This is a genomic window from Clostridium sp. AM34-9AC (assembly GCF_003480225.1).
Taxonomy (GTDB): Bacteria; Bacillota; Clostridia; order Lachnospirales; family Lachnospiraceae; genus Acetatifactor; species Acetatifactor acetigignens.
The window spans coordinates 436-58,106 of sequence record NZ_QUIU01000024.1 but is presented as its reverse complement, the minus strand read 5'-3'; the positions used below and the strand labels follow the sequence as shown (position 1 = coordinate 58,106).

General features: G+C 46.9%; 60 protein-coding genes and 1 pseudogene (1 of these 61 running past the window's edge). 55 read left to right on the top strand and 6 right to left on the bottom strand.

Going from position 1 to position 57,671, the window contains the following annotated elements:
- The 6 genes from DW835_RS13885 to DW835_RS13860 form a co-directional block, all read left to right on the top strand.
- Window positions 1-812, top strand: the 3' portion of a protein-coding gene (locus tag DW835_RS13885) for a WYL domain-containing protein (RefSeq protein ID WP_022312471.1). Its footprint begins 187 nt before the window's first position; 812 of the gene's 999 nt are visible here — the last part of the coding sequence; its start codon lies beyond the left edge, outside the window; the stop codon is at window positions 810-812.
- A gap of 135 nt (window positions 813-947) precedes the next feature.
- Window positions 948-3,224 (top strand): anaerobic ribonucleoside-triphosphate reductase, encoded by a 2,277-nt coding sequence (gene nrdD, locus DW835_RS13880; protein WP_347475421.1) that lies wholly within the window; start codon window positions 948-950, stop codon window positions 3,222-3,224.
- Window positions 3,225-3,243: 19 nt separating this feature from the next.
- Window positions 3,244-3,753 carry an anaerobic ribonucleoside-triphosphate reductase activating protein gene (gene nrdG, locus DW835_RS13875; protein WP_118731304.1) on the top strand — a complete coding sequence of 170 codons (510 nt, stop codon included), beginning with the start codon at window positions 3,244-3,246 and terminating at the stop codon, window positions 3,751-3,753.
- A gap of 52 nt (window positions 3,754-3,805) precedes the next feature.
- Window positions 3,806-4,318 carry a deoxyuridine 5'-triphosphate nucleotidohydrolase gene (locus DW835_RS13870; RefSeq protein WP_118731303.1) on the top strand — a complete coding sequence of 171 codons (513 nt, stop codon included), beginning with the start codon at window positions 3,806-3,808 and terminating at the stop codon, window positions 4,316-4,318.
- Between the two features lie 84 nt (window positions 4,319-4,402).
- The gene (locus DW835_RS13865) at window positions 4,403-5,842 is read left to right on the top strand and encodes a spore germination protein (protein WP_118731302.1); all 1,440 of its coding nucleotides are present in this window, start codon (window positions 4,403-4,405) and stop codon (window positions 5,840-5,842) included.
- A gap of 90 nt (window positions 5,843-5,932) precedes the next feature.
- Window positions 5,933-6,796 (top strand): DegV family protein, encoded by an 864-nt coding sequence (locus DW835_RS13860; protein WP_022312476.1) that lies wholly within the window; start codon window positions 5,933-5,935, stop codon window positions 6,794-6,796.
- Window positions 6,797-6,940: 144 nt separating this feature from the next.
- Here the strand turns inward: DW835_RS13860 and DW835_RS13855 are convergent, their stop codons facing one another.
- From DW835_RS13855 to DW835_RS13845, 3 genes are read right to left on the bottom strand one after another with little or no spacing between them, the layout of a single operon-like run.
- Window positions 6,941-7,555, bottom strand: a complete 615-nt coding sequence (locus tag DW835_RS13855) for a manganese catalase family protein (RefSeq protein ID WP_117465636.1) — start codon at window positions 7,553-7,555, stop codon at window positions 6,941-6,943.
- Window positions 7,555-7,809, bottom strand: coding sequence for a spore coat protein CotJB (locus DW835_RS13850; RefSeq protein ID WP_227733133.1), 255 nt, complete (start codon window positions 7,807-7,809; stop codon window positions 7,555-7,557). The genes DW835_RS13855 and DW835_RS13850 overlap by 1 nt, the downstream gene beginning before the upstream one ends.
- Window positions 7,806-7,976 (bottom strand): spore coat associated protein CotJA, encoded by a 171-nt coding sequence (locus tag DW835_RS13845; protein ID WP_022312479.1) that lies wholly within the window; start codon window positions 7,974-7,976, stop codon window positions 7,806-7,808. Before DW835_RS13845 ends, DW835_RS13850 begins: the two co-directional genes overlap by 4 nt.
- Window positions 7,977-8,369: 393 nt before the next feature.
- Here DW835_RS13845 and DW835_RS13840 point away from each other — a divergent pair, with 393 nt between their 5' ends.
- From DW835_RS13840 to rsfS, 43 genes are all read left to right on the top strand, one after another.
- Window positions 8,370-9,032, top strand: a complete 663-nt coding sequence (locus DW835_RS13840) for a response regulator transcription factor (protein WP_117465638.1) — start codon at window positions 8,370-8,372, stop codon at window positions 9,030-9,032.
- On the top strand, window positions 9,016-10,494 hold the full coding sequence (locus DW835_RS13835; RefSeq protein WP_118731301.1) for a HAMP domain-containing sensor histidine kinase: 1,479 nt from the start codon (window positions 9,016-9,018) through the stop codon (window positions 10,492-10,494). Before DW835_RS13840 ends, DW835_RS13835 begins: the two co-directional genes overlap by 17 nt.
- Complete coding sequence (locus DW835_RS13830) at window positions 10,491-11,450, top strand: hypothetical protein (RefSeq protein WP_147353729.1); 960 nt, start codon at window positions 10,491-10,493, stop codon at window positions 11,448-11,450. The genes DW835_RS13835 and DW835_RS13830 overlap by 4 nt, the downstream gene beginning before the upstream one ends.
- Before the next feature lie 114 nt (window positions 11,451-11,564).
- Window positions 11,565-12,971: an amino acid carrier protein gene (locus DW835_RS13825; protein WP_118731299.1), complete on the top strand. Its 1,407-nt coding sequence runs from the start codon at window positions 11,565-11,567 to the stop codon at window positions 12,969-12,971.
- A gap of 211 nt (window positions 12,972-13,182) precedes the next feature.
- Complete coding sequence (gene pepT, locus DW835_RS13820; RefSeq protein WP_118731298.1) at window positions 13,183-14,415, top strand: peptidase T; 1,233 nt, start codon at window positions 13,183-13,185, stop codon at window positions 14,413-14,415.
- 35 nt (window positions 14,416-14,450) lie between these two features.
- On the top strand, window positions 14,451-15,860 hold the full coding sequence (gene miaB, locus DW835_RS13815; RefSeq protein WP_118731297.1) for a tRNA (N6-isopentenyl adenosine(37)-C2)-methylthiotransferase MiaB: 1,410 nt from the start codon (window positions 14,451-14,453) through the stop codon (window positions 15,858-15,860).
- A gap of 12 nt (window positions 15,861-15,872) precedes the next feature.
- Window positions 15,873-16,934, top strand: a complete 1,062-nt coding sequence (locus DW835_RS13810; RefSeq protein WP_022312486.1) for a GGDEF domain-containing protein — start codon at window positions 15,873-15,875, stop codon at window positions 16,932-16,934.
- A gap of 112 nt (window positions 16,935-17,046) precedes the next feature.
- Window positions 17,047-18,696 carry a SulP family inorganic anion transporter gene (locus DW835_RS13805; protein ID WP_022312487.1) on the top strand — a complete coding sequence of 550 codons (1,650 nt, stop codon included), beginning with the start codon at window positions 17,047-17,049 and terminating at the stop codon, window positions 18,694-18,696.
- A gap of 133 nt (window positions 18,697-18,829) precedes the next feature.
- A complete protein-coding gene (gene mutS, locus DW835_RS13800) occupies window positions 18,830-21,487 on the top strand; it encodes a DNA mismatch repair protein MutS (RefSeq protein ID WP_118731296.1) in 2,658 nt (885 codons plus the stop codon).
- Window positions 21,488-21,508: 21 nt separating this feature from the next.
- Entirely contained in the window at window positions 21,509-23,629 is a 2,121-nt protein-coding gene (gene mutL, locus DW835_RS13795; RefSeq protein WP_118503949.1) for a DNA mismatch repair endonuclease MutL, read from the top strand.
- Complete coding sequence (locus DW835_RS13790; protein WP_118731295.1) at window positions 23,629-24,105, top strand: LURP-one-related family protein; 477 nt, start codon at window positions 23,629-23,631, stop codon at window positions 24,103-24,105. Before mutL ends, DW835_RS13790 begins: the two co-directional genes overlap by 1 nt.
- 27 nt (window positions 24,106-24,132) lie before the next feature.
- A complete protein-coding gene (gene miaA / locus DW835_RS13785) occupies window positions 24,133-25,104 on the top strand; it encodes a tRNA (adenosine(37)-N6)-dimethylallyltransferase MiaA (protein ID WP_118731294.1) in 972 nt (323 codons plus the stop codon).
- Window positions 25,091-26,452 (top strand): methionine gamma-lyase family protein, encoded by a 1,362-nt coding sequence (locus tag DW835_RS13780; RefSeq protein WP_118731293.1) that lies wholly within the window; start codon window positions 25,091-25,093, stop codon window positions 26,450-26,452. Before miaA ends, DW835_RS13780 begins: the two co-directional genes overlap by 14 nt.
- A 113-nt stretch (window positions 26,453-26,565) precedes the next feature.
- Window positions 26,566-26,805, top strand: coding sequence for a DUF4321 domain-containing protein (locus DW835_RS13775; RefSeq protein ID WP_022312493.1), 240 nt, complete (start codon window positions 26,566-26,568; stop codon window positions 26,803-26,805).
- Window positions 26,806-26,838: 33 nt separating this feature from the next.
- Window positions 26,839-27,537 carry a DNA repair protein RadC gene (gene radC / locus DW835_RS13770; protein WP_022312494.1) on the top strand — a complete coding sequence of 233 codons (699 nt, stop codon included), beginning with the start codon at window positions 26,839-26,841 and terminating at the stop codon, window positions 27,535-27,537.
- Between the two features lie 16 nt (window positions 27,538-27,553).
- Complete coding sequence (locus tag DW835_RS13765; RefSeq protein WP_022312495.1) at window positions 27,554-28,564, top strand: rod shape-determining protein; 1,011 nt, start codon at window positions 27,554-27,556, stop codon at window positions 28,562-28,564.
- An 83-nt stretch (window positions 28,565-28,647) separates the two neighbouring features.
- Entirely contained in the window at window positions 28,648-29,448 is an 801-nt protein-coding gene (mreC, locus tag DW835_RS13760) for a rod shape-determining protein MreC (RefSeq protein ID WP_347559383.1), read from the top strand.
- Window positions 29,438-29,977 carry a rod shape-determining protein MreD gene (mreD, locus tag DW835_RS13755; protein WP_118731292.1) on the top strand — a complete coding sequence of 180 codons (540 nt, stop codon included), beginning with the start codon at window positions 29,438-29,440 and terminating at the stop codon, window positions 29,975-29,977. Before mreC ends, mreD begins: the two co-directional genes overlap by 11 nt.
- Window positions 29,967-32,852, top strand: coding sequence for a penicillin-binding transpeptidase domain-containing protein (locus tag DW835_RS13750; RefSeq protein WP_118731291.1), 2,886 nt, complete (start codon window positions 29,967-29,969; stop codon window positions 32,850-32,852). Before mreD ends, DW835_RS13750 begins: the two co-directional genes overlap by 11 nt.
- An 85-nt stretch (window positions 32,853-32,937) precedes the next feature.
- Window positions 32,938-33,609 carry a septum site-determining protein MinC gene (locus DW835_RS13745; RefSeq protein WP_022312499.1) on the top strand — a complete coding sequence of 224 codons (672 nt, stop codon included), beginning with the start codon at window positions 32,938-32,940 and terminating at the stop codon, window positions 33,607-33,609.
- 42 nt (window positions 33,610-33,651) lie between these two features.
- On the top strand, window positions 33,652-34,473 hold the full coding sequence (gene minD / locus DW835_RS13740) for a septum site-determining protein MinD (protein WP_022312500.1): 822 nt from the start codon (window positions 33,652-33,654) through the stop codon (window positions 34,471-34,473).
- A gap of 18 nt (window positions 34,474-34,491) precedes the next feature.
- Window positions 34,492-34,767, top strand: a complete 276-nt coding sequence (minE, locus tag DW835_RS13735; RefSeq protein ID WP_347559382.1) for a cell division topological specificity factor MinE — start codon at window positions 34,492-34,494, stop codon at window positions 34,765-34,767.
- A 29-nt stretch (window positions 34,768-34,796) separates the two neighbouring features.
- Window positions 34,797-35,903, top strand: coding sequence for an FtsW/RodA/SpoVE family cell cycle protein (locus tag DW835_RS13730; RefSeq protein ID WP_117465653.1), 1,107 nt, complete (start codon window positions 34,797-34,799; stop codon window positions 35,901-35,903).
- Between the two features lie 43 nt (window positions 35,904-35,946).
- Complete coding sequence (mgsA, locus tag DW835_RS13725; RefSeq protein ID WP_022312503.1) at window positions 35,947-36,342, top strand: methylglyoxal synthase; 396 nt, start codon at window positions 35,947-35,949, stop codon at window positions 36,340-36,342.
- The gene (locus DW835_RS13720) at window positions 36,326-37,315 is read left to right on the top strand and encodes a D-alanyl-D-alanine carboxypeptidase family protein (RefSeq protein WP_243026369.1); all 990 of its coding nucleotides are present in this window, start codon (window positions 36,326-36,328) and stop codon (window positions 37,313-37,315) included. Before mgsA ends, DW835_RS13720 begins: the two co-directional genes overlap by 17 nt.
- Before the next feature lie 88 nt (window positions 37,316-37,403).
- Window positions 37,404-37,823: a hypothetical protein gene (locus DW835_RS13715; RefSeq protein WP_022312505.1), complete on the top strand. Its 420-nt coding sequence runs from the start codon at window positions 37,404-37,406 to the stop codon at window positions 37,821-37,823.
- Window positions 37,824-37,912: 89 nt separating this feature from the next.
- The gene (locus DW835_RS13710; RefSeq protein ID WP_182430322.1) at window positions 37,913-39,481 is read left to right on the top strand and encodes an HlyD family efflux transporter periplasmic adaptor subunit; all 1,569 of its coding nucleotides are present in this window, start codon (window positions 37,913-37,915) and stop codon (window positions 39,479-39,481) included.
- A gap of 5 nt (window positions 39,482-39,486) precedes the next feature.
- Window positions 39,487-40,221, top strand: a complete 735-nt coding sequence (locus DW835_RS13705; protein ID WP_243037186.1) for a YggS family pyridoxal phosphate-dependent enzyme — start codon at window positions 39,487-39,489, stop codon at window positions 40,219-40,221.
- A gap of 33 nt (window positions 40,222-40,254) precedes the next feature.
- The gene (locus DW835_RS13700) at window positions 40,255-40,791 is read left to right on the top strand and encodes a cell division protein SepF (protein ID WP_117465654.1); all 537 of its coding nucleotides are present in this window, start codon (window positions 40,255-40,257) and stop codon (window positions 40,789-40,791) included.
- Between the two features lie 126 nt (window positions 40,792-40,917).
- Complete coding sequence (gene aroB / locus DW835_RS13695) at window positions 40,918-42,027, top strand: 3-dehydroquinate synthase (RefSeq protein WP_022312509.1); 1,110 nt, start codon at window positions 40,918-40,920, stop codon at window positions 42,025-42,027.
- Window positions 42,020-42,559, top strand: a complete 540-nt coding sequence (lspA, locus tag DW835_RS13690) for a signal peptidase II (protein ID WP_117465656.1) — start codon at window positions 42,020-42,022, stop codon at window positions 42,557-42,559. Before aroB ends, lspA begins: the two co-directional genes overlap by 8 nt.
- Entirely contained in the window at window positions 42,559-43,473 is a 915-nt protein-coding gene (locus tag DW835_RS13685) for an RluA family pseudouridine synthase (RefSeq protein ID WP_022312511.1), read from the top strand. Before lspA ends, DW835_RS13685 begins: the two co-directional genes overlap by 1 nt.
- Before the next feature lie 38 nt (window positions 43,474-43,511).
- Window positions 43,512-44,174 (top strand): L-serine ammonia-lyase, iron-sulfur-dependent subunit beta, encoded by a 663-nt coding sequence (gene sdaAB / locus DW835_RS13680; protein ID WP_118503957.1) that lies wholly within the window; start codon window positions 43,512-43,514, stop codon window positions 44,172-44,174.
- Window positions 44,175-44,176: 2 nt separating this feature from the next.
- Window positions 44,177-45,064, top strand: a complete 888-nt coding sequence (gene sdaAA, locus DW835_RS13675) for an L-serine ammonia-lyase, iron-sulfur-dependent, subunit alpha (protein WP_118503959.1) — start codon at window positions 44,177-44,179, stop codon at window positions 45,062-45,064.
- Between the two features lie 110 nt (window positions 45,065-45,174).
- Window positions 45,175-45,819, top strand: a complete 645-nt coding sequence (locus DW835_RS13670; protein ID WP_172594746.1) for a cytidylate kinase-like family protein — start codon at window positions 45,175-45,177, stop codon at window positions 45,817-45,819.
- A gap of 172 nt (window positions 45,820-45,991) precedes the next feature.
- On the top strand, window positions 45,992-46,297 hold the full coding sequence (gene rplU, locus DW835_RS13665; protein WP_022153044.1) for a 50S ribosomal protein L21: 306 nt from the start codon (window positions 45,992-45,994) through the stop codon (window positions 46,295-46,297).
- A 5-nt stretch (window positions 46,298-46,302) separates the two neighbouring features.
- The gene (locus DW835_RS13660; RefSeq protein WP_118503961.1) at window positions 46,303-46,650 is read left to right on the top strand and encodes a ribosomal-processing cysteine protease Prp; all 348 of its coding nucleotides are present in this window, start codon (window positions 46,303-46,305) and stop codon (window positions 46,648-46,650) included.
- A 3-nt stretch (window positions 46,651-46,653) separates the two neighbouring features.
- Window positions 46,654-46,938, top strand: a complete 285-nt coding sequence (gene rpmA / locus DW835_RS13655; RefSeq protein WP_022153046.1) for a 50S ribosomal protein L27 — start codon at window positions 46,654-46,656, stop codon at window positions 46,936-46,938.
- 85 nt (window positions 46,939-47,023) lie between these two features.
- Window positions 47,024-48,316 (top strand): GTPase ObgE, encoded by a 1,293-nt coding sequence (gene obgE / locus DW835_RS13650; protein WP_118503963.1) that lies wholly within the window; start codon window positions 47,024-47,026, stop codon window positions 48,314-48,316.
- Between the two features lie 24 nt (window positions 48,317-48,340).
- A complete protein-coding gene (gene yhbY / locus DW835_RS13645) occupies window positions 48,341-48,631 on the top strand; it encodes a ribosome assembly RNA-binding protein YhbY (RefSeq protein ID WP_022153048.1) in 291 nt (96 codons plus the stop codon).
- A 64-nt stretch (window positions 48,632-48,695) separates the two neighbouring features.
- The gene (nadD, locus tag DW835_RS13640) at window positions 48,696-49,310 is read left to right on the top strand and encodes a nicotinate-nucleotide adenylyltransferase (RefSeq protein WP_118669356.1); all 615 of its coding nucleotides are present in this window, start codon (window positions 48,696-48,698) and stop codon (window positions 49,308-49,310) included.
- Entirely contained in the window at window positions 49,303-49,875 is a 573-nt protein-coding gene (gene yqeK / locus DW835_RS13635; RefSeq protein WP_118669357.1) for a bis(5'-nucleosyl)-tetraphosphatase (symmetrical) YqeK, read from the top strand. Before nadD ends, yqeK begins: the two co-directional genes overlap by 8 nt.
- 27 nt (window positions 49,876-49,902) lie before the next feature.
- Window positions 49,903-50,256: a ribosome silencing factor gene (gene rsfS / locus DW835_RS13630; RefSeq protein WP_118503965.1), complete on the top strand. Its 354-nt coding sequence runs from the start codon at window positions 49,903-49,905 to the stop codon at window positions 50,254-50,256.
- On the opposite strand, the gene DW835_RS13625 is transcribed toward rsfS, so the two are convergent.
- The gene (locus tag DW835_RS13625) at window positions 50,253-50,462 is read right to left on the bottom strand and encodes a DUF378 domain-containing protein (protein ID WP_117465665.1); all 210 of its coding nucleotides are present in this window, start codon (window positions 50,460-50,462) and stop codon (window positions 50,253-50,255) included. The genes rsfS and DW835_RS13625 overlap by 4 nt on opposite strands.
- Window positions 50,463-50,747: 285 nt before the next feature.
- Between DW835_RS13625 and DW835_RS13620 the strand changes: the two genes are divergently transcribed.
- The 6 genes from DW835_RS13620 to DW835_RS13595 all read left to right on the top strand — a co-directional run bounded on the left by DW835_RS13620 (window position 50,748) and on the right by DW835_RS13595 (window position 56,282).
- Entirely contained in the window at window positions 50,748-51,965 is a 1,218-nt protein-coding gene (locus DW835_RS13620) for an ABC transporter substrate-binding protein (RefSeq protein ID WP_118503967.1), read from the top strand.
- 163 nt (window positions 51,966-52,128) lie between these two features.
- Complete coding sequence (locus tag DW835_RS13615) at window positions 52,129-53,013, top strand: branched-chain amino acid ABC transporter permease (RefSeq protein ID WP_117465667.1); 885 nt, start codon at window positions 52,129-52,131, stop codon at window positions 53,011-53,013.
- A gap of 21 nt (window positions 53,014-53,034) precedes the next feature.
- A complete protein-coding gene (locus DW835_RS13610) occupies window positions 53,035-54,111 on the top strand; it encodes a branched-chain amino acid ABC transporter permease (RefSeq protein WP_117465668.1) in 1,077 nt (358 codons plus the stop codon).
- 2 nt (window positions 54,112-54,113) lie between these two features.
- Window positions 54,114-54,872 (top strand): ABC transporter ATP-binding protein, encoded by a 759-nt coding sequence (locus tag DW835_RS13605; RefSeq protein WP_022312523.1) that lies wholly within the window; start codon window positions 54,114-54,116, stop codon window positions 54,870-54,872.
- Between the two features lie 13 nt (window positions 54,873-54,885).
- The gene (locus tag DW835_RS13600; protein WP_118503968.1) at window positions 54,886-55,596 is read left to right on the top strand and encodes an ABC transporter ATP-binding protein; all 711 of its coding nucleotides are present in this window, start codon (window positions 54,886-54,888) and stop codon (window positions 55,594-55,596) included.
- A 59-nt stretch (window positions 55,597-55,655) separates the two neighbouring features.
- Window positions 55,656-56,282, top strand: coding sequence for a cytidylate kinase-like family protein (locus DW835_RS13595; RefSeq protein ID WP_117465704.1), 627 nt, complete (start codon window positions 55,656-55,658; stop codon window positions 56,280-56,282).
- A 55-nt stretch (window positions 56,283-56,337) separates the two neighbouring features.
- Here DW835_RS13595 and lexA read toward each other — a convergent pair whose 3' ends face one another.
- Together lexA and DW835_RS18475 are read right to left on the bottom strand one after the other, a co-directional pair.
- A complete protein-coding gene (gene lexA, locus DW835_RS13590; protein WP_117465670.1) occupies window positions 56,338-56,955 on the bottom strand; it encodes a transcriptional repressor LexA in 618 nt (205 codons plus the stop codon).
- A 298-nt stretch (window positions 56,956-57,253) separates the two neighbouring features.
- Window positions 57,254-57,671 (bottom strand): annotated as a pseudogene (locus tag DW835_RS18475) (transposase); the annotation flags it as partial.

The following is a 57,671-nucleotide window of genomic DNA, read 5'->3' as shown; positions in this document are numbered from 1 at the left end:
TGGTGCAGGTGCAGAGCAGACTGGGAGGCGGATATTATCTGGGCAGCCGGGAGTTTGAACTTCCGGAATTAAAGCTGCTGGTGGACGCGGTACAGTCTTCCCGGTTTATCACCACGAAAAAATCCAGAGAACTGATCCGGAAGCTGGAGCAGATCGCCGGGAAAAACGATGCCGGTAAACTGCAGCGACAGGTCTATGTGGCCGGAAGAGTCAAGACGGAGAATGAGAGCATTTATTACAGCATTGATGCGATCCACCGGGCTATTCAGGAAAATAAGCAGATCTCTTTCGTCTACCTGGACTGGAATCTTAAAAAGCAGCTGGTGCCCAGACCAAACGGCAACAAATGCGTCAGTCCCTGGGCCCTGATCTGGCGGGAGGAAAATTATTATCTGGCCGCCTACGACAGTGAAGACAGAGTGATCAAGCATTACCGTGTGGACAAGATGGGACAGGCGGAAGTGACGGATCTGCCCAGAGAAGGAGTGGAACAGTTTTCACAGATCGATGTGACCTCCTATACGAACCAGACCTTCGGCATGTTTGCCGGAGAGGAGAGCGTGGTGACCATGGAGTTTCCGGTGCGCCTGACCGGCGTGGTACTGGACCGCTTCGGAAGGGAGACGGATATCCGTCCCATGTCGGAGGAAGTGTTCCGGATCCGGGCAAAGGTGGCGGTCAGCGGACAGTTCTTCGGATGGCTGGCCGGTATCGGACAGGGGGCCCGTATCGTAGCGCCGGAAGCGGTACAAAAGCGCTATGTACAGTGGCTTTCAGATATTTTACGGGAACAGTCACAGGAGGCGGAATAAAAAGTTACCCAAAATTTGAAAAATTTTTTTGTATAGTTTTCTAAGGGATCCCTCGTTGACAAGCCAGGGATTCTTTTTTATACTGATACATAACACCCACAATATATTGCTTTTTGATGACTACAGATACCATATATGGTATCTACAAACGTTATCGTAAGTGAGGGGAATACAGTAAATCCGGGCAACAGCCGGGGATTATCGGATGAAGGGAAGAGAAAGATGAGCAGTAATTTTGAACATGCCCATGAAGAAAATGAAGATTATGGCAAAAAGTTCAGACCGGACAGAGAGATCTACGTCGTTAAAAAGGACGGGAGCAAAGAGCTTTTTAATGTACAGAAGGTGATCAGCGCTGTAGGCAAGAGTGCGTACCGTGCCCTGACAAAATTCACCAGAGAAGAAAAAGAGCAGATCTGCCGCTATGTGGTAGAAAAAGTAAATGAACTGGAAGTGGATGAAGTACCCATTCCCATTATGCACAATATTGTGGAAAGTGCCTTAGAGCAGGTAAAACCGGTCGTTGCAAAAAGCTACCGCGATTATCGCAACTATAAGCAGGATTTTGTACGGATGCTGGATGATGTCTACAAAAAGAGCCAGTCCATCATGTACATCGGAGACAAGGAAAATGCCAACACGGATTCCGCACTGGTATCCACCAAGCGCAGCCTGATCTTTAATCAGCTGAACAAGGAATTGTACCAGAAGTTCTTCCTGACCACGGAAGAGATCCAGGCCTGCCGGGACGGTTATATTTATGTCCATGACATGTCCGCCAGAAGAGATACCATGAATTGTTGTCTGTTCGACGTGCAGAGTGTACTGACCGGCGGATTTGAGATGGGCAATATCTGGTACAATGAGCCGAAGACACTGGATGTGGCGTTTGATGTTATCGGCGATATCGTTTTAAGTGCAGCCAGCCAGCAGTACGGCGGATTCACCGTACCCAGCGTGGATCTGATCCTGGAACCGTATGCTGAGAAGTCTTATAACAGAGCGCTGGCAAAATATGAGCGTCTGGGTATTGCCGCAGATGTGGCGGAAGCAGAGGCACTGGCAGATGTCCAGAAAGAATTTGAACAGGGCTTCCAGGGGTGGGAGTACAAGTTCAATACTGTGGCCAGCAGCCGTGGTGATTATCCGTTTATTACCGTGACCGCAGGAACCGGCACCGGTAAATTTGCAAAGATGGCGACTATTACCATGCTGGATGTCCGCAGAAAGGGACAGGGCAAAAAGGACCACAAGAAGCCTGTATTGTTCCCTAAGATCGTATTCTTATATGATGAGAATCTGCACGGCCCCGGAAAGCCGCTGGAGGATGTTTTCGAGGCAGGTGTGGAATGCTCTGCCAAGACCATGTATCCCGACTGGCTGAGTCTTACCGGCAAGGGCTATGTGGCAAGCATGTACAAGCAGTATGGCAAGATCGTATCTCCCATGGGATGCAGAGCATTTCTGTCTCCATGGTATGAGAGAGGCGGCATGCATCCTGCAGATGACAAGGACCAGCCGGTATTTGTGGGACGTTTCAATATCGGTGCGGTATCCTTGCATCTGCCTATGATTCTGGCCAAGGCAAGAAAAGAAAGCAAAGACTTTTATGAAGTGCTGGATTATTATCTGGAACTGATCCGTCAGCTGCATATCCGGACCTATGCTTATCTGGGAGAAATGCGTGCGTCCACGAATCCTCTGGCATATTGCGAGGGCGGTTTCCTGGGTGGACATCTGAAGCTGACAGACAAGATCAAACCGTTACTGAAATCCGCTACGGCCAGCTTCGGCATTACTGCATTAAATGAACTGCAGGAACTGTACAACGGCAAATCACTGGTGGAAGACGGTGCATTTGCGGTAGAAGTTCTGGAGCATATCAACCAGAAGATCTCCGAGTACAAGGAAGAGGACGGCAATCTGTATGCCATCTACGGAACTCCAGCGGAGAATCTGTGCGGTCTTCAGGTCAAGCAGTTCCGTGAAAAATACGGTATTATCGAGGGTGTATCCGACCGAGAATATGTCAGCAACAGCTTCCATTGCCATGTGACAGAGGATATTACGCCGATCCAGAAACAGGATCTGGAGAACCGTTTCTGGGATCTGAGCAACGGCGGTAAGATCCAGTATGTAAAATATCCCATTGATTACAATACCGAAGCCATCAAGACACTGATCCACAGAGCCATGGATATGGGCTTCTACGAGGGTGTCAATCTGTCTCTGGCTTACTGCGACGACTGTGGCCATCAGGAACTGGAAATGGATGTATGTCCTGTCTGCGGCAGCCGGAATCTGACCAAGATCGACCGTATGAACGGCTATCTGTCTTACTCCAGAGTACATGGAGATACAAGACTGAACGATGCCAAGATGGCGGAGATCGCAGAGCGGAAAAGTATGTAGAGACAGGATGGACAGATAAATGAGATATCATAATATAACCAGGGACGATATGCTGAACGGCGATGGTCTGCGGGTCGTACTGTGGGTGGCAGGCTGCAACCATTGCTGCAAGGAATGCCAGAATCCTATTACCTGGGATCCTGACGGAGGACTCTTATTTGACGAAAGCGCAAAACAGGAGATCTTCGAACAGTTGGAAAAGCCGTACATTTCCGGTATTACCTTTTCCGGCGGAGATCCGATGCATCCCGTGAACCGGGCGGATGTCAGAGACCTCATGAGTGAAATCCGGGAAAAATATCCCACGAAAACGATCTGGATGTACACCGGGGACAGCTGGGAAGACATCTGTGATCTGCCGGTGATGCAGTATGTGGATGTGGTAGTAGACGGTGAATTCCATGTGGAGGAAAAAGATGTAAAGCTCCTGTGGAAGGGCAGTAAGAACCAGCGGGTGATCGATGTGAAGAAGACCTTGGCCAGTGATCATAGACGGGTGCCGGTATTGCACTGCGGGGATTACGCATAGGAAGCGGCTGGTTTCAACCGGTAATGTAAGAAGAAAAAGGAAAGAACAGACAATGCACAGAATAGCAAAATTTCATTTTGTAAGTCCGGGGCAGTTTTTGACTGCCATGCAGGAGGGATATCCTCAGTATACGGAAGCACAGATCAAGGAAATGTATGAAAATTTAAAACTTCCCAGGAGAGCCACGAAAGGAAGCGCAGGCTATGATTTCTTCGCACCGTTTGCCTTTACCCTGGCCCCGGGAGAGACCATCAAGATTCCTACCGGCATTCGTGCTGAAATGAAGGAGGACTGGGTATTACAGATTTATCCGAGAAGCGGACTGGGCTTTAAATACCGTTTGCAGATGAACAATACCGTGGGCATCATTGACAGTGACTATTTCTTTTCAGATAATGAAGGACATATCTTCATGAAGATCACCAATGATTCCAATGAAGGCAAGACCGTGGAGGTTCCTGCGGGAACCGGATTTGCACAGGGAATCTTTATGCAGTATGGCATCACGGAAGATGATGATGCGGAAGAAATCCGTAACGGCGGCTTCGGAAGCACCACGAAGTAACAGGTAAAACAACAAAATAGCAGAATAAAATCCCCCGAATGGGACATGATGAAATTTAGATCATAGACCCAAGGGGGATTTTTTATGCCACAGAACAAACAACCAAAGCTCGTCAGAATATCGGAAAAGCTTCAGCAGAATATGCAGTATGTGGATGAACTGATGGGACTGGAAACCAATTTCGATATTATTCACCGGGTGATTCGTCTCGGTGACACCGATGCCTGCATGTATCTGATCGATGGTTTCTGCAAGGACGAACTGATGCAGAAAATATTACAGTATCTGATGAATCTGAAGACGGAGGACTTCCCAAAGGATGCCCATGAGATGTCTAAAATCGCGATTCCCTACGTGGAGGTGGATCTGGACGATACCTGGGAGAAAATACTGGGAGCTTTGCTGTCCGGCGTCTTTGTCCTGTTGCTGGACGGTTACGAAAAGGCAGTGTTGATTGATGCCAGAACCTATCCCGCCAGAGGGGTGGAGGAGCCGGACAAGGACAAGGTACTCCGGGGGTCCAAGGACGGCTTCGTGGAGACAGTGGTATTCAATACAGCATTGATCCGCCGCAGGATCCGTAGTACGGATCTTCATATGGAAATGCTTAATGCCGGGGAGAATTCCAGAACAGATATCGTACTGTGTTATATGGAGAGCCGTGTGGATCCGAAACTTCTTACGCAGATCCGGGAACGGATCCGTTCCATTCAGGTGGATGCTCTGGCCATGAATCAGGAAAGCCTGGCGGAATGTCTGTACCAGCGGAAGTGGTACAATCCATTTCCGAAGTTCAAATACACGGAGCGGCCGGATACGGCGGCAGCCCAGGTGCTGGAAGGCAATCTGGTGATCCTGGTGGACAATTCCCCTTCTGCCATGATCCTGCCCACCACGATCTTTGATGTGGTGGAAGAGGCGGATGATTATTACTTTCCGCCGGTCACCGGAACGTATCTGCGTCTGACCCGTTTCCTGATCGCACTGCTCACGTATTTCGTGACACCCACATATCTGCTCCTTATGAATCATCGGATGTGGATCCCAGAGAATCTGGAATTTATTATTCTGAAAGAGGATCCCAATGTGCCTCTGATCCTGCAGTTTTTACTGTTGGAGCTGGCCATTGACGGACTGCGGCTGGCGGCGGTCAACACACCGAATATGCTGAGTACTCCCTTGAGTGTCATGGCGGCGCTGGTGCTGGGAGAATTTTCGGTGGAGAGTGGGTGGTTCTCCAGTGAGGTTATGCTTGCCATGGCATTTGTGGCCATTGCTAATTACACGCAGGCTAATTATGAATTGGGTTATGCCTTGAAATTTATGCGGATCCTCAATCTGATTTTGACACAGCTTTTCGGAATATGGGGTTATATTGCCGGACTGATTATATTTGCGCTGGCGCTCCTTACGAATAAGACAATCTCCGGACAAAGCTATCTGTATCCGCTGATTCCTTTTGACAGAGCAAAAATGAGAAATCGTTTCTTCCGTGGAAGAATGCCAGAAACCAGAAAAATGTGACAAAATGTATCACTTTTGTCAGCGAAAATTGAAATGGGGGCCCTTTTGATGTATGCTTAGGAAAAATTGATAGCATCAGGAGGGTAACCAATGTTTAAAATCGTTACAGACAGTACTGCTGATCTGCCGGTAGAGTATCTGAAGGAACATGATCTTGGATGCATGAACCTTAGCTATATCATGGATGGTGTGACTTATGGACAAGGACAGGAACTTCCCGAAAAAGAATTCTATGCATTGATGAGACAGGGCAAGATGCCGACTACATCCCAGGTCAACCCTGAGGAGGCAAAGGCTCATTTTACGGAATATCTGAAAGAAAATAAAGAGATCCTCTGTATCGCTTTTTCCTCCGGACTGAGCGGTACTTACAACAGCATGCGGATCGCGGCGGATGAGATCATGGAGGAACAGCCCGATTGCAAGATCATCGTGATCGACAGTCTGTGCGCTTCTCTGGGAGAGGGACTGCTGGTCCACAAGGCAGTGACTTTGAGAGATCAGGGAAAATCCATGGAAGAAGTGGCAGAGTGGGTGAAGAATAATCGTCTGCATCTGGTACATGTATTTACCGTGGATGATCTGTATCACCTCTACCGCGGCGGACGTGTCAGCAAGGCTACGGCATTTGTAGGAACACTGGCCGGTATCAAACCCAAGCTTCATGTAGATAACGATGGACATCTGATTGTCATCGGTAAGGTAAGAGGACGTAAGAAATCTCTGCATGCACTGGTGGATTACATGGAGGAGAAGATGGGATCCTACCGTGACCAGAACGATATTGTTTTCATCAGCCACGGTGATGATCTGCCTGCGGCGGAACTGGTGAGAGACTTGGTAAAGGCGCGTTTTGGCATGGACAGCTTCCTCATCAACTATGTGGGCCCCACCATCGGTTCTCATTCCGGCCCCGGAACACTGGCATTGTTCTTCATGGGTGAAGAGAGATAATACCTGGCGAAAAGAGATAATTCTGAAAATTGAAAAAAGGCTGCCAGTTTCGAAGCGGAAATTATAGGATTCGGAACCGGCAGCCTTTTCTAAATTGTTTTGATACAAAATTGGATTCTGGAAGCGTGCATGGTAAAAAAGTTATCAGGTCTCGCAGGAATCACAGCGGTCAAATCCGGGATTGAATGCATAGAAGTTCCTGGAGTTCAGGTGATCCTGGGCAATGCGCAAGGCTTCACCGAAGCGCTGGTAGTGGACGATCTCCCGGGCTCTGAGGAACTTGATGGGTTCACAGACATCCGGATCCTTGATCAGGCGCAGAATGTTGTCGTAGGTGGAGCGGGCTTTCTGTTCTGCAGCCATATTTTCGTGCAGATCTGTGATGATGTCTCCTTTTACCTGAAATTCACAGGCATTGAAGGGTACACCGCCTGCTGCCTGAGGCCAGACACCAATGGTGTGATCCACATAATAATTGGCAAATCCGCTTTTCTCGATCTCTTCCATGGAGAGGTCACGGGTCAGCTGGTGAACGATGGTGGCAACCATTTCCAAATGTCCAAGCTCTTCAGTTCCGATATCCGTCAACAGTCCTGCCACTTCCTTAAAGGGCATGGAATAACGCTGGGACAGATAACGCATGCTGGCACCCATTTCCCCGTCGGGGCCACCGTACTGGGAAATGATGACCTGGGCCAGTTTGGCATTGGGTTCCTTGATATTTACAGGGAACTGTAATCTTTTCTCATAACTCCACATCAGTTACATCCTCCTTCCCAGGGTAAGGGAGCGTTGCCCCAGCGCCACTCCTTGTTACTTTCTGCCAGATCTTTCCGCAGGGGGTAATATTCTCTGGAGAATTCCCGCTCCATCTGTGTCTTGATTCTGGCATAATGGTTGAAATACTCCATGGCATTCCGGTCTGTGGGGTGAGTGTCCAGATACAGCATCAGATCCGTCAGAACGAAGTCGGCAATGCCGATGTCGTGCAGCATTTTTTCTTCACTGTTCATTTTACGCATCTCCTTCCGGTAAAAGGTTTGTCAAGCTCCGGAAAAATGGTACCCGCCTGGTAGCCTTTTTCCAGATTCTCATACATTTTGGTGAAATGCTGCCAGGGAACATAGGCCATGGCCAGTGGATATTTTTCAAAATGTTCTTCAAAAGAATAGTCTTTCATAGCAATCCTTTCCAATAATTCATTTAATATATGGTATGATCGGACGAAAAAATAGTGCCAAATAAATAGATGATACAAATTGGATACAAAGATGAGATATGCTATAATATAAATATGTGCAAAAGAAAAACAAGCGGCTGCGAAGCAGACATTTGTTTTTCTTGCACTATTAGCGAACGAATATCCTGCGAAGCAGAATGCAGAGTGCGATAGCACGAATTCGTGAGCTTGGGAAGCGTGGTCGAAGGACAGCGGATTGTGAATGTCTGTTACGATTTCGAGAGTGCGATAGCACGGAGAAATCGTATTATAAAACAAGCGGCTGCGAAGCAGGATGCAGAGTGCGATAGCACGAATTCGTGAGCTTATGAAATGTGGTCGAGGGACAGGGAAATGCTTAGAATATTAATTGCAGAAGATGAGGAGCCCATTGCCAATCTGATCCGGATCAATCTGACGAGAGCCGGGTACCAGTGCACCTGGGCACCGGACGGACAGACCGCAGCGGATCTTATGGAGCGGGAGAAATTCGATCTGGCACTTTTGGATATCATGCTGCCGGGAATCAATGGTTATGAACTGATGGATTATGCGAAAGCCTGTGAGCTTCCGGTGATCTTTCTGACAGCCTTGGGTTCTACGGAACATAAAGTAAAAGGGCTTCGCATGGGCGCAGATGATTATCTGCCGAAGCCTTTCGAGATCGTGGAGCTTCTGGCCAGAGTAGAGGCAGTGCTGCGCAGATATCATAAGACGGAGACGATGATACAGGTCAACAATGTAACTATAGATACGGCATCCCACAGAGTGACACTGGATGGAGAAGAAATCTATCTGACACCGAAGGAATTTGATCTTCTGTTATTGTTTGCAAGAAATAAAAACAGGGCTTTGTACCGGGAGACTATATACGAGACCGTATGGGGCGGTGAATATATGGGACAGAGCCGCACGGTGGACCTGCATGTACAGCGGCTGAAGAAAAAGCTACATTGGGAAAATATTATTATAGCGGTATATAAGGTGGGGTATCGTTTGAATGAAGTTCACGTATAAATTATTTTTTTCCATCACAGCACTCCTTACGGCAGCCTTCATGCTGTTTGGAAGCTTTATGCTGTTTTCCTATTTTAACCGCATGTTAGAACGGGAGACGGAGCAGGGAAAACGAGAGAACCTTCTCTTTCAGACCATTTATGATATGGTGTATCAGAACATGGAAAAATACGGAGCGGAATTTGCTGGGATACAGGCAGGAAATTCCGCAACAGAACGGATGACGGATCAGAACGGTATGGAATGTATGATACTTGAAACGGATGGCACGATCACCTTGGAGGGCAGCCTGAAGCTGCCGCAGGATGAGATCAGGACTCTTGCGGAAGAAATGATCCGGACTATGGATCCCGGTGCAGATCAGGTCTACGGTGTCCGCAAGGTAGGAACGTGTTATTATCTGCTCAGCATCATCACAGATCAGGCGACGGATTCGGCAGATACGGTATATCTAGGGATCCTGAAGGATCTGAGCGGCATTTATGAAGAACGGAGTAGTATGATGCGGCAATATGGTATTGCGCTGGCAGGTCTGTTGGTGATCGGTGGTCTGGCAGCTTTTTTGCTGTCCAGATATCTGACCCGCCCCATAGAGCAGTTAAACCGCACTGCGGGAAGGATTGCAGGAGGGGATTTTGAGAAGAGAGCTGTCTATCAGGGCACAGATGAGATCGGAGAGTTATCCCGCAGCTTTAACCGGATGACGGACCGCCTGATGCACCAGATGGAAGAAAAAGAGCTGGAAGCGAAACAGAAGGAGGACTTTACAGCGGCATTTGCCCATGAACTGAAGACACCGCTGACCTCCATCATCGGCTATGCAGATATGTTGAATTCTTATGAACTGACGGAACAGGAACGGGGGGAGGCCACGTATTATATTTTCAGTCAGGGGAAACGTCTGGAGAGTCTGTCCCATAAATTACTGGAGCTGGTAGGAATGGACAGACAGGAGATGGAATTTAAAAGAATACTTACCAGGGATCTGGAAGAAAATATCCGGGATACTATGCGGATTCCTTTTGAGCGGAAAGGAATTCGTGGGAAGATCAATCTGGAAAAAGGAGTGATCTGGGGAGACCGGGATCTGTTACTGTCACTGTTATATAATCTGTTGGACAATGCCGTGAAGGCAGTGGAAGAGGGCGGATTTATTCTTATGAAGGGAAGAAAACTTCCACAAGGGTATGAAATAAAAGTTGTGGACAACGGAAGAGGAATTCCGCAGGAAGAGATCGCACGGATCACGGAAGCTTTCTATATGGTAGATAAGTCCAGGTCCCGCAAAGAAGGCGGCGCCGGAATCGGAATGGCTCTCTGCCAGAAAATCATTACCCTGCATCAGGGGGAACTTAAAATCGACAGCAAGCTTGGAGAAGGCACGGTAATACGGTTATATTTTCCCGGGAAAATGCAGGCTGTAAAAAATAAAAGCAACAGGGGAGCAAAAGGCGGAATATGAAAAAACAGGAGAATAAGAACCGGCGCAATTTCCTACTATGTATGGGTGGACTGTTTGTGCTGATCGTATTTGCATTCGCAGGACCGGAAGGGCTGTTACGATTGCAGGATAAAAGCAGGCTGACCAGGTCAGTCAGTATATCAAATACAGGAACGGATTATACCGTCTGGAAGGAAGAGTATGAGACAGACACTGTGCGCAGACTTCAAAATCTGGCAGACGGTATCGCTTTGGGAAAACAGTACTATATCTCTGAACAGGATTATGAAGCTGCAACGGATGGTGAAATATATAGTCTGATCGATGAATATATTTTAAATACGGAATGGAATTACACTTTTCAGGATATGGGTGTGATCCCGGAGGATTATTTTTTCAAAAATATGGATACAGATCATATTTCCATCAAACGATATATTTTGTATGATGAAAAGCTGTCGGACGGAGTCGCGATCATGGCCTATGACATCTGTATGCGCATGAAGGAAGAGGAGGTTACGGGAGTCAGTATAGAGTGTGTCGTGGATTCCGAGACCGGAACACTCTATGCTATGAAGGTTGTGCTAGAAGATGAGACAGAACCTGTCACCTGGGATGATATCGGTGCGGATGCCCCTTATTATTTTATCACCGATTATATGCAGTCTTATCTGCATGATTATAATTCCGGGACCTATATTGAAATCGAGGGAGAGGCGCCTTATGATACCAATGCACAGATCATGTGGGATAAAGAAGCTGAAATAAAGGCTGGAATAGAAGCGGAGGACCGGACGACCATGGAAAACGACAACGGTGAGTATTCGTGTGATCTTGCATATGGAGAGCATAAGCTGCATCTGACCGCAACCCTGCTCAATGCTTCCGAAGGACAACTGGAGAAAGGTATCGGATATCTGTTCGGGATCCGTGAGATCGCAGAAAAAATCCCGGGGTTTCTGCCGGATAGCCAGTAAATACATTCCGGAAATGCAGGAATCCGGAAAAGCAGCCGGACAGTGATATCAATGTATAAAATAGAAAAATAAAGAATATAGTTTAGAAAAATATGTCAGGGAGACAGACTTTTTATGATCACAGAGGTAACAGGCTTTTTACAGCAGACAGACCGGATCGTATGGGGACCCTGGCTTATTTTTTTGTTGCTGGGAACCGGCTGTTATCTGATGCTTAGCTTACGATTCCTTCCCTTGAAGAATCTGCCTGCTGCACTCAGGCGTGTGTTTTTGCCGGAAAGCCGGAAGGGAACAGAGGGCAGGGGAGTATCTTCGTTTTCTTCCCTGACCACGGAACTGGCGGCCACCATTGGAACGGGAAATATTGTAGGGGTAGCCACTGCCATGGTACTGGGAGGGCCGGGTGCTCTGTTCTGGATGTTACTGTCCGGGATCATCGGGCTGTCGACCAAACTGGTAGAAAGCACACTGTGTGTCAGGTATCGTGTCAAAAACCAAAAGGGGGAACCGGCAGGCGGTCCGATGTATGTACTGCAAAATGCATTCCCACAGAAAACAGCAGGCAGGATCCTCGCCATGCTGTTTGCAACATTTGCTGTGCTGGCTTCCTTCGGCATGGGAAATATGACACAGGGAAATTCTATTGCGGAGGCACTTTCGGTGACGTTTCAGGTAAAACAGACAGTCACGGGAATTGTGTTAAGTCTGCTTACGATTCTGGTGATTCTGGGAGGGATAGGAACCATTGCGAAGGTGACGGAATATCTGGTGCCCTGTATGGCAGTGTTTTATCTGTTTGGAACGGGAATGGTGATCTTTACCCATTTTAAGAATCTTCCCGCCGGTGTGGTGCAGATCCTGTGGGGAGCTTTCTGCCCGGAGGCTATGACAGGAGGGGCGGCAGGGACGATGCTTGCAGTGGAAAACGGAATCGCCCATTCCGGAAGAATGGCGATGCGCTATGGGGTCTCCAGAGGTGTTTTCTCAAATGAAGCGGGACTGGGGGCGGCGGGAATCAGTGCTGCTGCCGCAGATACGTCAGATGCGGTGCATCAGGGATATATCAGCATGACGGGTGTCTTTATTGATACCATTGTGATCTGCTCTCTGACGGGGCTTGCCATTGCGGCCAGTGGAATGCTGGGGCAGAGGGACCCCCGGGGAGAAGTCCTGAACGGTACAGCCCTCATGATCGCTGTTTTTTCAGATACTTTCGGCAGAACAGGGGAATGGATGCTCACAATCTCCATTGTACTGTTTGCATTTGCCACGATTATCGCCTGGGAATATCAGGGGGAGAAAGCTTTTGAGTATCTGACGGGCGGCTGTGACCGAACCCAGTGGTATCGCCTGGGCTATGGACTGGTCACTTTTTTGGGAGCGGTCTGCTCGCTGGAAGCGGTGTGGGATTTTTCGGATATTTGTAACGGACTGATGGCAGTACCGAATCTGCTGGCGGTACTGATGCTGTCAAGAGGGATCTGTCGGGAAATACGGAAATATAATTTCCGAGAAATATAAAATTTGAAATTAATGATTGAAGGGTTGCCGACACCATGATATGATAAATAAGATACAGCTGTCCGCGTTTATAAGAGCGTAAGAGAGGACAGTTGTATTTGTGTATACGATGAGCCAGGTACAGGCTTGTGCTTGCACAAGGATCTGTATTTGGCGAATGTACATCATCGAGCTTTTAAGCGAGCTGGTGTATAAGTTAAGGAGTGAGATTATGGACAAGACCATTGAAAATTTTTTACGATATGTAAAGATCGATACCCAGTCCAGTGAAGAAAGCACCACCATCCCCAGTACCATGAAACAACATGATCTGGCCAGACAGCTGGTGAGCGAACTGGAGGCCATGGGGGCCGCAGAGATCACTTATGACAAGGAGCACTGTTATGTCTATGCCACAATTCCGGCATCCGCAGGCTGCGAGAAAGCTCCGGTACTTGGCTTCATTTCCCATATGGATACCTCTCCGGCGGTGACGGATACCAACGTAAATCCCCGGATCGTAGAGAATTACGATGGAAAAGATATTGTGTTGAATGCAGCAGGGAATATTGTCATGAAGGTGGAGGATTTTCCGGAACTGTTACATTATATGGGACAAGATCTGATCGTGACGGACGGAACGACTTTGCTTGGTGCGGACGACAAGGCCGGTGTGGCTGAGATCATGACCATGGCGGAGACTTTATTAATGCATCCGGAGAAAAAGCATGGTAAGATCCGGATCGGCTTTACCCCGGATGAGGAAGTGGGTGCCGGAGCCGATCATTTTGATGTGAAGCTGTTCGGTGCGGATTATGCCTACACCGTGGATGGCGGAGCACTGGGGGAATTGGAATATGAGAATTTTAATGCCGCCGGGGCAAAGCTTCATGTATATGGCAGAAGTGTGCATCCCGGTTCCGCCAAAGGCAAAATGAAAAATGCCATTCTCATCGCGCAGGAGTTTCAGAAGCTGCTGCCGGTAGAGCAGAATCCAATGTATACCGAAGGCTATGAGGGCTTCTTCCATCTGGATGCTATAAGCGGCAATGTGGAGGAAGTTACTGCGGACTATATTATCCGTGATCATAACAGACAGCTGTTTGAACAGAAAAAAGAGTTGTTCTTGTCCTGTGCGGATTTCCTGAACCGGAAGTATGGGGAAGGTACCGCTATAGTGGATATGAAAGATTCTTATTATAACATGCGGGAGATCATGGAGCAGCATATGCATCTGATCGACAACGCGAAAGCTGCCATGGAAGAGCTGGGAATCGAGCCCAAGGTATCGCCCATCCGCGGCGGTACCGACGGCGCCAGACTGTCCTTCATGGGGCTGCCCTGCCCGAACCTGTGCACCGGCGGAGAAAATTATCACGGCAGATATGAGTATGCCTGTGTACAGTCCATGGAAAAAACAACCGGACTATTGATCGCCATTGCAGCAAAATACGCAGACAGATAATAGATACCGATATTTAGAAAGGCAATATTTTTTATATGATAAATGTAACACAAATGAACGAAACCGACAGACAGTATTATTTTATGGAGAAAGCCTCCGGTCATGTGGCAAAGCTTGGAGAAGAACTGGGCAGAAGGCCTACCTGCTGTGTGACTACTTTTGGATGTCAGATGAATGCCAGGGATTCGGAAAAACTGGTGGGAATCCTGGAAAAAGTCGGCTATGAGATCATTGAAGATGAGAATGCGGACTTTGTGATCTATAATACCTGTACGGTGAGAGATAACGCCAACCAGCGTGTCTATGGAAGACTGGGAGTATTAAACGGCTATAAAAGGAAAAATCCTCATATGAAGATCGCATTGTGCGGCTGTATGATGCAGGAACCCACCGTGATCGAGAAGATTAAAAACAGTTACCGCTTCGTGGATCTGATCTTCGGAACTCATAATATTTTCAAATTCGCAGAGCTGTTATGCTCCCTGTTTGAAAATGAGGGAATGGTCATTGATATCTGGAAGGATACGGACAAGATCGTGGAAGATCTGCCGGTAGAGAGAAAATATTCTTTCAAATCAGGTATCAATATTATGTTCGGCTGCAATAATTTCTGCAGCTATTGTATTGTCCCCTATGTCCGCGGCAGGGAGCGAAGCCGTAATCCGAAGGATATCATCCGGGAGATCGAGGGACTGGTGGCAGACGGCGTTGTGGAGATCATGCTGCTGGGACAGAATGTAAATTCCTACGGTAAGAATCTTGAAGAGCCCATTACCTTTGCACAGCTTTTGCAGGAAGTAGAAAGAATCGAGGGATTGGAGAGGATCCGTTTCATGACCTCCCACCCCAAGGATCTGTCGGAGGAACTCATTGAGGTGATGAAGCATTCGAAAAAGATCTGCAGACATCTGCATCTGCCCTTACAGTCCGGTTCCACGAAGATTTTAAAAGCCATGAACCGTCGTTATACCAAGGAACAGTATCTGGAGTTGGCGGAGAAGATCCGCAGGGAGATCCCGGATATGGCTATTACCACGGATATTATCGTAGGCTTTCCGGGAGAGACGAAAGAAGACGTGGATGAGACCATTGATGTGATCCGCCGTGTGAAATATGACAATGCGTTTACCTTTATTTATTCCAAACGTACCGGTACTCCGGCGGCAGCCATGGAACAGGTGCCAGAGGAGCAGGTGAAGGAACAGTTTGACCGGGTACTTAAGACCGTGCAGGAGACTGCCAGAGAACAGGTTAGCAGATATCAGGGACAGATTGCAGATGTGCTGGTGGAAGAGATCAACGAAAACGACCGCTCCATGGTCACCGGAAGAATGTCCAACAATACATTGGTACATTTTCAGGGGGATGCATCACTTGTGGGGAAGATAGTGAATGTATCGCTGGATGAATGCCATGGATTTTATTACACAGGTCATCAGGTGTAAAAGGAAAATAAAATGAAACAAGAGAAGGAAAAAGAACTTTGGGGAAATTGTGATATAGAGAAGGATATGTCCTGGAATATGTATCAGATTCTTGTGAACACGGCCGTAAGCGCAAACCTGATTGGGACGATTTGCAATTTCTGTATTCATGGGACGGAACTACCCACCATACTCTGCGGAGTATGCCTGTTGATGATCCTGATCATCGGATGTGCCGGATGGATTACCCAAAAGGTGCAATTACCTGCGGTTGTGATCATTTTAATACTTTCCTGGTTTGAGTTCCCTTATCTGTATTATTGCTATGGGAACACAGCCATTGTATATCTGATTCTTGGAATTGTGGGACTGGCAGTATTTTTCCCCAGAAGCATGGTGATTGCTTCTTATGCGTTCACCCTGCTGGAATATCTTGTAATCATGATGATCAGTTTTGAACGTCCTTCCAGATGGAGCAATATGGATGAAATCGGTATAATAGGAACAACTCTGGGATCTTTTATCATCGTAGCACTTTCCGTATTTACCATGATATTTGTACTGCTCAAAAGGTATGAAGAACAACGGAAACAATTGCTGACGCTCAGTGAAAATCTGGAATTTGCAGCAAATCATGATCCACTGACCAGACTGTATAATCGACGTTATCTGGTAAAACAGGTGGATGGGTGGATGCGGATACCAGGCAGGAATTTTTGGATCATACTGATGGATGTGGACGATTTTAAAGTAGTAAATGATACCTATGGACATGGATATGGTGATGATGTGCTAAGGGAAGCCGGCAGACTGATGCTGGAGGAAATGCTGGGAAAGGGAATTGCCTCCCGATTCGGCGGCGAGGAATTTATGCTGGTATTCGAAGAAGACAACCGTGAGCAGGTGCTGCAGGCGTTTCAAAATATTCAGGAGGGGTTAAGGAAATACTCTCAGGCAACCAAACAAACGGATATTACGATCAGCGGTGGAATGGAACGTTATGAGGCAGATAAACAGATGGATCTGTTGTTTACTTCTGCAGATCGTAAGCTATACACCGCAAAAAATAATGGGAAAAATCGTATTGTAGAATGATTTGGCCAAAAAAATCTTGCCAAGAAAACGAAATAGAGATATGATAAGGCTCGTGTGACTTTATAAAAATTTTATAATTTCACACGAGTTTTGTATTATTAAGGAGATTGTTATGGAAAAACTAAAACCGAAGCTTTTCTCCGTGATGAAAAGCTACACGAAAGAACAGTTTGTAAAAGATGTGATCGCAGGTATCATCGTGGCGATCATTGCCCTGCCCTTATCCATTGCACTGGCACTGGCTTCCGGAGTAACACCGGAAAAGGGTATCTATACAGCAATCACCGCAGGCTTTGTGATCTCTTTCCTGGGTGGCAGCCGCGTACAGATCGCAGGTCCTACTGCGGCATTTGCCACTATCGTAGCCGGTATTGTGGCGAAGAACGGCATGGACGGTCTGATCATCGCGACATTGTTAGCGGGTGTGATCCTGATTCTGATGGGATTATTCCGATTGGGTAATCTGATCAAGTTCATCCCTTATACCATTACCACGGGCTTTACCTCAGGTATTGCCGTGACAATTCTGATCGGACAGATCAAGGACTTCATGGGACTGACCATTGTCAGTGAAGAGCCGCTGATCGAGACCATGGACAAATTAAAAGCGGTATTTCAGTTTATATCCACCACCAATCTGCAGGCCCTTCTGGTGGGTGTGATCAGTCTGCTGATCCTGATCGTATGGCAGTATCTGCCGGGCTTCTGCAAGAAGATTCCCCCTTCACTGATTGCAGTACTGGTGGGAAGTGCCATGGTAGCACTGCTTAATATGAATGTAAACACCATCGGAGATCTGTATGAGATCTCCAATAAGCTCCCGACAATTTCTCTGCCGTCCTTCAGCCTGAAGACCGTACAGAATGTCCTGCCGGATGCTTTCACCATCGCTATTCTGGCGGCTATCGAGTCTCTGCTTTCCTGTGTGGTGGCAGACAGCATGGTGAATAGTAGACACCGCTCCAACATGGAATTGATCGCCCAGGGTGCCGGCAACATTACTTCCGCATTGTTCGGAGGAATTCCGGCTACCGGAGCCATTGCCAGAACCGCAGCCAACGTGAAAAACGGCGGACGTACCCCTATTGCAGGTATGGTACATTCTGTGACACTGCTGTTAATACTGGTGGTGCTGATGCCGTATGCGGCACTGATCCCCATGCCTACCATCGCAGCGATCCTGTTCATGGTGGCATACAATATGTGTGACTGGCGGAAGTTCGTAGGACTCTGCAAGACTGCACCCAAGAGCGATATCATCGTTCTGGTGACCACGTTTGTACTGACCGTTGTGTTTGATCTGGTGGTAGCCATTGAGGTAGGTATCCTGCTGGCAGCCATTCTGTTCATGAAACGTATGAGCGATGTGACGGAAGTGGAAGGCTGGAAATATGTGGACGATGAGGATGATGCGGACAGCCTGTCCTTAAGAGTCGTACCGCACAACACTATGGTTTATGAGGTCAGCGGCCCTCTGTTCTTCGGCGCAGCAGACAAGATCCTGAAGATCACACTGGATGAGAAGATGAATTGTCTGGTACTGCGTATGCGCAGCGTGAGCGCTATCGATGCCACAGCCATGCATAATCTGGAACAGCTATATACAGACTGCAAGAAGAAAAATATCCAGATCATTCTGTCCCATGTAGGGGAACAGCCCATGCACGTCATGGAGAAGAGCGGTTTCCTGGACAAGGTCGGCAGAGAGAATGTGTGTGCGCATATTGATGATGCACTGGAGCGCGCCGCACGGTTGGGATAAGGGGCAAAAACTATCATTTGTGGACGGGTTCTTTAATTTACAACCTCAATATTTTGTGCTAAGATAGATGCGGATACGCAAGCTTTTGCGTGTCCGCTTTGTCGTGTATTCTTTTACAGAACAGGAGAAAATCATGGCTGAATTGACACCAATGATGCAAAAATATATGGAGACCAAGGAGCAGTATAAGGACTGCATCCTTTTTTATCGCCTGGGAGACTTTTATGAAATGTTCTTTGACGATGCTATAGTAGCATCCAAAGAGCTGGAAATTGCACTGACCGGAAAAAGCTGTGGACTGGAGGAACGTGCTCCTATGTGTGGTATTCCCTATCATGCGGTGGAGACATATCTGGCCAGATTGGTCAGCAGGGGCTATAAAGTAGCCATCTGCGAACAGGTGGAGGACCCAAAGCTGGCAAAGGGACTGGTGAAGAGAGAGGTTATCCGTGTGGTGACCCCGGGGACCAACCTGGATGTCCAGTCGTTGGAAGCCAGCAAGAACAATTACCTGATGTGCATTGCCTATACCTCGGATGGAATCGGCATTTCCGCAGCGGATGTCACTACCGGAGATTATTATGTGACAGAGGTAGAAGACCTGCGGAAACTGAAGGACGAACTGATGAAATATGAGCCCTCGGAGATCATCTGCAATGAGGCCTTTCTGGTCAGCGGATATGATGTGGAGGACTTGAAGTCCCGGTTACATATGTCGGTCAGCTCACTGGAGTCTCACATGTTCGATGATGACGGCTGCCGGCGGATCCTTATGAGACATTTTAAGGTGAATACTCTGATCGGCCTCGGTGTTGAGGAATTTCCTACAGGAATTCTGGCAGCAGGAGCATTGCTGCAATATTTATATGATACCCAGAAGACGGATCTTGAACATTTTACTCATATTTCTCCCTATCTTACCAGCAAATACATGCTGTTGGACAGTTCCACCAGAAGAAATCTGGAACTGACAGAGACACTGCGGGAAAAGCAGAAGAGAGGGTCTCTGTTGTGGGTACTGGACAAGACGAAGACGGCCATGGGCGGCAGATTGCTGCGAAACTATATTGAGCAGCCTCTGATTGATAAGGAAGAAATGGAGAAACGTCTGGATGCAATCCAGGAACTGAATCAGGATTCCATCTCCCGGGACGAGATCAGAGAGTACCTGAATCCGGTTTACGATCTGGAACGACTGCTCAGCAAAGTAACTTATAAGACGGCAAACCCCAGAGATCTGATCGCTTTTCGTAACTCTCTGCAGATGCTGCCGCCTATCAAGACGGTGTTGTCGGGCTTCCAGAAAGAGGAGCTGGCAGCCATCCGGGAAGAAATCGATGGACTGGAGGACATTTATCAGCTGATTGACGAGGCGATCGTTGAGGAACCGCCCATATCTATTCGTGAAGGCGGAATGATCAAGGATCAGTTCGATGAGACTATAGATCATCTGCGTGCAGCCAAACATGACGGCAAACAATGGCTGGTCCAGCTGGAAGAAGAAGACAGAGAACGTACCGGGATCAAGAATCTCAAAATCAAAAAAAATAATGTGTTCGGCTACTTCTTTGAGGTGACCAATTCCTACAAGGATCTGGTGCCGGAGGATTATATCCGCAAGCAGACCCTTGCCAATGCGGAGCGGTATACCACACCGAGATTAAAAGAACTGGAAGATACGATCTTAAATGCGGAGGACAAGCTTCAGACACTGGAGTATGATATTTTCTGCAGAATCCGGGATACCATCGCACAGGAACTGGTACGTATCCAGAATACTGCCAAGGCGCTTGCAAAACTGGATGTTTATGCATCCCTGTCCCTGGTGTCTGAGCGCAATCACTATGTACGCCCGAAGTTAAATGAAAAAGGTGTCATTGATATCAAGGATGGCAGACATCCTGTGGTGGAACAGATGATCACTAATGACATGTTCATTGCCAACGACACCTATCTGGATAATGGAAGTCATTGTATCAGCATCATCACCGGTCCGAATATGGCGGGAAAATCCACATATATGCGTCAGACGGCACTGATCGTGCTGATGGCACAGATCGGTTGTTTCGTGCCTGCCAGAAGTGCCAACATCGGCATTGTAGACAGAATCTTTACCCGTGTGGGTGCATCGGATGACCTGGCCAGCGGGCAGTCCACGTTCATGGTGGAGATGAATGAGGTGGCGAATATTTTACGGAATGCCACATCCAAAAGTCTCCTGATCCTGGATGAGATCGGAAGAGGCACGTCCACCTTTGATGGCCTGAGCATTGCCTGGGCAGTGATCGAACATATCAGTAATCGAAAGCTTTTGGGAGCGAAGACACTGTTTGCCACCCATTATCATGAGCTGACCGAGCTGGAAGGCAAAATGAACAATGTCAACAACTACTGCATCGCAGTCAAGGAATGCGGAGACGATATTGTATTCCTGCGTAAGATCGTAAAGGGCGGTGCAGACAAGAGCTACGGTATCCAGGTGGCCAAACTGGCCGGTGTGCCAGATATGGTCATTGACCGTGCAAAAGAGATCGTGGAACAGCTGTCCGACAATGATATCACCGAAAAGGTGCAGAGTATCGCCATTGATAATAAGGGCGATGGGAAAGCAAAAAAACAGCCAAAATACGATGAAGTGGATCTGGCGCAGATGTCTCTGTTTGATACGGTGACGGACGAGGATGTGCTGAAGGAACTGACGGAGATCGAAGTAACGACTCTGACACCGCTGGATGCACTGAATACTTTGTACCGCCTGCAGAATAAGTTAAAGAACCGCTGGAACGGCTAGAAAGCATAAGGGAGGAGATTTATGGGAATACATGTACTGGACTCCCGGACGATCGACAGGATCGCTGCCGGTGAGGTGGTGGAGAGACCAGCCAGTGTGGTAAAGGAACTGGTGGAGAATGCCATTGATGCCGGATCTACAGCAATCACGGTGGAGGCAAAGGAAGGCGGCATTGAATTCATCCGCGTGACGGATAACGGCTGCGGTATCGAGAGAGATCAGCTTCCTACCGCGTTCCTGCGCCATGCCACCAGTAAAATAGAGGATGCGGATGATCTGAACCATATTGCGAGTCTGGGATTCCGTGGTGAGGCTTTATCCAGTATCGCGGCAGTTTCCCGGGTGGAGATCATTACCAAGCGAAAGGAAAATCTCACGGGTACCCGCATGGTACTGGAAGGGGCGCGGGAGCAATCCATTGATGAAATCGGTGCACCGGACGGCACAACGTTCCTCATGCGGAACCTGTTTTTTAATACGCCGGTACGCCGGAAGTTCTTAAAACAGCCTGCCACAGAGGGCAGTTATATCACGGATCTGATGGAACATCTGGCATTGTCGAGACCGGATATTTCGTTTAAATTTGTACTGGGAAACCAGACCAGATTCCATACCTCCGGAAACGGTGACCTGCGGGAGGTAATTTACCGGATCTACGGCAGGGAGATTGCCGCAGAGCTGGTGCCTATCCAGATCGAAGAGAACGGCATCAAAGTCGAAGGATATCTGGGCAAACCGGTACTGGTGCGTTCCAACCGTAACTTCGAGATCTATTTTATCAACGGTCGTTTTATCCGCAGCGGTGTGATCGCCAAGGCTATCGAGGAAGGCTACAAGCAGTATCTGATGCAGCATAAGTTTCCACTGTGCGTACTGCATATCACCATGGATACGGAGACGGTGGATGTGAACGTACATCCTTCCAAAATGGATGTGCGGTTCTCTGACGGCATGGCATTTGCCAGAATGCTCAGTGAGAAGATCGCCATCACTTTGCGGAACCGGGAGATGATCCCGGATGCTTCTCTGGAGGATGAAAAGGCAATCCAGAAGAAAGAACAGGAAGAGAGAAGAGCTTCCTGGAAAGAACACACACCGGAAGTATTTGAAAAAAAGAGAGAAGAAAGCTATCGTGTCATGGAGGCAGCAAAATATGAAGCAGCTTCCAGGGACCGGAGAGAATTTATACAGAAACCTGTCTGGCAGGAAAATCATGCCGGGGTACAGACCAGTATCCGCAAGCCGGAGCTAATAGAGAACTCCACAGTGGGTGTTGCAGGAACTGTGACGGTGAAAAAAACGCAGGCCGTCCTGTACGGTAATACACCAGAAGTTTCCAAAGCAGTCAGCACCACAGCCGTACCGCAGGAAGATGATTTCTTCGTGGAGGCAGTGCCGCCGGAAGACAGGAAGAACCCGGTACAGGAACAGATGGCCACAACAACTGCTTCCGGACAGCCCACGGCATCGTCGCAGGATGCAGCTGCCGCCCCGGAACCGGAGATCAAAAATACCCAGCAGTTGAATCTGTTCGAGGAAAAACTGTTGTCCATGCAGAATCGCAGCCGTTACCGGATTATCGGTCAGGTCTTTGATACTTACTGGCTGATCCAGTTTGAAGACAAATTGTTCATCATTGACCAGCATGCGGCTCATGAAAAGGTAAAATATGAACGCCTGATGAAACAGTTTTATGAAAAGAGTGTGGTGTCCCAACGTCTGATGCCGGCGATTATTGTCAGCCTGACAGGGCAGGAGGAAAGCATTCTGCACACCTATGAGGATGCTTTTGCACAGCTGGGATTTGAGATTGATGCTTTCGGAGGCAACGAATATGCCCTCCGTAGTGTGCCAGTGGATCTCTACGGATGCAGTGAGAGGGAACTGTTCCTGGCAGTGCTGGATGAACTGTCCCAGGAGACCGGCAATCGCGGAAGTTTTCAGGTCATTGAGGAAAAGATTGCATCCATGTCCTGCAAGGCGGCGGTCAAAGGCAATAACCGTCTGAGCTTTCAGGAGGCGGAGAAATTGATCGACGAACTTCTGACCCTGGATAATCCCTACAACTGTCCCCACGGCAGACCCACTATTATTACCATGACGGAGACAGATCTGGAGAAAAAATTTAAGAGGATAGTATAATGCGTTTACTGATCAGACAGAGAGTGTTTTCCTGGACAGATTCCTATGATGTCTATGATGAAAATGAAAATCCAAAATATTTTGTAAAAGCGGAGTTTTTCTCCCTGGGACACCAGTTGCATGTATACGACAGAAATAACCATGAACTGGGAGTGATCAGACAGCGGCTGCTTACCTTTCTTCCGGCCTTTGAAATCGAGATCGGTGGCCGGGTCCGTGGTGAAATCCGCAAACAGTTTTCTTTTTTCAAGCCCAGATATGAGATCGACTATAACGGCTGGCGCGTGGAGGGAGATTTTCTGGGATGGGATTATGATGTATACAATGGATGCAGCAGTATCATCCATATCTCCAAAGAACTGTTTCACTGGGGAGATACGTATACTATTAATTTCTCCGATCCACAGGATGAACTGGAGGGTCTGATGCTGGTCATCGCCATCGATGCAGCAAACTGTACCCAGAACAACGGATAGCAGGATAAAAAGAGTAAGGAAAAAATAATGTCGGTAATACAGAAAAAAAAGAAACCACTGGTGGTCCTGACCGGGCCGACAGCGGTGGGAAAGACAAAACTGTCCATCGCACTGGCAAAAGCTATAAATGGAGAAATCCTGTCGGCAGATTCCATGCAGGTATATAAACATATGGATATCGGTTCTGCCAAAATCCGTCCGGAGGAGATGGAGGGGGTGCCCCATCATCTGATCGATATTCTGGAGCCCTGGGAAGAATTCAATGTAGTAGTGTTCCAGAAACATTGTCTGGAATGTATGGAGCAGATATATGACAGGAGCCATATCCCTATTCTGGTGGGAGGCACCGGATTTTACATTCAGGCGGTGCTTCGGGGCATTGATTTTACGGAAAACGAAGAGAACACCGAATATCGAAAAAAACTGGAACTTCTGGCAGAAGAACAGGGACCGGAGAGTCTGCATGAGATGCTGAAGAAGGTCGATCCCGTATCGGCGGAGAATATTCATGCCAATAATATCAAGAGAACCATCCGTGCTTTAGAATATTATGAACTGACAGGAGAACCGATCTCTGTACACAACGAGAGGGAAAAAGAACGGACAAGTCCCTATAATTTCAGCTATTTTGTGCTGACGGACGACCGGGAAAAGCTGTATGCACGGATCGAGGACAGAATCGATGAAATGATGTCACAGGGTCTGGTGGATGAAGTAAGACAACTGAAGGATATGGGATGCCGTAAGGGCATGACGTCCATGCAGGGACTGGGCTACAAGGAGATTCTGGAATATCTGGATGGAGAATGCAGCTTGGAAGATGCGGTCTATACCTTGAAACGGGATACCAGGCATTTTGCCAAGAGACAGCTGACATGGTTTCGCAGAGAGAGTGAAGTCACCTGGATCGACAAGGGCCGGTTTGATTATAACGAAGAGAAAATATTGGAATACATGATCAGAGAATTAGGAGAAAAAGAGATTTATGAGAAGCAGTAATGAAGAGATCTACCTGTCTATGGGAATCAGCAAGACCGTATATGATTACGGCTGCACCATTGAGAAAAGTTTAAGAGACCGCTTTGATGAAGTGGATAGTAACGCGGAATACAATCAGTTAAAGGTGGTAAATGCCATGCAGCAGCATCAGGTCAGTGAGGCCTGCCTGTTGGGCACTACCGGTTACGGCTACAACGATCTTGGAAGAGATACCCTGGAGGCTGTCTATGCAGCGACTTTCCATACGGAGGATGCACTGGTGCGCCCTCAGATCACCTGCGGCACGCATGCACTGGCATTGGCTCTGATGAGCAATTTAAGACCTGGAGACGAACTGTTGTCCCCGGTAGGCAAACCCTATGATACGTTGGAAGAAGTCATCGGCATCCGCCCCTCCAAAGGGTCTCTTGCAGAATATGGAGTAACTTATCGCCAGGTGGATCTGCTGCCGGACGGAAGCTTTGATTACGATAAAATCCGTGAGAATATCAATGAGAAAACTCATCTGGTAACGATTCAGCGATCCAAGGGCTACCAGACCAGACCCACCCTGTCCGTACAGCGGATCGGCGAACTGATCGCCTTCATTAAAGGTATTAAGCCGGACGTGATCTGCATGGTGGATAACTGCTACGGAGAATTCGTGGAGACCATAGAACCTTCCGACGTGGGTGCGGATATGATCGTAGGATCTCTCATCAAGAACCCCGGAGGCGGACTGGCTCCTATCGGCGGATATATTGCCGGAAAGAAAGAATGTGTGGAAAATGCGGCATACCGTCTGACCTCTCCGGGGCTGGGCAAGGAAGTCGGCGCTTCCCTTGGCATTTTGAAAGATTTTTATCAGGGATTTTTCCTGGCTCCCACGGTGACGGCGGGAGCACTGAAGGGTGCGATCTTTGCAGCCAATGTCTATGAAAAATTAGGTTTTGCGGTAGTACCGAACGGCAGTGAGAGCCGACACGATATCATTCAGGCAGTGACCTTCGGTCAGCCTGAGGGGGTTATCGGCTTCTGCCAGGGAATTCAGGCGGCGGCACCGGTAGACAGTCATGTGACACCGGAACCCTGGGATATGCCGGGATATGATGCACAGGTCATTATGGCAGCGGGAGCATTTGTTTCCGGTTCCTCCATTGAGCTGTCCGCGGACGGCCCCATCAAGCCTCCGTATGCAGTGTATTTCCAGGGCGGACTGACCTGGCAGCATGCCAAATTCGGTATTCTGAAATCCCTGCAGGTACTGGTACAAAAAGGTCTTGTGACGGAAGAACAGATCCGGAAAGCATGTAGAACTACATTGAAAAATACGAATCCTGTAGAAAAAGCGCAAAATAAAATCTACTAAATTTGTGTACAGAAGAAGCTTTTTGTGATAGTATAAAAAGACGTATGGAAGACAGGCTCACGGGGAGACTGTTCAGCCATGGAGAGTACACAGAAGAAAGAAGAGGAACTACCTTGAAGAGAATTAATTGGGTTTTGATCGTCCTGGTACTGATCGGATTTGTGATCGGCAGATTTATAGGGACTTATTTCGACGGTACTTTTCTGAATTACGGACAGAATTTCGGCCTCAGCAGTCCAGTGGAACTGAATCTCGGTTTCATTATTCTGACTTTCGGACTGGAGTTTAACATCACGATCGCCAGTGTGATCGGTGTGATCATAGCGTTTGTGGTATACCGTTTTATCCGTTAGGCAGCATACGTCGGAGCAGGCAGAAGGAGACTTATGCCCGAGAAGAATGTACAGGTAAATACAGACCGGGGACTTCCCTATGAGAGATTTCTGCAGTTCGGACCGGAGAATCTTACGGAGGCGGAATTGCTTGCGGTGATTCTGCGAACCGGGACGAAGGAGGATTCCGCGGTGGCGCTGGCTGAGAAGGTACTGGCACTGGCCACCTATCCGAGAGAAGGACTGCTGGGTCTGCATGATGTGAGTGTGGAAGAACTGATGGAGATCCGGGGCATTGGCATGGTGAAAGCGGTGAAACTAAAATGCATCGCCGAACTGTCCAACAGGATGAGCCGGGCCAAAGCCAGAGAGGGGATCTGCTTCACCAGAGCGGATCATGTGGCGGAATATTTTATGGAAAAACTCAGACACAGGGATACCGAATGTGTGTATCTGCTCTGTCTGGATGCCAAAGGACAGCTGATCCGTGAGAAGAAATTGTCGGACGGCAGCGTCAATATGGCATTGATCTCTCCCAGAGAGATATTTTTGGAGGCGTTAAAGGACAAGGCAGTCAGTCTTATCCTCGTGCACAATCATCCCAGCGGAGATCCCACTCCCAGCAGATCCGACAGGGAGCTGACGGAAAATGTGGCAAAGGTGGGAAACCAGATGGACATTCCGCTGTTAGACCACATTATTATTGGCGATAACAGGTATACTAGCTTCAGAGAGCAAAAATTTTTGATATAAGAAAGGGATAACGACAGTGGCAAACAATGCATTTGGTATCGACCTTGGTACCAACAATATAAAGATCTATAACCGCAATGATGACAATATCATGATCGAAAAAAATATGATTGCCATCGAGAATAAGAATACTTTATTTGCTTATGGTAACTCTGCATTTGAAATGTATGAGAAAGCTCCCAGCAATATTCATATTTCTTATCCGCTTTCCAATGGTGTGATCGCGGATATCAAAAATATGGAGACGCTGGTAAAGTATTTTATCGGTGATCTGCAGAAGGGCAATACCAAGCCTTCTGATTTCTTCATTGCAGTGCCTACGGATGTTACCGAGGTGGAAAAAAGAGCATTCTATGATCTGATCAAAGGAGCTAACGTAAAGGCCAAGAAGATCATGGTAGTGGAGAAGGCCGTGGCAGACGGTCTGGGTCTGGATATCGATGTAAAAAATTCCCAGGGCGTCCTGGTGGTGAATGTCGGCTACGAGACCACGGAAATCTCCATCCTGTCACTGGGCGGTATCGTACTGAGCCGTCTGATCAAGGTGGGCGGCATGAAATTTGATGATGCCATCCGTGCGGCAGTCAGAAGAGAATTCTCTCTGATCATCGGTGGCAAGACGGCTGAGAATGTGAAGATTGCCCTGAAGGAACTGGAAGAAGAAGGAAAGGGTGCTGTAGTATACGGCAGAGACATTGTCACCGGTCTGCCGGTGGAGCGTGAGATTCCCACAAGAATGGTGGACGAGTCTCTGGAAGAGCACTTTAATACCATTATTGATAATGTAAAGGTGATACTGGAGAGAACACCCCCTGAACTGGCAGCGGATATTTACCGTCACGGTATTTATCTGACCGGAGGAGCATCCCAGGTAAGTCATCTGGCAGAGAGACTGGCAACCGGTACCGGACTGCATGTGAATGTGGCTGAGAATCCGCTGACCAGCGTGGCAACAGGACTTGCCAAGATCATCAAGGATGATAACTATAAAACGGTAGCTTATGCAATTGAAGGGATGAGTAAATGAGCCCAGTCGTAAAAAGAAAAGGGGAGAGGTTTACTTTACCGAGTAAATATCTCCTTTTTATTTTAACTATCCTCTGCACCATCATGATGCTGGTGACCTTTGGAACCAATGTATTTAACCGACCGTTCAACAGAGTGGTGGGATATGTGATCGTACCCTTTGAACAGGGGATCGCCAAGGCCGGAGAATGGCTGGCAAATCGTTCCGATGAACTGGTGCAGATCCGGACACTTTTAGCGGAGAACAGTGCCCTGAAGGAGCAGGTGGCTTCCCTGACGGAAGAGAACACTCTGCTGCAGCAGGACAAATATGAACTGAATGAACTGAGAGGGTTGTTGGAGCTGGATGAAGAATACGGGGACTACAATAAGATCGGTGCCCGGATCATCAGCAGAGATTCCGGCAACTGGTATTCTTCTTTTGTCATTGACAAAGGCTCTAATGATGGGCTGGCGGATGATATGAATGTGATCGCCGGAGGCGGTCTGGTGGGACGTATTACGTCCGTAGGACCGAACTGGTCCCGGGTGACTTCCATTATTTCCGACAATTCCAATGTCAGCGGTATGACACTTGCCACGGGTGACAATCTGATCGTATCCGGAGATCTGCAGATGATGGCTCAGGGAGTGATTCTTTTCAGCAAGCTGGTGGACAGCCAGGATGCAGTGGCAGAGGGAGATAAGGTAGTTACTTCCGATATCAGTGATAAATATCTTCCCAATATCCTGATCGGCTATATCAGTACCATCAATAAAGATACCAACAATCTGACGAAATCCGGATACCTGACTCCGGTGGTGGATTTCGAGCATCTGAGTGAGGTGCTGGTGATCACGGACAAGAAACAGCAGGTTCCGGGAGGAGGCGCAGATGGAGAATAACAGCAGCTTCCTGCGCAAGATTGTAGTGGCTCTTCTGATCCTTTTATTTTTTGTCTTGCAGTGCAGTGTATTTAACAGCCTGGCAATGGGCGGAATCATTCCCAATCTGATGATCATTCTGACTTCTTCCTTCGGATTTATGAGAGGGGAGAAGGAGGGACTGCTGATCGGATTTTCCTGCGGGCTTTTATGTGATATTTTTTTCGGAAGTTTCCTGGGATTTTATGCCATGGTCATGATGTACATAGGCTTTGTTAACGGGAAATTCAGCCGGATCTTTTATCCGGAGGATATCAAGCTGCCGTTGGCGCTTATTATTGTCAGCGACATTTCTTATGGATTGATTTGTTACATTCTGATGTTTCTTTTGAGAGGGCGTTTTCATTTCCCGTATTATTTTACAAGTGTGATCCTGCCGGAGGCACTTTACACCATCGTTGTTACGATTATTTTGTATCCTCTGATCCTGAAGATTAATCAGAAACTGGAGGAGAAGGAAAAAAGGAGCGCACAGAAATTTGTTTCGTGAAATTAGAGATCACATTATTAATATTGTGACCAGCAGACTGACAGTACTTATGATACTGTTTGCTTTTTTTGCCGGTGTTCTGCTTTACCGCTGTTTCAACCTGCAGATCGTAAACGGAGAAGAGTATCTGAACGACTTTATCCTTCAGATCGAGAAGACCAGGGATATATCCAGTACCAGAGGACGGATCCTGGACAGGAACGGCAATGTACTGGCGGAAAATGAACTGGCTTATTCTGTGAAGATCGAGGATGTGTTTGAGTCCAGCCGGAATAAGAACGCAAAGGTCAATGACGTTGTCTATCGGCTGATAAAGCTGATCGAGAAAAACGGTGACAGTGTGATCACGGATTTTAAGATCATTATTGATGAAGACGGCGATTATGCCTATTCCGTGGATGGTACGGCGCTGCTTCGTTTTCAGGCGGATGTGCTTGGATACAGAACCATAGACGAGCTTAGTGAAGAAGAAAAAGCCATGACAGCCCAGGAACTGATAGAGTACTTAAGCAGTGCCAAGGGCTTTGCTATCGGTCAATACGAAGATCCCGAGAACACCAAGACCCCCTTCGTGCCGGGGAAAGGTTATACCAAAGAGGAGTGGCTGCAGATGGTAACCATCCGGTATGCCATGAATCTGACCTCCTTCCGGAAATATGTGGGAACCACTGTGGCTACCAATGTCAGTGCGGAGACAGTGGCGGTGATCATGGAGAATTCCGACCAGCTGGACGGTGTGTCCATCGTAGAGGATACGGTGCGCCACTACATAGACAGCAAATATTTCGCCCATGTGCTGGGATATACCGGTAAAATCTCTTCCGATGAACTGGCAGAGTTAAATGACCAGGTGGTGACGGAAGGCGGCCTGGAGGATACCTATACCATCAATGATGTGGTAGGTAAGAGTGGTATTGAGGCATATATGGAGACTACTCTGCAGGGTACCAAGGGCAGTGAAAAAGTGGTGGTGAACAATACCGGTAAGGTGATCACTATTTTAGAGCGGAAAGAGGCACAGCCGGGAGCGGATGTCTACCTGACCATCGATAAGGATCTTACGGAGGCGGTATATAATATCATTGAACAGAAGCTGGCCGGTCTGGTGGCAAGCAAGATCATCAACGCCAAAGAATTCAATCTGCCGGAGAATGCCAAGAGCTCGTCCATTAAGATCCCGATCTATGACGTGTATTTTGCCATGATCAACAACAATATCCTGGACAGAAAACATTTCGAGGCAGAAGATGCCGGAGAGACGGAAAAGGCAGTCTATGCCGCTTATCTGGAGTATAAGCAGGGTGTTTACGACAGACTGACTTACGAACTTACAGAAGGGGCAACTCCCTATAGCAAGCTTTCCAAGGAATATCAGGTTTACCAGAGTAATATCGTAAGCCTCCTTCGGGAGGAAGGCGTGATCATGAAGGAACTGGTGGATGATAACGATGCTACGCAGACGGCCTGGGCGAAGGAGGAAGTGATCTCCTTAAAGGAGTATCTGCAGTATTGCATCGCCATGAACTGGATCGATGTCAGCAAGCTGGATCTGAATGACAAATATTCGGATTCTACAGAAGTTTATGACAAACTGTTGGAGTACACCATTAATGCCATCGACCATACCACGGAGTTCCAGAAACGTTTCTACAAGTATATGCTTTTAAATGACAAGATCACCGGGAAACAGATCTGTATGCTCCTGTGTGAACAGCAGGTGGTGGACATCCCGGCTGAGGATGAAGAAGCACTGTATTCCGGTAAATTGTCGGCATATCAGTTTATGATGAACCGGATCAATAATCTGGAGATCACACCGGCCCAACTGGCACTGGATCCCTGCAATGCCTCTGTAGTCATTACGGATGTCAATACGGGAGATGTGCTGGCTATGGTGTCTTATCCGGGATATGACAATAACAAAATGGCGAATACCGTGGATGCGGAGTATTATGCGCAGCTGAATGCGGACAAGTCCAGCCCACAGCTGAATTTTGCCACCCAGTATAAGGCAGCACCCGGTTCCACGTTCAAGATTGTATCCGCTACAGCGGGACTTCTGGAGAATGTGATTAATCTTCAGAGCCGCGTGAACTGTGTCGGTACTTTTACCGAGATCACACCATCCCCCAGATGCTGGAAAATTTCCGGACATGGCTATGAAAATGTGACATCTGCCATCAAGGATTCCTGTAACTACTTCTTCTACAATGTGGGCTACCAGCTGGCTACCAGAACCGGAAGCTATAATGAGGAAGCGGGTCTGGATACCCTGAGCAAATATGCGGATCTGTATGGACTGACAGATAAATCGGGAGTGGAGATCGGAGAATATGCACCGGATGTATCCACCAAGGATCCGGTACGTTCTGCCATCGGACAGGGCAGCAACAGCTACACTACCGTTGGACTGGCCAGATATGTCACTACCATTGCCAACAGTGGGACCTGCTATAATCTGACACTGTTGGATAAGACAACAGATTCCCAGGGCAATCTGTTGAAAGAGTACCATGCAGAAGTGAGAAATCAGATTGACCTGCCGCAGGAATACTGGGATGCGTTCCATCTGGGAATGCGTCAGGTGGTGGAAAATAAAAAGTACTTTAATGATCTGGCGGTAAATGCCGCAGGTAAGACCGGTACGGCAGAGCAGACAGCTTCCCGACCAAACCATGCGCTTTTTATCTGCTATGCGCCGTATGAGAATCCGGGGATCGCCATTGCCACAAGAATACCCTTCGGATATTCTTCAGACTATGCAGCCCAGTTCACCAGAGATATTATCAAGTATTATTACGGACTGGCGGAAGAGGATGATCTGATCACAGGTACTGCGGATACTCTCGACAATGCAGTATCCAATGAGATGTAACTATCCGGAGTCAGATAACACAGACAGATGAATGCCAAATGTGGGACTTCGGATATTAAGAAAATAAAAAGACAGGTATAAGAAAATGAAAGATGCAGTATTGATCAAAAGCTATCAGAGCGGGATCACTCTTCTGATGAGGGAGGATGCTTCCCTGGAAGAAATCCTGCAGGAACTGGCGGTGAAATTCACAGAGGCGAAAAACTTCTTCGGTACGTCCACCATGGCATTATCCATGGAGGGACGGGAGGTGACCGAAGTGGAAGAAATCCGCATCCTGGATACCATCCGGAAGAACAGCAATGTGAGGATCGCCTGTATCGTGGGCCATGATGAGACTACAAACAAGAACTTTATCAAAGCTCTGCAGCATATGGAGAAAAAGCTTTCCACCGGGGACGAGGGGCAGTTCTACAAGGGAACCCTCAAAAACCGGGAAGTCATAGAAACCGAGAACAGCATCGTGGTCCTGGGGGATGTCTACCCGGGCAGTGCGGTGATCTCCGCAGGCAACATCATCATTCTGGGAGGACTGTACGGGGAAGCTTATGCGGGCGGATCTGGCAGAGAAGATTGTTATATTGTAGCGCTTGAAATGGAGCCGGAAAGATTAAAAATCGGCGATTTCAAATATAAAACCAATGCGAAACAGTCGAAATGGGGCATTCGTCCCAAAGTACAACCGAAAATTGCACACCTGAAGAACGGGAAGATCGTATTTGATCCCCTTACAAAAGAATTACTGGGTACTTTTTAAAAGAATCCAGGGGACGACAAAATCAAACAGGAGGAATCCAAAATGGAACAAAACGTTTCCACGGAGAAGAAAAGCTCCGAAGTCATTGTCGTCACTTCAGGAAAAGGCGGTGTAGGTAAGACCACTACATCCGCAAACGTTGGAACAGGTCTTGCAAAAGCGGGCAGCAAAGTCTGCCTGATCGATACGGATATCGGTCTGCGTAACCTTGACGTGGTCATGGGACTGGAGAACCGTATCGTTTACAATCTGGTAGATGTGGTCGAAGGGAACTGCAGAATCAAACAGGCACTGATCCGGGACAAGAGACATCCGGGACTGTATCTGATGCCGTCGGCACAGACCAGAGATAAATCGGCAGTCACCCCGGGACAGATGGTGAAGGTGATCGACCACTTGAGAGAACAATTTGATTACATCATTCTGGACTGCCCGGCGGGAATTGAACAGGGCTTCCAGAATGCTATTGCCGGGGCCGACAGGGCACTGGTGGTAACAACACCGGAGGTCTCGGCCATCAGAGATGCAGATCGTATTATCGGACTGCTGGAGGCCAACGGCTTCAAACAGATGGATCTGATCATCAACAGACTGCGCATGGATATGGTAAAGCGCGGAGATATGATGTCTGCGGATGATGTGGTGGATATTCTGGCGGTACCGCTCATCGGAATCGTTCCGGATGATGAGAATGTAGTCATCGCCACCAATCAGGGAGAACCATTAGTCGGAAGCGATACACCGGCGGGTAAGGCTTACCGCAATGTGGTGGATCGTGTGCTGGGAAAAGAAATTCCGTTCCTGGATTTCGAAAAAGGAGTATCTTTTTGGACAAAAGTAACCGGTATTTTTCGGAAAGCATAGGAAGGGGACGGGATGAATATGAAACATTTTTTTCGCAGGAAAAGCTCCTGCCAGGTGGCAAAGGACCGTCTGAAAATCCTGCTGATATCGGACCGGGTGAACTGTTCTCCGGAGATGATGGAACTGATCAAGGCGGATATTACAAAAGTGATTTCGAAATATATGCGGATCGATACGGATCATATGGAAATCGAGATACAGGCAAAGGGCAGTAAGGGCGGACGGAATAAGAGCCCCAGCCTGATTGCCAATATTCCCATTATTGATTTACAGAAGACTGCGAAAATGCCATAAGGAGCATAAAAAACAGAAAGGTCAAACGGATGTTTAAGAATTATAGATTACGGGATTATGACTTTAAACTGATCATACTGATACTTGCACTGTCCATCATCGGCATCATAACCATCGGCAGTGCGGAACCTGCCCAGCAGACCAAACAGATGGCGGGTGTAGTTGCTGGGCTTGTTATCATGATCGCCCTTTCTTTTTTTAATTATTCCGTGATCCTGAAGCTTTACTGGCTGATGTACATAGGCAATCTGGTACTGCTCGGACTGGTAATCCTGATGGGTGAAGAAGGCAACGGAGCCCAGAGGTGGCTTAAGATCGGTGGACTGCAATTTCAACCTTCAGAACTTGCAAAAATTTTATTGATTTTATTCTTTGCACAGTTTATTATGAAATATAAGGAGAAGCTGAATACTTTCCCTGTGATCGCATCGATTGCGGTACTTATGGGTGTTCCCTGGATCATGGTAAAGGAACAGCCGGCGCTGTCTACCAGCCTTGTGCTGATCTTTATTTTCTGCGTGATCCTGTATGCCGGAGGCATCAGTTATAAGCTGATCTTCGGAGCATTGGCGGTGGCAATTCCTGCAGTGATCATACTGGTATCTCTGGCAATGCAGCCGGACAGTACCATATTGGAGACTTACCAGAAAAATCGTATCCTTGCCTTCGTCAATCCGGAGGAATATTCCACGGATCTGGCTTACCAGCAGTTGAACTCTGTAATGGCCATAGGCTCTGGAGAACTGGACGGCAAGGGCTATAAAAACAATGAGATCACATCGGTAAAGAATGGCAATTTCCTGTCTGAAGCGGAAACCGATTTCATATTCGCTGTTATCGGTGAAGAGTTTGGTTTTAAGGGAAGTATCGTAGTGATCATACTGCTGATGCTGATGGCAATGGAGTGCGTTTCTATCGCGGGAAAGGCGAAAGATACCGCGGGGACGATCATAGCGGCGTCAATGGGGGGACTGATCGCTTTCCAGAGCTTTGTGAACATCGGAGTGGCTACGTTTATTTTACCGAATACAGGACTTCCGCTGCCTTTTGTAAGCTATGGCCTGACCTCGCTGATGAGTCTGTATATTGGAATGGGTGTTGTACTGAACGTACGATTACAGGCGAAGAGAAGCTAGACAAAAGAAATCATACATTACACAGAGAAGGGGTATGGACTATATGAACATTGCACTGATCGCACATGATGCCAAAAAGAAACTGATGCAGAATTTCTGCATTGCATATCGCGGAATTTTAAGTAAAAATGAATTATATGCCACAGGAACTACCGGCAGGCTGATCGAAGAGGTCACCAACCTGAATATACACAAATATCTTGCTGGACATCTGGGAGGAGAACAGCAGATCGGTGCACAGATCGAACACAACGAGATCGATCTGGTGATCTTTTTGCGGGATCCACTGGCACCCAAGGCCCATGAGCCGGATGTAAGCAATGTAATGCGCTTGTGTGATATGCATAATATTCCGTTGGCAACGAATCTCGCCAGCGCGGAACTGTTGATCAAGTCCTTAGACAGAGGAGATTTAGAGTGGCGTGAAATGTACAAATAAAGTTCGTCGGATCTGCTTCTGCATGTCCTTGATCCTCTGCATGAGTCTGCTTACCGGATGCGGTAATGTGGCGTATACATTTCCGTACGATGTCAATTCCAGTGTCAGCAGTTTCAATGTGCTGGCAGGAACCGGAGCGGGCAGGGCAGAGCCCTTTGCTGCGGATCTGTGTGTGGTGACGGAGGACCAGACGGGGGATGGCAGCGTAGACATGTCACAGGCCTCGGCCGCTGTACTGTTCGACGTAAACAATAAAAAGGTATTATATTCCAAAAATGCACATGAAAGATTGTATCCGGCCAGCCTGACCAAGGTAATGACGGCACTGGTGGCATTACAGAATGCATCACCGGATACTGTGCTGACAGCTACGGATAGCGTAAAGATCACGGAATCCGGTGCACAGCTGTGCGGATTAAAAGCCGGAGATACCATGACATTGGATCAGGCATTACATATTCTGCTGATGTATTCCGCCAACGACGCAGCAATGCTGATCGCGGAGAATATCGGCGGCAGTGTAGATCATTTTGTGGAGATGATGAATGAGGAAGCACAGAGACTGGGGGCTACAAATACCAGTTTTGCCAATCCTCATGGTCTGTCGGATGACAATCATTATACTTCAGCCTATGACCTGTATCTGATCTTTAATGAAGCAATCAAATATGATTCCTTTAATGAGATCATTCACATGACAAGCTACCAAACCGCATATTATGACAAGGACGGAAAAGCCAAGGAACTTACGGTGAACAGCACAAACCGTTTTTTGCGGGGAGATTTTCAGGCACCGGAGAACATTACAGTCATCGGCGGCAAGACAGGTACGACCAACGCGGCGGGACATTGTCTGATCCTTTTATCCAGAGACACAAGCGGAGCTCCTTATATATCGGTAATCCTGAATTCCTCAGCCAGTGATGTGCTGTACCCGGAAATGGTACAACTCCTGGAGCAAATCAATAAATAACTGTTGTTTTTTGAGGGGTTATAAACTATAATAAAGTAAATAGGTTGCGTGAAGTTCCTATAAATTTTACGACAGGAGGGTTACACCAATGGTTCAGTTGATTGTAGGCAAAAAGGGCAAGGGCAAGACAAAACAGCTGTTGGACAAAGTCAACAGCGAGGTAAAGGATATTGCGGGAAGTATCGTATATCTGGACAAAAGTACGAAACATATGTATGAACTGAACAACAAGGTGCGTCTGATCGACGTTTCCCGTTATATGATCGAGAATGAAAGCGAATTTCTGGGATTCGTATGCGGTATCATTTCTCAGGATCATGATCTGGAGCAGATGTATTTTGACAGCTTTCTGAAAATCGCAGCACTGGAAGACAAAGACATTTCCGCAGTTGTTGAAAAACTGGAGAGAATGAGTGATTTCTTCCAGGTGGATTTTATCCTCAGTGTATCCAGGGACGAATCTGAATTACCGGAGTCTGTGAAGGATAAGATCATTGTATCTTTGTAAGAAGAACGAATTATAATTTTCACGTATGAGAAGCCTCGGATGCCAACCGGGGCTTCTCAAATGTAAGGGAGAGGAAAGGAGGTTTTCCAATGGCAGAACAACCGAGAAAAATAAAAAAATACAGAAAACCTTTGAACCTCAATATCGGTATGCTCATCTTCGGAGCTATTTTTATTTATGTAATCATTTGTGTGATACTGTATTTTCAGACAGACCACATCGTGCGTTATGAAGTAACGGAAGGATCACTGGCTACCAATAATATTTACCGTGGAGTGTCAATCCGCACAGAGGAAGTTGTAAGTACGGATACTGCCGGATATGTGAATTTTTATGCAAGAGAAGGCGAACGGGTGGCCAAGGGAGACACTGTTTACATCGTGGACGAAACGGGCCGGCTGACGGAAGAACTGGAGGATGCCAGCCTTGGAGAAAATACCCTGAGTGACCAGGAACTTTCGGAATTTCGTAATGAAATCGTGAATTTTATGCATGGGTATGATGACAAAAATTACGAGAGTACCTATGATTTTAAATATTCTTTGAAGAACACGGTGCTGAAACTGGCCAATGTAAATATGCTGCAAAGCATTGAAAACGGAAATAACGGTTCGGCTGCAAATATTGTAAATTTCTGTTATGCGCCCACCACCGGTATCGTGGCTTACTGGACGGACGGTTATGAAAATCTGACCGTGGAAGGCGTTACCCAGGAAGTATTTGATAACAAAAATTACGAGAAGAAACAGATGCTCGGTAATGAACTGATGGCTGTGGGAGATCCGGTGTACAAGCTTTCCACGGAGGAAAACTGGTCGGTGGTCATTCCCATCGATGCAGAGCGAGGCGCAGAGATCCAACAGGAGGACTATGTCAAAGTACGTTTTCTGAAGAATCAGTATGAGTCCTGGGGGCAGGCAAAACTGTTTACCGGCAGTGATGGCAATACATTTCTGTCACTTACCTTTACAAATTCCATGGTTACGTTTGTATCCGACAGATTTCTGGATATCGAGCTGATATTGAATGATGAGACCGGACTGAAGATTCCAAATTCTTCCATTGTGGAGAAGGAATTTTTCCTGATCAATGAAGATTTTGTCACGACCAATGAAAATACGGGAACCCAGGGTGTGATCAGACAGTGCTACCGGGATAACGGGGACATTTCCAGTGAATTTGTGGAGGCCGGTGCGTACAGCTACGATGAAAATGAAGGCGTGTACTACATGGATACTTCGGTGCTGAAGGCCGGAGATGTCCTGTACAAGACAGACAGCCAGGAGACCTATACGGTAAGCAAGCGTGCAACACTGATCGGTGTGTATAATGTGAATAAGGGATATGCTGACTTCAAGCAGATCAATATTCTGTATCAGAATGACGAGTATTCCATCGTAAAAGCCAATACGACCTATGGCCTGAATGTATATGACTATATTGTACTGGACGGTTCTTCGGTATCGGATGATCAGATCATCACCAATATCAAGAAAACAGATACCGGCAGGACGGATATTCCTACAGACAGTGTAGAACCGGGAGTAAGCGACAATATACCGGAGAGCATAGAGCCACTTCCAGCGGAGACCAGAGAGGAACCGACGCAGGAGACCACACAGGAAGCAACACAGGAAAGTCAGACACCGGAAAGCTAGAAAGGATGGCGGATACTATGGAAGAGACCATACAGAGCATGGAACTGGCACAAAATTACAAAACGGTAAAAGAGAACGTCACAAAAGCCTGTGAGCAGGCGGGCAGATCGGAGCAGGAAGTGACGCTGCTTGCAGTCAGCAAGACCAAACCGGTGGATATGCTGATGGATGTCTACCGTGCGGGAGCCAGAGATTTCGGGGAGAACAAGGTTCAGGAACTGGTGGACAAGATCCCTCAGATGCCTTCGGATGTCAGATGGCATATGATCGGCCATCTGCAGCGCAATAAGGTAAAATATATTGTAGATAAGGTTTACCTGATCCACAGCGTGGACAGCCTCCGGCTGGCGGAAGAGATCAGCAGAGAAGCCGTGAAGAAGCAGGTGGAAGTCAATATCCTGATCGAGGTAAATGTGGCACAGGAGGAAAGCAAGTTCGGAACTACGGTAGAAGAAACTGCAACACTGATCCGTGAGATTGCAACGCTTCCGGGAATACATATCAGAGGATTGATGACGATCGCCCCTTTTGTGGAGGATCCGGAAGAAAACAGGGGCTATTTTCAGAAACTTCGGCAATTAGCTGTTGACATCGGAAATAAAAACATTGATAATATTTCTATGAATATTCTTTCCATGGGAATGACCGGCGATTATATGGTGGCCACGCAGGAAGGAGCCACGATCGTCAGAGTCGGAACCGGTATTTTCGGAGAAAGAGATTATAGTAAGACGATCTAGAAAGAGATTGAATAATAAAGGAGACACACAACAATGGGTGTAATGGATAAGTTCCTGAATTATATGAAACTGAACGATGAAGAGGATGAAGGTTTCTATGATGACGATTATCTGGATGATGAGGAAGAAGTAGAACCGGTAAAGAAATTCAGCCCGGCCAAGAGCAGACAGCAGGCACAGGAGGATGACGAACCGGAAGAGAAGAGTAAGCGTTCCTCACAGCCTAAGGTAACACCGATCCACCGCACCGTGACCAAGAAAATGCCTGGAACCGGCATGGAGGTCTGTGTGATCAAGCCTACTTCCGTAGAGGATGCAAGAGAGATCACAGAGACACTGCTGGCCAACCGGACAGTGGTACTTAATCTGGAAGGCCTGGACGTGGATATCGCCCAGCGTATCATTGACTTTACTTCCGGATCCTGTTTCGCAATATCGGGTAATTTACAGAAAATATCCCATTATATTTTCATTATTACGCCGGCCAGCGTAGATATCTCCGGTGATTTTCAGGATATTTTCGGCGGCGCCGGATCTTTTGAAATGCCGATCAAAAATGGAATGTCATAAAATGTCAAATGCCATTAAAATGTCATATGAAGATAACTTCCTGTAGGCAACTGCAGGAAGTTTTTTAAAAACAGATATAAATTATACAAGAAAGAACAGTTTATAAGGAACTGAAGGGTGAACAACATGGCACAGAGATTACCGGTGCTTTATAACAAAAAGCCTTGCTACGATATTGTATTCCAGCAGTCTTTTGACGGCCTGTGGGAAGAACTGGCAGAGCTTGGCGCAGCAGACAAGAGATTATGCATTGTGACGGATTCCACCGTAGACGGACTGTATGCGGCACAGATTCTTAAGTTTCTTGAGGGAAAATGCCGTAAGGCTGTGAAATATGTGTTCCCTGCAGGAGAAGAACACAAGAATCTGGATACCGTGAGGGACGTGTACCGTTTCCTGATTGAAGAGGGTTTTGACAGAAAAGATATGCTGCTGGCACTGGGCGGCGGCGTCTGCGGTGATCTGACCGGATTTGTGGCGGCTACTTATTTAAGAGGCATTGATTTTGTACAGATTCCAACTACATTGCTGGCACAGGCAGACAGCTCTATTGGCGGTAAGACAGGTGTGGATTTTGACAGCTATAAGAACATGGTAGGCGCATTTAAGATGCCCAGACTGGTATATATGAACCTGTCCGTATTAAAAACGCTGGAAGAGAGACAGTTTTATTCCGGATTTGCGGAAGTAATGAAATCCGCACTGATCAAGGATGCGCCCTTCTATGAGTGGCTGATCGAGAACATGTATGAGATCTGCGAGCGGGATCTGAATACCCTGGAAGAAATGGTGATCCGTACCTGCTCCATCAAGAAAATGGTGGTGGAAAAGGATCCTACCGAGCAGGGAGACCGTGCTCTCTTAAATCTTGGACACACGATCGGACATGCTATCGAGAAATACAAGAATTTTGAATTGTATCATGGAGAGTGTGTGGCACTGGGTACGGTAGCTGCAGCATATATTTCCTGGAAAAAAGAAATGCTGAGCATGGAAGAATTTTATGAGATCCGTGATATGTTTGTACCGTTTTATCTGCCAATCTCCGTGGACGATATCGATCCGCAGGAGATCTTGAAACTTACAAAATCCGATAAGAAGATGGAAGCCGGTACGATCAAATTTATTCTGTTAAAGAAGATCGGAAAGGCAGTTATCGACAGAACCGTTACGGATGAGGAAATTCTGGCTGCCATCGAAGAAATCAATTTTAGTGAAGAGGATGCTCATGAATAAGGAAAAGAAAAGTAGTCGAGTTGTTATGCTGATCATAGATGCCCTGATTGCAGCCGTACTTCTGGTACTGGATCAGTTTACCAAGCATCTGGCGGTGGTACATCTGAAGAACCAGCCGGCCTATGTGATCATTGACGGAGTTCTGGAATTGCAATATCTGGAGAACAGAGGATCCGCATTCGGTATGCTGCAGAACCAGAAGGTATTTATTCTGTTTGTGGGAATCGTATTTCTTGCGGTGCTGTTGTTTTTCCTTTTCAAACTTCCGGAACAGAAGAAATTCCGAATCGTGCATGTATTGCTGGCAGTGATCGTTGCCGGAGGCATCGGCAACATGATCGACAGATTCCGACTGGATTATGTAGTGGATTTTATCTCCTTCGTACTGATCAATTATCCGATCTTTAATGTGGCGGATATTTATGTGGTAGTGGCTACCATTGGCCTGTTTATTCTGTTTTTGTTCGTATACAAGGAAAAGGATCTGGAATTCCTCAACTTTAAGCAGAATCGTTATCGGGAGATGAAATAATGGAAGAACTCCGATTTCAGATAGCAGATGAGATGGAAGACGAACGGATTGACAAATGTATGAGTTTGCTTGTGGAGAATCTGTCCCGTTCTTTTATCCAAAAGCTGATCAAAGACGGAAATGTGCTGGTAAACGGTACGCCGGTAAAGGGAAGTTGTCGTGTCAAATGTGATGATGAAGTAGTCTTCTCCGTGCCGGAATCTGTGGAACCGGATATTGAACCGGAGAACATCCCTCTGGATATCCTGTATGAGGATGCGGATCTGATCGTGGTGAATAAGCCGAAGGGGATGGTGGTGCATCCGGCGGCGGGACATTACAGCGGCACTCTGGTTAATGCACTGATGTATCACTGTGGCAGGGATTTGTCCGGGATCAACGGAGTACTGCGCCCCGGTATTGTACATCGTATCGACAAGGATACCACTGGATCTGTCATTGCCTGCAAAAATGACAAAGCCCACCGGTGCATTGCAGAACAGTTGAAGGAACATTCCATCAACAGAAGATACCGGGCCATCTGTTTCGGAGAGCTGAATCAGGAGGAAGGCACCATCGACCAGCCCATCGGCAGGCATCCGAATGACCGTAAAAAAATGGCGGTGAACCACCAGAACGGAAAACGTGCCGTGACCCATTACCGGGTATTACAGAGATTTCAGGGATATACTTATATAGAGTGTGTGTTGGAGACCGGAAGGACGCACCAGATCCGTGTGCATATGGCAAGCATCGGGCATCCGCTTCTGGGGGATGAAGTCTACTCCAATCGGAAAAGTCCTTTCAAATTACAGGGGCAGACACTTCATGCCAAGACACTGGGATTTATTCATCCCACTACCGGAGAATATCTGGAGATCGATGCTCCGCTGCCGGAATATTTTGAACATCTTCTGACAGTGTTGGAGAAATAAAACTTATAGCTTATGTTTCGTACAGAAATGAGGCGACTATGAATCTGTTTGATATTTTAGGACCCGTAATGGTCGGCCCCAGCAGTTCTCATACTGCGGGAGCGGTCCGGATCGGTTATATTTCAGGAAAATTACTTCAGGACCATGTGGTGAAGGCGGAAATCCTTCTGCATGGTTCCTTTGCTACTACGGGCATCGGACACGGCACGGATAAGGCGCTGATCGCAGGCCTTTTGGGAATGCGGCCGGATGATATCCGGATTCCGGACAGCTTTTTCCTGGCGAAAAAGGACGGAATGGAATTCTCTTTTTCCACCATTACCCTGAAAGATGCCCATCCCAATACGGCGGTTCTGCGGCTGACCGGAGAACATGGGCGGAAAATAGAAGTGCAGGCGGCTTCCATTGGCGGCGGCCGGATCCTGATCGCAAAACTGGATGGGATCGAAGTAAATTTCTCTGCGGAAAAGCCGACTTTGATTGTACACAATGTGGATCAGCCGGGACATGTGGCACAGGTGACCTCCATGCTGGCTGAAAAGCAGGTGAATATTGCAACTCTGCAACTCTACCGGGACAAGCGGGGCGGCTACGCCGTTATGGTCATAGAGACAGATCAGGAAGTGCCGGACGAATCGGTGGCCTGGCTGGAACAGCTGGACGGCATCATTAAAGTGACCTATATCAATGTGGAGGAGTAACTATGTCCTATCAGTCATTTGAACAGGTATTACAGAAATGTCATACGGAAGGAAAAAAATTCTGGCAGGTGATTATGGAAGATGATATGGCGGAGCGGAATGTGTCAAAGCAGGACAGTATGGAGCATATGCGGACTACCTGGGATGCCATGCTGCTGGCAGCAGCTACTTATGAAGGAGATATTAAGTCCTCCAGCGGACTTGTCGGCGGTGATGGCCAACGGATGGAGGAATACACACACAATACCGGTAAGGAGTCACTATGTGGGGAATATGTAGATGAATGTATTGCAGGAGCGTTACAGATGGGAGAATCCAATGCCTGTATGAAACGGATCGTGGCAGCACCTACCGCTGGAGCCTGTGGGGTATTGCCTGCGGTGCTGGTTCCCTATTTTCAAAAACGGTGCAGGGATACCGACAAAATTCTGAAAGCCATGTATGTAGCGGCGGGGATTGGACAGATCATAGCCACCCGTTCTTCCATCAGCGGTGCTGCGGGAGGATGCCAGGCGGAGATCGGATCCGCCAGTTCCATGGCGGCCGGAGCTCTGACATATCTGCAGGGAGGCAACTGCGAACAGATTGCTACAGCGGCTGCCATGGCCATGAAGAATCTGCTGGGACTGGTATGCGACCCGGTAGCGGGACTGGTGGAGGTTCCATGCGTGAAACGAAATGTGATCGGTACTGTGAATGCCATGGCCTGTGCGGATATGGCAATGGCGGGGATCGTAAGCCGGATTCCACCGGATCAGGTTATGGATGCCATGAAAGAAGTCGGGGATAAAATGGATGCTTCCCTGAGGGAAACGGCGTTAGGAGGCCTGGCACAGACGGAAGAAGGCATGAAAATAGCAGAAAAAATGCATGCATCATATGAAAATTAGTAATAAACGACTAAAAAGACTGATAATTGGTTGATTTTTTGTTAAATATCACGTATAATGAAAATACAAAAAATGCTAGTTATCAAGTACAGCAGAAAGTGGGTGTGTGTATGAATACGATTATTACCATTGGACGTCAGTTTGGTTCTGCAGGCCGTGAAATCGGGGAAAAGGTTGCAGAGTATTTCGGAATTAAATGCTATGATAAGGAACTTCTTACCAGAGCGGCACAGGAAAGTGGTTTCTGTGAGGAAATGATCCAGAACCATGATGAGAGACCTACCAATTCTTTCCTGTATAATCTGGTGATGGATACTTATTCTTTCGGCTACAATGCATCCTCTTTTGTAGATATGCCTATCAGCCACAAAGTATTTCTTGCACAGTTCGATACGATCAAGAAGATCGCCGATGAAGGCCCTTGCGTTATTGTAGGCCGTTGTGCAGATTATGCTCTGGCAGATTACAAGAACTGCATCAATCTGTTCATCTTCGGCGATGACGACGTGAAGACCAAACGTATCATGGCCAGATATGATCTGACGGAAGCCAAGGCAAAGGAAATGATCACGAAGAAGGATAAGCAGCGTCAGAGTTACTACAACTATTATTCTTCCAAGAAGTGGGGCAGAGCTGATAGTTACGATCTGTGCATCAACAGTAGCATCCTCGGCATCGAAGGAACCGTAAAGCTGATCATTCAGTATGTGGAAGACTTCGAGAAGAAAAATAATGCAGATATTCTGGAAAAGTAGATATCTGAAATATTTTTCAAAAAAAAATTCAAAAAAATAAAATTATATCTTGACGATTAGGGCGCCTCATGTTATTATACTACGGTATGCCGCATAACTAGGTATAAGTGTGTCGGATTTTAGGATCCTTTACCACCAAAGTTAGCGAGTAAATAATAGGAGGTGCCTTATTATGTACGCAATTATTGCAACAGGTGGAAAGCAGTACAAAGTTTCTGAAGGTGATGTGATCAAAGTTGAGAAGATCGATGCAGAAGCTGGTAACACTGTTACTTTTGACCAGGTGATCGCAGTAAGTGACAATACCCTCAAGGTTGGTGCTGACGTTGCTAACGCAACTGTTACCGCAACCGTTATGGAGCAGGGTAGAGGTAAGAAGGTTATTGTATACAAGTACAAGAGAAAAACCGGTTACCACAAGAAGAATGGTCATAGACAAGCATACACTCAGGTTAAGATCGAAAAGATTAACGCGTAATCGTTATGACAACTATTATCATTCGTAAGAACCATGAAGGGATCTATCGTGGATTCTACTGCATGGGGCATGCGGAATATGCGAAGAAGAGATTGTTCGGTAAGGAACCGGATATCCTCTGTGCAGCGATTTCCGTGACCGTACAGAGTACGATCATGGCGTTGGACGAGATGGTCGACGAAAAAATGCTGCTGACGCAGAATGAGGAGACGGGATTTATCAAATGTGATTTCGAAAATTCCATTCCGCAGGACAAGACCGTATTTCTGATGGACTTTATGGTGTTTTCACTGCAGAAGCTCAGCAGACAGTACGGGGAACAGTATTTGCAAGTAAAAATCGAGGAGGTGTAGACCATGTTTAACTTTAACCTTCAATTTTTTGCACATAAAAAGGGAGTTGGTTCTACCAAGAACGGTAGAGATTCCGAATCCAAGAGATTAGGTGCGAAGAGAGCTGATGGCCAGTTTGTAAAAGCTGGAAATATTCTTTACAGACAGCGCGGTACTAAGATCCATCCCGGTGTCAATGTTGGTATCGGTGGAGATGATACTCTGTTTGCTTTAGTTGATGGCGTTCTCCGTTTTGAGAGAAAGGGCAGAGACAAGAAGCAGGCTTCCGTATATCCTGTAGAGAAATAAGTTGATTTAACCAGGGCTTCAAACATACTGATTGTTTGAAGCCCTTTTAGTCCGTAAAGAGTTTTATGTCGGAAAGGAGAACAAAATGTTTGCTGACAGAGCTAAAATTTACGTAAGAAGCGGTAAAGGCGGAGATGGTCATGTGTCCTTTCGCCGCGAAAAATATGTTCCCAGTGGCGGCCCTGACGGTGGCGATGGTGGTCACGGCGGTGACGTGATCTTTGTTGTAGATGAGGGGCTGAATACCCTGATCGATTTCCGGCACATCCGTAAGTACAAGGCCGGAGACGGGGAAGAGGGCGGCAAGAAAAACTGCCGCGGCAAGGACGGAGAAGACATCATTATCAAAGTCCCTGCGGGAACCGTGATCAAAGAAGCACAGAGCGGGCAGGTAATTACGGATATGTCGGGGGACAACAAACGGGTTGTTCTCTTAAAAGGCGGCAAGGGCGGTAACGGCAACCAGCATTATGCTACCAGTACCATGCAGGCACCCAAGTATGCACAGCCGGGACAGGCTGCACAGGAACTGGAACTTCTGCTGGAACTGAAGGTTATTGCCGATGTAGGACTGGTGGGATTTCCGAATGTAGGTAAGTCCACTTTTCTGTCCAGAGTGACCAATGCCAGACCCAAGATTGCCAACTATCATTTCACGACCCTGAATCCGAATCTGGGTGTAGTGGATCTGGAAGGAACCGGTGGTTTCGTTATTGCGGATATCCCCGGACTGATCGAAGGTGCTTCCGAAGGCGTGGGACTGGGACACGAGTTCCTGCGCCATATTGAGCGTACCAAGGTGATCATCCATATCGTGGATGCAGCAGGTACAGAAGGCAGAGATCCTATTCAGGATATCTATGCTATCAATAAGGAACTGGAAGCTTATAATCCGGAGATTGCAGCCAGACCTCAGGTGATCGCGGCGAATAAGATTGACGCTATCTATACGGAGGATGGATCCGATCCGGTAGCTGCAATCCGGGCAGAGTTTGAACCGAAGGGCATCAAGGTGTTCCCTATGTCTGCAGTAACCGGTCAGGGCGTAAAGGAACTGTTATACGAAGTGAACGATATGCTTGCTAACATCGGAGAAGAGACCACTGTCTTTGCGCAGGAGTACTTCCCGGAGAGTATGACAGGATCTGTGGATGATGCTTACACCGTAACCTATGATGAAGAAGAGGACGAGTACGTAGTAGAAGGACCCAAGATCGAGAAGATGCTGGGATACACCAATCTGGACAGTGAGAAGGGATTTACCTTCTTCCAGAATTTCCTGAAGGATACCGGTATTTTAGAGGAACTGGAAGCACTGGGTATCCAGGAGGGCGATACGGTACGCATGTACGGTCTGTCCTTTGATTACTATAAGTAAGTTTGTGAAAGGAAAAGATAGATTATGACAAGCAAACAGAGAGCTTATTTAATGAGTCTGGCCAGCAATCTGAATCCCATTTTTCAGGTGGGTAAATCCAGCCTGACTCCGGAACTCACCGCAGCTATTGGTGAATCCTTTAATAATAATGAACTGATCAAGATCGGTGTTCTGAAGAACTGTTTTGACGACCCCAGAGCTATTGCGGAGATGGTGGCGGAGCGTACCCATTCCCAGGTCGTACAGGTGATCGGCAAGAAGATTGTATTGTACAAGCCCGACAAGGACAAGCCGAAGATCGAACTGCCCAGATAAGGTTAGAGCATAGCCGACGAGAACCAATCAAGAATGATAACTGCGTGCAAAGGGATGAGGAAGCATGAGCAGAATAGGCATTATGGGTGGCACCTTTAACCCAATCCACATAGGACATCTGATGCTGGCTGAACAGGCGCTGGAGTCGGCACACTTAGACCAGATCTGGATGATACCGACGGGCTGTTCTTATCTGAAGACAAAAGAGGGCATTACGGTTCTGCCCGGGACAGAACGTTATGACATGGTACAGCGTGCTATCGCAGATAACGACAGATTCCGCTGCCTGGACATTGAGATAAAACGTCCCGGAAATTCCTATAGCTATGAGACCATGGAGCAGCTGCACAGAGAATATCCGGAGCACCTTTTTTATTTCATCTGTGGGGCTGACTGCCTGTTTACCATGGAACAATGGAAATGCGCAGGCCGCCTGTTTGCTGCCTGCGAGATTATAGCTGCGGTACGGGGAGATGCGGATATGAAGGGAATGCAGGAGAAGATCAGGCAGTTGGAGGAACATTTTTCTGCGAAGATACAGTTGCTCTCTTTTCGAAGAATTGAGATCTCTTCTTCGGAAATCCGAGCGAGAAGATCCGAAGGTCTTTCTGTGCGCTATCTTGTGCCGGAAACAGTGAGGGAATATATGGAAGAAAAGGGGCTTTACCTGGATGAGTGATATCTTAAAAAAACTGACCAAAGAGATGCAAAAAGTACAGGATCCCAAGCGCTTTACCCATACATTGGGGGTAGAATACACAGCGGCGGCCCTTGCCATGCGATATAGTGAAGATGTGGAGCGTGCACAGATCGCGGGACTGCTTCATGATTGTTCCAAATGCATGGAAAATGATAAACTGTTGTCTGTCTGCGAAAAGTATCATCTTCCGGCGACGGATGTGGAAACGCGCAATCCCTATCTTTTACATGCCAGAGTGGGAAGCTATCTGGCGAAAAAGGAATATAAAATCGAAGATCCTGAGATCTTAAGTGCAATTTTATATCATACCACAGGGCGTCCGGGTATGACACTTCTGGAGAAGATCATTTTTACCGCAGATTATATTGAACCGGGGAGAAAACAGGCACCGAACCTTACCCAGATACGCCACCTGGCATTTACGGATCTGGATGCTGCCGTGACGAAGATTTTAGAGGATACGCTGGAATATCTGAAATCGGGGGACGGTGAGATGGATCCCATGACAGAAGAAACCTATAACTATTATAAGAAGAATGGATAAATAAAATAGAAAGTGTGAGGAGTTAGCATGAGTGAAGAATCCAGAAAAATGGCAAAACTGGCCGTAGAGGCGCTGGAAGATAAAAAAGCAGAGGATATCAAAGTAATAGACATCAGTAAAGTATCTGTGATCGCAGATTATTTTATTATTGCCGGCGGTAATAATTCCAGTCAGATTCAGGCATTGTGTGATAATGTGGAAGAGAAACTGGGAAGAGCCGGTTTCCCTGCCAGACAGACCGAAGGCTATGAGACAGCCAACTGGGTACTGTTAGACTTTGGCGATGTGATCGTACATGTCTTTGACAAGGAAAACCGTCTGCTCTATGATCTGGAACGTATCTGGAGAGATGGCGTACAGATTCCCGTAGAGGAACTTTAAGCTTCGCTGTCTCCCAGATGGAGAAAGAAGCTGATGAGATAGAGTCCGCTGATTCCCACCAAAACATATACAATTCTGGAAAACCAGGACATGTCACCGAACAGGAAGGCTACAAGATCAAAGCGGAAAAGCCCGATCAGCCCCCAGTTCACTGCACCTATTATAGCTATGGTGAGAGCGGTTCCGTCCAAATATTTATTACCCATAAAATCTCCTTATCCTGTCTGTATGAAATTTGCTGCTGCAAAATCCATACAGACATTTTTTTGAAGTTTCTATTTAATGATTGTTTCATAGATAGTCTTACCCCCAAAAATAAAAAATATACTACTTTTAAATAAAAATTAAGCTTTGTTGATCTATTTTAATGTCAAAAAACATCAAATTAGAAAATAAAGTCCATTGACAAAGGAAATAGAAGCGAGTAATATACAAAAATAACAATTATACATTGTATATTTGTATACATTGTTAAAAAGGAGGAAGATATTATGAAGAAATTCAACAAGGTGTTAAGTGTTGTTGTAGCATCTGCCATGGTTATGGCTATGGCTGGTTGCGGCAATACAGACAATGGTTCCGCTGCAACCGGTACTAACGCAGCAACTGAGAGCACAGCAGCTGACAACGGTGCAGCATCCGGCAGTGTATTCAAGATTGGCGGTATCGGACCTACCACCGGTGGCGCAGCAGTTTACGGACTGGCTGTACAGCATGGTGCAGAGATCGCAGTAGAAGAGATCAATGCAGCAGGTGGTATCAACGGCTATCAGGTAGAGTTCAAGTTCCAGGATGACGAGGCAGATGCTGAGAAATCCGTAAATGCTTATAATGCATTAAAGGACTGGGGCGCACAGGTCCTCGACGGATCTACCACCAGTGGAGCATGTATTGCGGTTACCGACAAGACCAAAGAAGACAATATGTTCCAGATCACTCCTTCCGGATCTGCAGTAGAATGTGTTCAGTATGATAACAACTTCCGCGTATGCTTCTCCGATCCTAACCAGGGTCTTGCATCCGCACAGTATATTGGTGAGAATGGTCTGGCTGAGAAGATTGCTGTTATTTATGACAGCTCCGATGTATATTCTTCCGGTATTTATGAGAAGTTTGTAAAGGAAGCTGAAAACCAGCCCTTTGAAGTAGTAGCTGCGGAAGCATTTACTGCTGATAACAAGACGGATTTCTCCGTACAGTTACAGAAAGCAAAGGATGCCGGAGCAGACATGGTATTCCTTCCTATTTATTATCAGGAATCCGCACTTATCCTTACACAGGCAGCTGCTATGGGTTATGCTCCCAAGTGGTTCTCATGTGATGGTATGGATGGTATTCTCGGTGGTGTAGATAATTTTGATGTATCTCTGACCGAAGGCGTTATGCTGTTAACTCCTTTCGCAGCTGATGCAACCGATGATCTGACCCAGTCTTTTGTAACTAAGTATAAGGAAAAATACGGTGAGACTCCCAACCAGTTCGCAGCAGACAGCTATGATGCTATCTATGTGATCAAGGCTGCTATCGAGAAGAGCGGTGTTACTCCTGATATGAGTGTTTCTGATATTTGTGATGGTATGAAGGCTGCCATGACAGAGATCACTGTAGATGGTCTGACCGGTAACGGCATGACCTGGACCGCAGACGGTGAGGCTAACAAGGCTCCTAAGGCTGTTGTGATCGAGAATGGTGCTTACAAGGCTATGTAATTTTGCTGATAAAGTTTCCAAAGAGGGTTACCGCAGGGTAGCCCTCTTTGCTTAATGTCAGAGACTTTGCAATAATGGGAGAGCAGTTGTTTTTCCCGGTATGTTCTGTTATACTTTATTTTATATGATAATTTGTGCATTCGCATGAATGGAGGTAGTTCACATGAGTTTTATCAGTTATCTGATCAACGGTATCAGCCTTGGAAGTGTCTATGCGCTGATCGCATTAGGCTATACCATGGTATATGGTATTGCCAAAATGCTGAATTTCGCACATGGTGATGTCATTATGGTCGGTGCATTTATTACTTATACAATGTGCAGTACCATGGGACTTTCTCCTGTGATCGGTGTTCTGGCAGCTGTTATCGCCTGCACCCTGTTGGGAATGGCTATTGAAAAAGTAGCATACAAGCCTTTAAGAAAGGCTTCTTCTCCGTTAGCGGTTCTGATCACCGCAATCGGTGTCAGCTATCTGCTGCAGAATGTAGCTCTTTTGATCTTTGGTGCAAATGCCAAGGCATTTACTTCTGTAGTATCCGTTCCCGCTGTGAAGCTGGCAGACGGACAGATCAATATTACCGGAGAGACCATCGTTACGATTGTTACCTGTCTGATCATTATGGCAGGTCTGATGCTTTTTATCAACAAGACCAAAGCAGGACAGGCAATGTTAGCAGTATCCGAGGATAAGGGGGCTGCACAGCTGATGGGTATCAATGTGGACGGAACCATTGCACTGACTTTTGCCATCGGATCCGGACTGGCCGCTGTAGCGGGAGTTCTGTTATGTTCCGCATATCCTTCCCTGACACCGTACACCGGTTCCATGCCCGGTATTAAAGCTTTCGTGGCGGCTGTATTTGGCGGAATCGGATCTATCCCCGGTGCTCTGGTTGGTGGTATATTGTTGGGGATTATCGAAATCTTTGGTAAAGCCTATATTTCTTCCCAGATGGCTGATGCTATTGTATTTGCAGTTTTGATCGTTGTGCTTCTGGTAAAACCTGCCGGACTGTTTGGCAAGAATATTCAGGAAAAAGTATAAGGGAAGAGGCAGGTACATAATATGAAGAAATTATCGAATAAGAAAATAAATAAAACCTTCCGGGATAATCTTATTACTTACGGAATGGTGATTGCAGCTTATGTCATCATGCAGATTCTGGTGTCTGCCGGCAGTGTGAGCAGCTTGATCCAGGGACTATTGGTTCCGCTGTGTACTTATGCAATTCTGGCGGTATCTCTGAACCTTACCGTAGGTATTCTGGGAGAACTGAGCCTTGGACATGCAGGATTTATGTGTATCGGAGCATTCACCAGCGCATTTTTCTCCAAAGTAATGGAGAATAGCGCAATGCCTTCCGGACTTCGCTTTTTCTTTGCTATTCTGATCGGTGCATTTTTTGCAGGTGTGTTCGGACTGCTGATCGGTATCCCCGTACTTCGTTTGAAGGGTGACTATCTGGCAATCGTAACACTGGCTTTTGGCGAAATCATTAAGAATCTGGTAAATATTATGTTTGTAGGCCGGGATGAGAATGGATTCCATATCTCCTTTACCAATACCATGGATCTGAACATGTCAGAGGACGGAGACGTTATTATCAAAGGTGCACAGGGTATCACCGGAACCCCTCATGATTCCAGCTTTACCATTGGTATTGTGTTATTGCTGATCACATTGTTTATTGTATTGAACCTGATTCATTCCAGAGACGGACGTGCCATCATGGCAATTCGTGACAATACCATTGCGGCGGAATCCGTAGGAATTCATATTACAAAGTATAAACTGATGGCATTCTCCATTTCTGCGGCACTTGCAGGTGTAGCAGGCGTACTGTATGCGCATAATCTGTCCACACTGACGGCATTACCCAAGAACTTTGGATATAACATGTCTATTATGATACTGGTATTCGTTGTACTGGGTGGCATCGGTAATATTCGCGGTTCCATTATTGCTTCTGTAATCCTTACCCTGTTACCGGAGTTACTGCGTGGTCTGAACGATTATCGTATGCTGATCTATTCCATCGTACTGATCGTAATGATGCTGTTCAACTGGGCTCCGAAGTGTATTGAATGGAGAGAAAAAGTGGCAGCCAGATTCAAGAAGTCTGTGAAAAAGGAGGCTGAATAATCATGGCATTATTAGAGGCAAAAAATTTAGGCATTTCTTTCGGCGGACTTCGTGCGGTAGATGATTTCAATATTAAGATTGAAAAAGGTTCCCTGTACGGACTGATCGGTCCCAACGGTGCAGGTAAGACCACCGTATTCAACCTTTTGACAGGTGTATATAAGCCCACAGAGGGTATTATTACGCTGGATGGAAAGGATGTTACCGGTAAAAAGACCATCGAAATCAATCAGGCAGGAATTGCAAGAACCTTCCAGAATATTCGACTGTTCAAGGATCTGTCTGTGATAGACAATGTAAAAGTAGGTCTGCATAATCATATGAGCTACAGCACGGTTACCGGTATTTTACGTCTGCCGAAATATTATAAAGTAGAAAAGCAGATGACGGAGGAGGCCATGGAGCTTCTGAAGGTATTCGGATTGGAAGAGGAAGCGGAAACACTGGCGGACAATCTTCCCTATGGTAAGCAGAGAAAGTTGGAGATTGCGAGAGCACTGGCTACCAAGCCCAAGCTCCTTCTGTTAGATGAGCCTGCTGCAGGTATGAACCCTAACGAGACGCTGGAACTGATGGAGACCATCCGTTTTGTCAGAGAGCATTTTGATATGACGATCCTTCTGATCGAGCATGATATGAAACTGGTAGGCGGAATCTGTGAGGAACTTACGGTTCTGAACTTTGGCCGTGTCCTGTGTCAGGGCAAGACCAGTGATGTGCTGAACAATCCGGAAGTCATCAAGGCTTATCTGGGTGAATAGGAGGACAACAGCTATGGCAATGTTAGAAGTAAATGATATTAAAGTATATTACGGCATGATACAGGCCATAAAGGGTGTGTCCTTTCACGTAGATGAGGGAGAGGTCATTGCACTGATCGGAGCCAACGGCGCCGGTAAGACAACGATCCTGCACACCGTATCCGGTCTGCTGACACCGAAGGAAGGAACCATTACTTTTGAAGGTCAGGATCTGGTCAAGATTCCCGGACATAAGATTGTATCCATGGGTATGGCGCATGTTCCGGAGGGAAGACGTGTTTTCGCACAGCTTTCCGTATTACAGAATCTGATGATGGGTGCCTACACCAGAAAAGATAAAGAAGAGATCACACAGACTCTGGAGACCGTATTTGACCGCTTTCCCCGTTTGAAGGAACGTCAGAATCAGATGGCGGGTACCTTGAGTGGTGGTGAACAGCAGATGCTGGCCATGGGTAGAGCATTAATGTCTCATCCCAAGATTATTTTAATGGATGAGCCGTCCATGGGACTGTCCCCTATTTTTGTAAATGAAATTTTTGATATTATCCAGGAAGTAAGCAAGAGCGGTACTACAGTTCTGCTGGTAGAGCAGAATGCGAAGAAGGCATTGTCCATCGCAGACAGAGCTTATGTATTGGAGACCGGTAAGATTGTTCTGGAAGGCAAGGCAAGCGACCTTCTGAATAATGATTCCATTAAGAAAGCATATCTGGGTGAATAACTCTTGATTTAAGCCGCTGCGAGTGGAAGCAGCAGAGACAGAAAGGTATGGTGATCGAAATGAATAATGTAGTCATTACCATTGCAAGACAGTATGGAAGCGGCGGGCGAACCATTGGTGAGATGTTGGCGAAGAAGCTGAATGTTCATTACTATGACAAGGAGCTGATGAAGCTGGCAAGTGATGACAGTGGCATCAATGAAGCGCTGTTCGTAAATGCAGATGAAAAAGTGAAGAGCACGAAGCTGTTCCATATTGCGAAAAAGGAGTATCACGGGGAACTGATTCCTCCGGAAAGTGATGATTTTACCTCCACGGACAATCTGTTTAACTATCAGGCGAAGATCATCCGGGATCTGGCAAAGGAGGAATCCTGTGTCATTATCGGACGGTGTGCGGATTATGTGTTGAAGGATTATCCGAATGTCCTCAGCGTATTTATTCATGCCCCGAAGGAATATTGTCTGGAAGGCGCAGCGAAGAAGCATAGCATGAGCCCGAAGGAATTGGAGCGCTTTATCAATAAGACGGATAAGCACCGTGCGGAGTACTATAAGTATCATACCGGACGGGAATGGACAGATGCAAGAAATTACGATCTGTGTCTGGACAGCTCCAAGCTGGGATATGAAAGATGTGTGGATGAGATCATTTCTTATATGAAAGTAAGATTCCCAGAGAACTAAATGTAAAATATAGTTAAAAACAGCCTGCAGCTAATCATGCTACAGGCTGTTTTGCTTATCTGTAAAAGCGGAATACGCCGAACACGGTGCCAAGGATCTGGCAATTATCTACTATGATGGGATCCATGGTGTCGTTCTCCGGCTGGAGACGGATATGTCCCTTCTCCTTATAGAAAGTCTTGACGGTAGCGGAATCATCGATCAGGGCCACAACGATCTCACCGTTATTCGCTGTGTTCTGGACATGAACGAAGACACGGTCACCGTTGAAAATACCGGCATTGATCATGGACTCTCCGCGGACATTCAGAATGAAGGATTCTCCCTTGGGTACTACATCGGCGGGAACAGGGAAGTAGTCCTGAACGTTCTCTTCGGCCAGAATAGGCTGCCCGGCAGCAACATTACCGATCACGGGGAGGCTGACCATCTCGGTACGCACCATCTGGAAGCTGTCGTCGCAGATCTCAATGGCACGGGGCTTGGTGGGGTCTCTGCGGATATAGCCGTTCTTCTCCAATGTCTCCAGATGAGAATGAACGGAAGAGGTGGATTTTAAGTTCACCGTCTCACATATCTCACGCACTGTGGGGGGATAGCCTCTTTTTAAAATCTCATCTTTGATATAATCTAATATTTCCTGCTGCTTGGCAGTAATTTTTCCATAGCCCATAAATGACCTCCGTAAAACATCTGTTCTTACTGATTTATATAACGATTATAGCATAGCAAAAAGTAAAAAGCAAACATATATTCCAAAAATATGTTCGATTTTTAACTTGACGGGTCTTCGACACTTGCTCAACCCTAAAATCCCTACAAGCCGCAGAAATGCGGTATTTTTTTTGTCAAATTCTCTTAAATTATATGTTGTGTGGTGTGTTATAATGAAGTATGAAGATTTGGTATGACAGAAAATCCAAGGATCCAACCTACTTCATACAGATGGGGATCCGCAATGGAAAGAAAACATTCTCCTTCAGCCGGATCACATAGCTTGTGCCGTTTTCCTCACACTGCTTATAAAGATCAGGCGTAGAAAAACCGCTATCACCACGAAGTAGAATAGGGATTTCCGGATAGTCATGCAGATATTCACCCAGTACCGGCTGCAAAAAATCAACTACTCCGGTGTAGGAATACTGTGTTCCATCACGCAGCTGGATCTTTATCAGATCCCCGGTCATTCCATCATAACAGACAAGTGGATGATAACCATTGCTCTGATAGTGAAAGTTAAAGGCTCTGCCTTCCTGTCTGCCGTATGCATCAAGAAGAGTGGAATCCAGGTCCAGAATAACAGCCTGTGGCATCTGAACACTGTAAATTTTCCTCCGAAGTACTCTGGCAATCGCAAGGAACTAGTTTAAAGTGTCTTCATCCATACGG

Excerpts from the sequence above, each read along its gene's own strand:
- mreC (WP_347559383.1), top strand. The coding sequence starts at position 28,648 with ATGATGCTGGTGACCTTTGGAACCAATGTATTTAACCGACCGTTCAAC.
- radC (WP_022312494.1), top strand. The coding sequence starts at position 26,839 with ATGCCCGAGAAGAATGTACAGGTAAATACAGACCGGGGACTTCCCTAT.
- DW835_RS13835 (WP_118731301.1), top strand. The coding sequence starts at position 9,016 with ATGAAGTTCACGTATAAATTATTTTTTTCCATCACAGCACTCCTTACG.
- aroB (WP_022312509.1), top strand. The coding sequence starts at position 40,918 with ATGGCACAGAGATTACCGGTGCTTTATAACAAAAAGCCTTGCTACGAT.
- DW835_RS13860 (WP_022312476.1), top strand. The coding sequence starts at position 5,933 with ATGTTTAAAATCGTTACAGACAGTACTGCTGATCTGCCGGTAGAGTAT.
- DW835_RS13625 (WP_117465665.1), bottom strand. The coding sequence starts at position 50,462 with ATGGGTAATAAATATTTGGACGGAACCGCTCTCACCATAGCTATAATA.
- DW835_RS13825 (WP_118731299.1), top strand. The coding sequence starts at position 11,565 with ATGATCACAGAGGTAACAGGCTTTTTACAGCAGACAGACCGGATCGTA.
- sdaAA (WP_118503959.1), top strand. The coding sequence starts at position 44,177 with ATGTCCTATCAGTCATTTGAACAGGTATTACAGAAATGTCATACGGAA.
- DW835_RS13865 (WP_118731302.1), top strand. The coding sequence starts at position 4,403 with ATGCCACAGAACAAACAACCAAAGCTCGTCAGAATATCGGAAAAGCTT.
- rpmA (WP_022153046.1), top strand. The coding sequence starts at position 46,654 with ATGTTTAACTTTAACCTTCAATTTTTTGCACATAAAAAGGGAGTTGGT.
- DW835_RS13830 (WP_147353729.1), top strand. The coding sequence starts at position 10,491 with ATGAAAAAACAGGAGAATAAGAACCGGCGCAATTTCCTACTATGTATG.
- DW835_RS13705 (WP_243037186.1), top strand. The coding sequence starts at position 39,487 with ATGGCGGATACTATGGAAGAGACCATACAGAGCATGGAACTGGCACAA.
- DW835_RS13700 (WP_117465654.1), top strand. The coding sequence starts at position 40,255 with ATGGGTGTAATGGATAAGTTCCTGAATTATATGAAACTGAACGATGAA.
- nrdD (WP_347475421.1), top strand. The coding sequence starts at position 948 with ATGGTATCTACAAACGTTATCGTAAGTGAGGGGAATACAGTAAATCCG.
- DW835_RS13660 (WP_118503961.1), top strand. The coding sequence starts at position 46,303 with ATGACAACTATTATCATTCGTAAGAACCATGAAGGGATCTATCGTGGA.
- DW835_RS13845 (WP_022312479.1), bottom strand. The coding sequence starts at position 7,976 with ATGAAAGACTATTCTTTTGAAGAACATTTTGAAAAATATCCACTGGCC.
- lexA (WP_117465670.1), bottom strand. The coding sequence starts at position 56,955 with ATGGGCTATGGAAAAATTACTGCCAAGCAGCAGGAAATATTAGATTAT.
- DW835_RS13715 (WP_022312505.1), top strand. The coding sequence starts at position 37,404 with ATGGTTCAGTTGATTGTAGGCAAAAAGGGCAAGGGCAAGACAAAACAG.
- miaA (WP_118731294.1), top strand. The coding sequence starts at position 24,133 with ATGTCGGTAATACAGAAAAAAAAGAAACCACTGGTGGTCCTGACCGGG.
- DW835_RS13670 (WP_172594746.1), top strand. The coding sequence starts at position 45,175 with ATGAATACGATTATTACCATTGGACGTCAGTTTGGTTCTGCAGGCCGT.
- DW835_RS13780 (WP_118731293.1), top strand. The coding sequence starts at position 25,091 with ATGAGAAGCAGTAATGAAGAGATCTACCTGTCTATGGGAATCAGCAAG.
- DW835_RS13615 (WP_117465667.1), top strand. The coding sequence starts at position 52,129 with ATGAGTTTTATCAGTTATCTGATCAACGGTATCAGCCTTGGAAGTGTC.
- DW835_RS13850 (WP_227733133.1), bottom strand. The coding sequence starts at position 7,809 with ATGAACAGTGAAGAAAAAATGCTGCACGACATCGGCATTGCCGACTTC.
- mutL (WP_118503949.1), top strand. The coding sequence starts at position 21,509 with ATGGGAATACATGTACTGGACTCCCGGACGATCGACAGGATCGCTGCC.
- lspA (WP_117465656.1), top strand. The coding sequence starts at position 42,020 with ATGAATAAGGAAAAGAAAAGTAGTCGAGTTGTTATGCTGATCATAGAT.
- rplU (WP_022153044.1), top strand. The coding sequence starts at position 45,992 with ATGTACGCAATTATTGCAACAGGTGGAAAGCAGTACAAAGTTTCTGAA.
- nrdG (WP_118731304.1), top strand. The coding sequence starts at position 3,244 with ATGAGATATCATAATATAACCAGGGACGATATGCTGAACGGCGATGGT.
- minE (WP_347559382.1), top strand. The coding sequence starts at position 34,492 with ATGAAACATTTTTTTCGCAGGAAAAGCTCCTGCCAGGTGGCAAAGGAC.
- DW835_RS13620 (WP_118503967.1), top strand. The coding sequence starts at position 50,748 with ATGAAGAAATTCAACAAGGTGTTAAGTGTTGTTGTAGCATCTGCCATG.
- DW835_RS13610 (WP_117465668.1), top strand. The coding sequence starts at position 53,035 with ATGAAGAAATTATCGAATAAGAAAATAAATAAAACCTTCCGGGATAAT.
- DW835_RS13595 (WP_117465704.1), top strand. The coding sequence starts at position 55,656 with ATGAATAATGTAGTCATTACCATTGCAAGACAGTATGGAAGCGGCGGG.
- rsfS (WP_118503965.1), top strand. The coding sequence starts at position 49,903 with ATGAGTGAAGAATCCAGAAAAATGGCAAAACTGGCCGTAGAGGCGCTG.
- nadD (WP_118669356.1), top strand. The coding sequence starts at position 48,696 with ATGAGCAGAATAGGCATTATGGGTGGCACCTTTAACCCAATCCACATA.
- minD (WP_022312500.1), top strand. The coding sequence starts at position 33,652 with ATGGAACAAAACGTTTCCACGGAGAAGAAAAGCTCCGAAGTCATTGTC.
- obgE (WP_118503963.1), top strand. The coding sequence starts at position 47,024 with ATGTTTGCTGACAGAGCTAAAATTTACGTAAGAAGCGGTAAAGGCGGA.
- sdaAB (WP_118503957.1), top strand. The coding sequence starts at position 43,512 with ATGAATCTGTTTGATATTTTAGGACCCGTAATGGTCGGCCCCAGCAGT.
- DW835_RS13600 (WP_118503968.1), top strand. The coding sequence starts at position 54,886 with ATGGCAATGTTAGAAGTAAATGATATTAAAGTATATTACGGCATGATA.
- mutS (WP_118731296.1), top strand. The coding sequence starts at position 18,830 with ATGGCTGAATTGACACCAATGATGCAAAAATATATGGAGACCAAGGAG.
- DW835_RS13870 (WP_118731303.1), top strand. The coding sequence starts at position 3,806 with ATGCACAGAATAGCAAAATTTCATTTTGTAAGTCCGGGGCAGTTTTTG.
- DW835_RS13805 (WP_022312487.1), top strand. The coding sequence starts at position 17,047 with ATGGAAAAACTAAAACCGAAGCTTTTCTCCGTGATGAAAAGCTACACG.
- DW835_RS13710 (WP_182430322.1), top strand. The coding sequence starts at position 37,913 with ATGGCAGAACAACCGAGAAAAATAAAAAAATACAGAAAACCTTTGAAC.
- mgsA (WP_022312503.1), top strand. The coding sequence starts at position 35,947 with ATGAACATTGCACTGATCGCACATGATGCCAAAAAGAAACTGATGCAG.
- DW835_RS13745 (WP_022312499.1), top strand. The coding sequence starts at position 32,938 with ATGAAAGATGCAGTATTGATCAAAAGCTATCAGAGCGGGATCACTCTT.
- DW835_RS13685 (WP_022312511.1), top strand. The coding sequence starts at position 42,559 with ATGGAAGAACTCCGATTTCAGATAGCAGATGAGATGGAAGACGAACGG.
- DW835_RS13810 (WP_022312486.1), top strand. The coding sequence starts at position 15,873 with ATGAAACAAGAGAAGGAAAAAGAACTTTGGGGAAATTGTGATATAGAG.
- DW835_RS13855 (WP_117465636.1), bottom strand. The coding sequence starts at position 7,555 with ATGTGGAGTTATGAGAAAAGATTACAGTTCCCTGTAAATATCAAGGAA.
- DW835_RS13605 (WP_022312523.1), top strand. The coding sequence starts at position 54,114 with ATGGCATTATTAGAGGCAAAAAATTTAGGCATTTCTTTCGGCGGACTT.
- DW835_RS13790 (WP_118731295.1), top strand. The coding sequence starts at position 23,629 with ATGCGTTTACTGATCAGACAGAGAGTGTTTTCCTGGACAGATTCCTAT.
- yqeK (WP_118669357.1), top strand. The coding sequence starts at position 49,303 with ATGAGTGATATCTTAAAAAAACTGACCAAAGAGATGCAAAAAGTACAG.
- mreD (WP_118731292.1), top strand. The coding sequence starts at position 29,438 with ATGGAGAATAACAGCAGCTTCCTGCGCAAGATTGTAGTGGCTCTTCTG.
- pepT (WP_118731298.1), top strand. The coding sequence starts at position 13,183 with ATGGACAAGACCATTGAAAATTTTTTACGATATGTAAAGATCGATACC.
- DW835_RS13840 (WP_117465638.1), top strand. The coding sequence starts at position 8,370 with ATGCTTAGAATATTAATTGCAGAAGATGAGGAGCCCATTGCCAATCTG.
- miaB (WP_118731297.1), top strand. The coding sequence starts at position 14,451 with ATGATAAATGTAACACAAATGAACGAAACCGACAGACAGTATTATTTT.
- DW835_RS13730 (WP_117465653.1), top strand. The coding sequence starts at position 34,797 with ATGTTTAAGAATTATAGATTACGGGATTATGACTTTAAACTGATCATA.
- yhbY (WP_022153048.1), top strand. The coding sequence starts at position 48,341 with ATGACAAGCAAACAGAGAGCTTATTTAATGAGTCTGGCCAGCAATCTG.